Genomic DNA, 55,236 nt, shown 5'->3' with positions numbered 1-55,236 from the left:
CCGGTTCGGCCGCGAGCACAACGCCCGCGTGGCCGAGACCTTGTACGCCTTCGCCGTGGATGCGGGGCTCGCCCGGCCCGAGCTCACGCCGGCGATGGCGCTGCTCGCGGTCGAGGTCGGGGACCGGGTCTTCCAGCTCGCCTTCGAGCACGACGCCGACGGCGACCCCGTCCTGATCGAGGAGGGCATCGCCATGGTCACCGCCTACCTCGAGCGGTACGCCACGCCCGCGGGGCTGGCGGGGACCCGCCCGTGACGGACGCCGCCGCGCTGCGGGACGCGGTGGCCACGGCCGCCCGTCGCCTCGCGGCCGCCGGCCTGTTCATCGGCACGTCGGGCAACCTCAGCGCCCGCGACGGCGACCGGGTCGCGGTGACCGCCACCGGGGTGACGCTGGCCGACTGCCGGCCCGAGCAGGTCACCGTCGTCACGCTCGGCGGTGAGGTCGTCACCGGCGACCTGGTCCCGACCTCCGAGCTCGACCTGCACCTGGGCGTGTACGCCGACACCGGCGCGGCCGCGGTGGTGCACACCCACGCGCCGTACTCCACCGCCGCGGCGTGCGTCCTCGACGAGCTGCCGGTGCTCCATTACCAGCAGCTGCTGCTGGGCGGGGCCGTGCGCGTCGCGCCGTACGCCACGTTCGGCACCCCCGAGCTCGCCGCCCGGGTCCGCGACGCGCTCGCGGGCCGGCAGGCCGCGCTGATGGCCAACCACGGGTCGGTCGCGGTGGGCGGCAGCCTCGACCGTGCTGTCGAGCACGCGCTGCTCCTGGAGTGGCTGGCCCAGCTGCACCACCGCGCGAGCGCGCTCGGCACCCCGCGTCAGCTCACCGACGAACAGCAGGCGGCCGTGGTCGAGGAGGCCGTGCGCCGCAGGTACGGAACCCCCCAGGAGAACCCGGCATGACCATGAAGATCGCCACCGTCGGCGTGCACGTGCTCGACGTCCACGTCATCGGCGTCGAGTCGGTCCCCCGCGGGTCGGATGGCCAGCTCGTCGACACGATCCGCTTCTCCGCGGCTGGCACCGCCGGCGGCACGGCCCTGGTCCTGAGCCGGCTCGGTGCGGAGGTACTCGGCTTCGGCGCCGTTGGTGCGGACCCGATCGGCGCCACGCTGCTGGCCCTGCTCGGGCGGGAGGGTGTGGACACCACGGGCCTGGTCCGGCGCGGGGACCAGCAGACCTCCGCCTCGGTGATCCCGGTGCGGCCCAACGGTGACCGGCCGGCCTGGCACTGCCTGGGTGCCAACGCCACCTTCACCCTCGACGACCTCGACCTCGCCGCCCCTCGACGGCATCACCCACCTGCACCTCGGTGGCCCGGAGTTCCTCGGCGGCGAGGCAGCAGCCAAGCTGCTGGCGCACGCCCGCTCGCTGGGCGCTACCACGTCACTCGACCTGCTCGCCCCCGGCGACCCCGGCCTGCTCGAGTGGGTCGCCGACGCGCTGCCGCAGACCGACTACCTGCTCCCCAACGACGAGCAGGTGCTGGGCTTCACTGGCGCCGCGTCCCTGGCCGAGGGCGCCCGGGCGCTGGTGGCGGCGGGTGCGGGCTGCGTCGCGGTGACCCAGGGGGCGAGGGGCGCGCTCGTGGTCACGGCCGACGACGAGGTCGAGGTGCCGGCGTACGACGTGGAGGTCGTCGACACCACCGGCTGCGGCGACGCCTTCTCCGCCGGATTCCTGCGCGGGCTCTCCCTGGGCCGCGACCTGCGCGGCGCCGCCGAGCTGGGGTGTGCCACCGCCGCCCAGGTGGCGGGTGGCCTCGGCACCGACGCCGGTTCCTACTCGCTGGCCTCGGTCGAGGAGTTCCTGGCGGCCACCCCGCCCCGCCGCTAGCTCGGGCGGACCGGCGTCGCCCCCCCGCGCCGACCCGGCTCAGCGGGTGGCCCGATCACGGGGCGGTGGGTGGTTGCCGATTGGTCACCAACCACAAGATTCTCGGCCCCGGGGATGCAGTTCGTGACCAACGGGTGCGGCGCCCACCCGGCCGCCTCCAGCCGTCAGCGGGAGAGCGCCCGGGAGCCGCCGGAGCCGTAGCGGCGGGACGGGTTGGACCCGATGGCCTCGGCCGACGCGGACTTCTTGGCAGGACGCTTCCTGGCCGGGGTGGCCCCCTTGGCGGAGGCGGCCTTCGGCGCCGCCTTCTTGGGCGCCGCCTTCTTCGCCGGGGCCGCCTTCTTCGTGGCCGCGGACTTCTTCGACGCCGTCTTCTCGGCGCCGGACCTCCTCGCGGCCTTCTTCGCGGTGGGCGTCGGGACGCCCTCCGCGTCGCTGGACCACTGCGCCACCCACTCGTCGAGCACCTGCCAGGTGGAGGTCCGCGCCCGCCGTCCGGTCAGCATCCCCAGGTGGCCGCCGGGCACGATCTCGAAGCGAACGTCGCGGGCGCCGGTCAGCAGCGGGACCACCGCCTTCACCGACGGCGCTGGGGCGATCCCGTCGGTGGCGCCCCCGAAGACCAGCACCGGGGCCTTGATGTCGGCCAGCGAGATGGTGCGGTCGCCGAGCTCCATCGACCCGGTGACCAGGGCGTTGCCCTTCACGAAGCGGTGGTAGAGCTGCCCGAAGGTCCGGCCGGGGTAGGCGATCATGTTGTCGGTGAACCGGTCTACGGCCTCGAGCTGGGCCAGGAAGTCGGTGTCGTCGAGGTGGGTGGCCACGGCCACCGGCTTGGTCACGAGCTTCTGGAACGACGACATCTGGAACGCCCAGCGCACCAGCGGCTTCGGCGCCCCGCCCAGCACCTGGTAGGTGCGCGTGATGCCCCCGCGGCCGTCGGTGAAGTTCAGGAGCGGGCGGAGCGGCGCCACGAGCGGGACCTGCTTGACGTCGACGGGCGACCCCACGACGGTGAGGGACGCGATCGGCAGGTCGGGGGTGTCGGCGGCCGCGAGCATCGCGAAGATGCCGCCCAGGCTCCAGCCGACCACGTGCACGGGACGGTTGCCGGCGTGCGCCGACACCTCGCGGATCGCGGTCGGGACCACCTCGTCGACCCAGTGCTCCATGCCGAGGCCGCGGTCGCGGAAGGAGACCTGGCCGTACTCCACGAGGTACGTCGGGCGGCCCGCGGCGACGAGGTGCTCGACCAGCGAGCAGCCCCGGCGCAGGTCGTAGCAGAGCGCGGGTGCGGCCAGCGGGGTCACCAGGAGCACCGGGTCGCCCTGCTCCTTGACCTTGGCGGCCGGACGGTAGTGGTAGACCTCGCGCAGCGTCCCCTCGTCGATGAGGGTGCGCGGCATGGGGCGGAGATCGGCAAGACCGCCGTACAGGACCTTGTGGGCCACGTTGCTGGCAGCAGAGACGACCTGATCGGGCTTCGGGATCAGATCCATGGCCGAAAAATACCCGACGCCGGGACCGGGGTTCGCGGGATGGACACGTCAGGCTCGCCACACCCCCGTCCGGCGGGGTCTTCCCGGGGCCCCGCGCGCTCCACTACGTTCGCTGACGGCCGGTCGGTCGACCGGCCGGGGAGGGATCGGACCTCGTCGAAGGAGACCCCACCGTGTCGCTGCTCTCGGGAGCAGGCCGGTCACGCCTGCGCGTGCCTGCCGTCCTCCTGGCCCTCATCCTGTCCATCGCCCTCGGCACCGCCGCCGGCCCCGCGCCCGAGGCCCGCGCCGACGGGCCGGGCGTCGGCACCCCGTGGGTCGTCACCGTCGGTGACTCCTACGTCTCCGGGGAGGCCGGCCGCTGGGCCGGCAGCTCCAACGACTCCTCGTCGTACGCCGACGCGCTCGGCCCCACGGCGTACTACGACAACGCCGGCGGCACGGGTGAGACGATCCCTCGCTGCCACCGCAGCAAGTCCGACGAGGCCTACATCGGTGGCGGCGTCAACGGTCTGGACCTCGCCTGCTCCGGCGCCAGGACGAGCACGTTCACCAACAGCGACGGCTACTTCAAGCCCGGCCTGGACTTCTACAACAGCGGCGGCCAGCAGGGGCAGGCACTGATGCTGCAGAACGCCGCGGCCTCCCACAACGTGAAGATGGTCGTGGTCTCCATCGGCGGCAACGACTTCAACTTCGCCGACATCGTGCAGTCCTGCGTGACCGACTTCCTGACCTCGCCGGCCTGGTGGCCCGACTACTGCAAGGACGACAGCTCGGTCACGTCCAACTTCACCTCCGCCAACGTGAGTGCGGTGAAGACCCGGATCGCCACCGCGCTCCAGAACGTCCGCACGGCGATGCGCAACGCCGGCTACGCCGACACCGCGTGGACGATGCTCGTGCAGACCTACCCGTCGCCGATCCCGAACGGCTCGGGCTTCCGCTACTCCGAGAGCGGCTACACCCGGCAGAGCACCGGCGGCTGCGGCTTCTGGAACGCCGACGCCGACTGGGCCAACGCCAGCGCGCTGCCGACCATCAACAGCACGGTCACCGGTGCGATCAGCCAGGCCGGCATCACCAACAGCAGGACGCTCGACCTGGCCTCGGCGTTCAACGGCCGGCGCCTGTGCGAGAACACCGTCGGCCTCTACGAGGAGCAGGGGCTGACCTCGTGGACCCAGCCCGGGGCGGTCGACAGGACCGAGTGGGTCAACCAGATCCGCACGGTGTCGACGTGCTGCTCGGGCAGCCCCTACTACATCCAGGAGTCGCTGCACCCGAACTACTGGGCGCAGCTGGCCACCCGCTCCTGCGTGCGGCAGGCCTGGAACGGGGGCACGCCGCGCGGCGGCATCTGTCGCATCGCCGGCACCGGGCTGGTCAACGGCGAGCCGAGGATGTCCCTGGGCTAGGACCCGGGGGAACGTCATACGTGCCGGTCGTCGGGGCGACCGGCGCATATGACGTCCAGCCGGGGAGCGTCAGGAGCGCTTGGCCGGCCGCACGGTCTTGCCGTGCGAGGGGCGCACAGCGGCCAGCTCGCCGAGGAAGCTGTCGGCCCAGGCGTTCACGTCGTGCTGGATGATCGTCTTGCGCATCGCCTTCATCCGGCGCGAGCGCTCCTTCTCCTCGGCCTCGTAGGCCTCGAGCAGCGCCGCCTTCATGCCGTTGATGTCGTAGGGGTTGATCAGCCAGGCCTGGCGCAGCTCCTCGGCCGCGCCGGCGAACTCCGAGAGCACCAGGGCGCCGTCGTTGTCGTAGCGGCAGGCGACGTACTCCTTGGCCACGAGGTTCATGCCGTCACGGAACGGCGTGACGACCATGATGTCGGCGGCCCGGTAGAGCGCCGCCATCTCCTCGCGCGGGTACGACGCGTGCAGGTAGGAGATGGCCGGCCGGCCGATCCGGCCGAGGTCGCCGTTGATGTGGCCGACCAACCGGTCGATGTCGTCGCGCAGGATGCGGTACTGCTCCACCTGCTCGCGCGACGGCGTGGCCACCTGCACGAAGACGGCGTCCTCGACGTCGAAGTGGCCGTCGATGATCAGCTCGCTGAAGGCGCGCAGCCGCGCGTAGATGCCCTTGGTGTAGTCGAGCCGGTCGACGCCCAGGAAGATCCGCCGGGGATTGCCCAGCGCCTCGCGGATCTCCGCCGAGCGCTTCTCGACCTGCTCGGAGCGCGCGAGCTCCTCGTAGCCGGCGGTGTCGATGGAGATCGGGAACGCCGCGGCGCGCACGGTGCGGCCGTCGGGCAGGTAGACCAGGTCGCGGTGGGTCTTGTGGCCCACACGCTGCCGCACGAGGCGCACGAAGTTCTGCGCGCCGCCGGGCAGCTGGAAGCCCACCAGGTCGGCGCCGAGCAGGCCCTCGAGGATCTGGCGGCGCCACGGCAGCTGCTGGAACAGCTCGGCCGGCGGGAACGGGATGTGCAGGTAGAAGCCGATGCGCAGGTCCGGGCGCAGCTCGCGCAGCATCTGCGGGACCAGCTGCATCTGGTAGTCGTGCACCCACACCGTGGCGCCCTCGGAGGCGACCTCGGCCGCCCGCTCGGCGAACCTGCGGTTGACCGAGACGTAGGCGTCCCACCACTCCCGGTGGAAGCTCGGCTTGGCCACCAGGTCGTGGTAGAGCGGCCACAGGGTCGCGTTGGCGAAGCCCTCGTAGAAGTACTCGACCTCCTGCGGGGTCATCGACATCGGCACCAGCGACAGCCCGTCGGCGTCGAAGGGCTCGTGGCCCTGGTCGGTCCCGCCCGGCCAGCCGATCCAGGTGCCGTCGTTGGCGCGCATGATCGGCTCGAGGGCGCTGACCAGCCCGCCGGGGGAGGGGCGCCACTCCTGGCTGCCGTCGGGCAGCGTGACCCGGTCGACGGGCAGCCGGTTGGCGACGATCACGAGGTCGGCGGAGCCAGAGGAAGCCACGGCCCAACCCTAGGGGGTGTCGCTCAAGTGCTGGCCGGGCTCAGCTGTCGTCGACGGCGTAGCGCACGCCGATCTGGGCCCGCAGGTCGTCCATCTGCCGCATCAGCGCGACGGTCTGCGCGTGCGGCACCAGCGGGCTCTCGCGCAGCCCGGCGCGCAGGCAGCGCACCACCTCGGCGATCTCGTTGCCGTAGCCCCGCCCGATCACCGGCTCGTCGCCCACGACGTGGACGGGCTCGCGCCGCGCGTCGACGTCGTTGGAGCCGCCCTCGGCGTACGGCGTGAACGTGGCGCGGGTGGGGTGGTGGAAGTCGTCGAGGTCGATCCGGCCGCGGTCGGTGGCCAGCGCGGCCGCCCGGGAGGACCACGACGTCATCGAGGCGGTCATCGTCGCCAGCGCTCCGCCCGGGTAGCGCCCGGTCAGTGCGACGTCGAGGTCGATGCCTCCCTCGGAGAGCGAGGCCACCGCGTGGAGCTCCTCGGCCTCGCCCAGGAACAGGTGTGCCACGGTGAGCGGGTAGATCCCCATGTCCAGCAGGGCGCTCGCGCCGAGCTCGGGGTTGAGCATCCGGTCCTCGGCCGGGGCGTCGACCCGGAAGCCGAGCTCGGCGTGGAAGTGGCGCGGGGTCCCGAAGCGGCCGGCCCGCAGGTCGGCGGCGACGCGCCGCACGACCGGGTGGCAGGCGGTCCACATCGCCTCCATCAGGAAGCGGTCGTGCTGACGGGCCAGCGCGACCATCTCCTCGGCCTCGGCGAGGTTGAGGGTCAGCGGCTTCTCGCACAGCACGTGCTTGCCCGCCTCGAAGGCGAGCCGGGCGTGGTCGAGGTGCAGCGCGTGCGGGGTCGCGACGTACACGACGTCGACCGCGGGGTCGGCGACCAGCTCCTCGTAGGAGCCGTACGCCGCGGGCGCGGGGTGCTGGCCGGCGCCGTGCCGGGCGGCGAACGCCTCGGCGCTCGCCAGTCGCCGGGAGCCGACGGCCGCCAGCCGCGCGCCGGGCACCAGGGCCAGGTCCGCAGCGATGCTGTGCGCGATCTTGCCGGTCGCGAGGATGCCCCATCCGATCTCGTCCACCCCGTGACCCTAGGGTGTCGCGACTCGCCCGGACGGAATGACATCGTTGTGGTTCGTCCCCTATAGACTGACGCTCGACCGTCAGGTAGACGAGCTCGCACCACGATGTACCAGGGGAGACAGCGCATGGATGCCGCGAACGCCCTGCACGGCGGCGACGCCGGGGCGACGCCGAGCCTGAGCGACCGGGACCGCGAGATCCTCGAGTTCGAGCGCCAGTGGTGGAAGTACGCCGGGGCCAAGGAGACGGCCGTCCGGGAGAAGTTCGACATGTCCTCCACCCGCTACTACCAGGTCCTCAACGCCCTGATCGACCGTCCCGAGGCCCTCGAGGCCGACCCGTTGCTGGTCCGTCGGCTGCGCCGCCTGCGCGCCGCCCGCCAGCGCCAGCGCTCGGCCCGTCGACTCGGCTTCGAGGTCTGAGGTGCGTCCCCGCGACCAGCGCGGCGTGGTGTTCCCCTCGCCGGTGGTGATGCTCAGCATCATCGCGGTCGCCATGGCCGGCATCGCCTACGTCGCGACCCGAGGCCAGGAGGCCCCCGAGCGCGACGTGACCACGGTCGCCCGGACCGAGCCGACCCACACGCCCTCCACGCAGCCGTCGGCCAAGCCGACGCTCGCGCCGCACAAGCCCGCGAAGATCAAGCACAAGCCGCCGGCCGTCGAGCGCGGCAAGGTCTACGTCGAGGTCTACAACAACTCGGGGATCACCGGGCTGGCCGGCAGCGTCGGCGCCCAGGCCTCCGACGCGGGGTGGCAGGTCGTCGGCTCGGACAACTGGTACGGCACCATCCCCGCGAGCACCGTCTACTACCCGGCGCGGCTCGAGCCCGCGGCGAAGCTGCTGGCCCTCGACCTCGGGATCCACCGGCTCGAGCCGGCGGTCGACCCGATGCGGCTGGACCGCCTCACGGTCATCCTGACCGGTCCGCTGGGCTGACCCGGATCCAGGCAGGGTCCCGGTCGGGCCCTGGCCGGGCCCCGCCCCACGGCTCCCGCCGTTCGTGGTTGGGTGTTCCCCATGGAGTTCACCTCGATCGGGGGCGAGCAGAGGTACGCCGCGCTGGTGCGGGCGGCGCCGACCTGCGTGGTCGGACTCGACTTCGACGGGACCCTGTCGCCGATCGTCGACGACCCCGCCGCGGCGTACATCCATCCCGAGGCCCGCGATGTCCTCGTCGACCTGGCCACCCAGGTGCTGGCGATCGCCGTGGTCACCGGGCGCCCGGCCCGGCAGGCGCTGGCCCTCGGCGGCCTCGAGGAGGTCGGCAACGCCATCGGGGACGCCGGCAAGGAGCTCTACCTCTTCGGCCAGTACGGCAACGAGCGGTGGTCCTCCACCAACCGTCGGGTGATCTCGCCCCGCCCCCCGCACGGCCTGGCCACCTTCCTGCGTGAGCTGCCCCGCACCCTGCGTGCGGCGGACGCCGGCGACGCCCACCTCGAGGACAAGGGCCTGGCGGTCGCGATCCACACCCGTCGCCTGCCGGATCCCCAGGCGGCCTTCGAGCGGCTGCTCCCGCTGGTGCGCGACGAGGCCCGCCGGCACGAGCTGACGGTGGAGCCGGGGCGCAACGTGATCGAGATCCGCTCCGCCGGCATGCACAAGGGGGTCGTGGTGGACACCCTGGTGAGCGAGCTCGACGCCGGCGCCTTCCTCTTCGCGGGCGACGACCTCGGCGACGTCGAGGCCTTCGAGGCCGTGGACAAGCTGCGGGACGGCGGCATGCCGACACTGCTGGTCTGCGCCGCGTCGCACGAGGAGAGCACGCTCGAGGCCCGTGCCGACGTGGTCGTCAAGGGCCCCGAGGGGGTCCTCGACCTGCTCCGCCAGCTCACGGCCGACGCCCGCGAGCTGCGCGCCTGAGGGCCGGTCCGGACGGGCGTGTTCGCCCACGACGAACACGCCCGATCGGCGGAACACCACCCGCGCGCCGAGAGTTGAGTGGACGTCGCTCAAGTCTTGAAAGTGAGGCGCCATGTCCGCCGTCAACCTGCCCGTCCTGTTCGTCTCCGACCTCGTGGTGCTGCCGGGCATGGTCGTGCCCGTCGAGCTCGACGAGGCGTCCCGCGCCGCCATCGACGCGGCCCGCTCGAGCAGCGAGGGCAGGCTGCTCGTCGCCCCGCGTCTCGAGGACCGCTACGCGTCGTACGGCGTGATCGCCTCGGTGGAGCGCGTCGGCCGGCTCAGCGGTGGCGGCCCCGCGGCCGTGCTCAAGGCCGAGGGGCGTGGCCGGATCGGCAGCGGCGTCACCGGGCCCGGCGCGGCGCTCTGGGTCGAGGTCGAGCCCGTCGAGGAGGTCGTCACCGACCGCGCCCGTGAGCTGGCCGAGGAGTACAAGCGGCTCGTCGTCGCCGTGCTCCAGCGCCGCGAGGCGTGGCAGGTCATCGACACGGTGCACCGGATGACCGACCCCGGCGCGATCGCGGACGCCGCGGGCTACGCGCCGTACCTCTCCCACGACCGCAAGCGCGAGCTGCTGGAGACCCCGGACGTGGAGGCGCGCCTCGAGACCCTCATCACCTGGACCCGCGAGCACCTCGCCGAGGTCGAGGTCGCCGACAAGATCGGCGAGGACGTGCGCGAGGGGATGGAGAAGACCCAGCGCGAGTACCTGCTGCGCCAGCAGCTCGCCGCGATCCGCAAGGAGCTGGGGGAGGACCAGCCCGACGGCGCCGACGACTACCGCGGTCGCATCGAGGCCGCGGACGTCCCGGACGCCGTCCGCGAGGCGCTGCTGCGCGAGCTCGACAAGCTCGAGCGCTCCAGCGACCAGAGCCCCGAGACCGCCTGGATCCGCACCTGGCTGGACACCGTGCTCGAGCTGCCCTGGCGCGTCACCACCCAGGACAGCACGGACGTCGAGGAGGCACGCAGGGTCCTCGACGCCGACCACCACGGCCTCGACGAGGTCAAGGAGCGGATCGTGGAGTACCTCGCGGTGCGCGCCCGCCGGGCCGAGCGCGGCCTGCAGGTCGTCGGGGGCCGGGGCTCCGGGGCGGTGGTCCTGCTCGCCGGCCCGCCCGGCGTCGGCAAGACCTCGCTGGGCGAGTCGGTCGCGCGCACCCTGGGCAGGAAGTTCGTGCGGGTGGCGCTGGGAGGCGTGCGCGACGAGGCCGAGATCCGCGGCCACCGGCGCACGTACGTCGGTGCCCTGCCGGGCCGCATCGTGCGCGCGATCAAGGAGGCCGGGTCGATGAACCCGGTGGTGCTGCTGGACGAGGTCGACAAGGTGGGTGCCGACTACCGGGGCGACCCGGCGGCGGCCCTGCTCGAGGTGCTCGACCCGGCGCAGAACCACACCTTCCGCGACCACTACCTCGAGCTCGACCTGGACCTCTCGACGTGCTGTTCATCGCCACGGCCAACGTCGTCGAGCAGATCCCCTCCGCCCTGCTGGACCGGATGGAGCTGGTGACCCTCGACGGCTACACCGAGGACGACAAGGTCGCGATCGCCCGCGACTTCCTGCTGCCGCGGCAGCTGGAGGGGCGGCGCTGACGGCGGACGAGGTGACGGTGACCGACGCCGCGCTGCGTGAGCTGGCCGCCAACTACAACGGGGAGGCGGGGGTCCGGCAGATGGAGCGGCTGATCGCCCGCGCGCTGCGCAAGGCCGCCACCCGGCTCGCACTGGGTGAGCGGCACCGCTGACGGTCGACGAGCCCGACCTGCGCGACCTGCTGGGCCGGGCGCGGTTCACCCCGGAGTCGCACGAGCGGACCTCGGTCCCGGGCGTGGCGACCGGGCTGGCCGTGACCGGCCTGGGCGGCGACGTGCTCTTCATCGAGGCGTCCGCCCACGACGGGCCGGCCGGGCTGACCCTGACCGGCCAGCTCGGTGAGGTGATGAAGGAGTCCGCGCAGATCGCGCTGTCGTTCGTGCGGGCGAACGCCGAGCGCCTCGGGTGGACCCGGCCGTGCTCGACCGGGCCATCCACGTCCACGTCCCGGCAGGCGCCGTACCCAAGGACGGGCCGTCGGCGGGCGTGACCATGGTGACCGCGCTGACCTCGCTGGCGACGGGCGCCCGGTGCGCTCCGAGGTGGGCATGACCGGTGAGGTCACCCTCAACGGCCGGGTGCTGCCCATCGGCGGGGTGAAGCAGAAGCTGCTCGCCGCCCAGCGGGCCGGCTTGACCGAGGTGTTCCTGCCCCAGCGCAACGAGGCGGACCTCGACGACGTTCCGGACGACGTCCGCGCCGGCGTCACCGTGCACCTCGTCGGCGACGTGCTCGACGTGGTGACCGGGGCTCTGACCGCGGCCGCCGAGGGCGCCGGCGCGAGCGCCGCCTGAGTCGTCCGACCACCGTGGGCGGGCCGCCCAGCATGCGGACTTGGTGTGCGCATGCTGAGACGGCTCGCCTACAGTGGGTCCTGCTCATCGAGAGGGACTGAGGGAACGGCCCTGTGAAGTCCCGGCAACCGCCGCGAGCTCCTGCCCCGTCCCAGTGCGGACGCAGTCGCGGAAACGGTGCCAATTCCGGCCCGGATGCGAGAGACGCCCCGGGGAAGATGAGAAGGAGGACTTCATGAGCGCCGTCGTCGCCGAGCAGGCATCCACCACCCCCACGTCCGACACGGGGATCCGCGAGGGCGCCTTCGGCAATGCCCGGGCGCTGTCGTGCCGCGAGTGCGGCCACCGGGTCGACCTGGGCCCCCACTACGCGTGTCCGGAGTGCTTCGGACCCCTCGAGATCGCCTACGACTTCCCGGCCGTGACCCGCGAGGAGATCGAGGCCGGCCCCCGCAACATCTGGCGCTACAAGGCGCTGCTGCCGGTGCCGGCGGACATCGAGCAGAGCCCCAACATGGAGCCCGGCTTCACCCGGCTGCTGAAGGCGCACAACCTCGGGCGCGAGCTCGGCATCGACAACCTGTGGGTCAAGGACGACAGCACCAACCCGACCAACTCCTTCAAGGACCGCGTCGTCGCCTGCGCGCTGAGCGCCGCTCGCGAGTTCCACAGCAAGGTCTTCGCCTGCCCGTCGACCGGCAACCTCGCCAACGCCGTGGCCGCCGCCGGCGCCCGCGCCGGGATCAAGACGGTGGTCTTCATCCCGAGCAACCTCGAGCAGCCCAAGCAGGTGAACTCGGCGGTCTACACCGACTCGCTGGTCGCCGTGAACGGCAACTACGACGACGTCAACAAGCTGGCCTCGGAGATCGCGGGCGAGGAGGACGGGTGGGCGTTCGTCAACGTCAACGTCCGCCCCTACTACGCCGAGGGCTCCAAGACACTGGGCTACGAGATCGCCGAGCAGCTCGGCTGGCGGCTGCCCGACCAGATCGTCATCCCGGTCGCCTCGGGCTCCCAGCTCACGAAGGTGCACAAGGCCTTCCAGGAGCTGATCAAGCTCGGCCTGGTCGAGGAGAAGCCCTACAAGGTGTACGGCGCTCAGGCCACCGGCTGCTCCCCGGTCTCGGTCGCCTACAAGGGCGGCGTCGACGCGATCCGGCCGGTCAAGCCGGACACCATCGCCAAGAGCCTGGCCATCGGCAACCCCGCCGACGGCATCTACGTCCTCGACATCTGCCGGGAGACCGGCGGCGCGGTCGAGGACATCAGCGACGACGAGGTCCGCGAGGCGATCGTGCTGCTGGCCCGCACCGAGGGCATCTTCACCGAGACCGCCGGCGGCACCACCGTGGGCGTGCTGAAGAAGCTCGTGGAGAGCGGCCAGCTCGACCCCTCCCTCGAGACCGTCGTCATCAACACGGGCCACGGCCTGAAGACCCTCGACGCGGTCGCCGGCTCGGTCGGGCCCAGGGCGACCATCGACCCGTCGTACGCCGCCTTCACCGCGACCGGTATCGCCTGATCGCCTGCGTCGTCGTAGTTTCAGTCCCAGAGCCGCCTTGTCGGCGCAGTCATCTCGAGGAGAGTCATGAGCGTTTCGGTCCGGATCCCGACCATCCTGCGCACCTACACCGGTGGTGAGTCGGAGGTGAGCGCCGAGGGTGGCACCCTCTCCGAGGTGCTGGACAACCTCGACGCCCACTACGCCGGCATCAAGGGCCGGATCCTCGACGAGGGCGGCGACCTGCGCCGGTTCGTGAACGTGTACGTCGGCAACGACGACGTCCGCTTCCTCGACAACCTGGGCACCGCCACCCCCGACGGCACCCAGATCTCGGTGATCCCCGCGGTGGCGGGCGGCTGAGTCCCCGTCGCATGTAACGCTCCGTTAGGGACTCTGGAACCCGCGCAGAAGGGGTCCACAGACTCCCTGACGGAGCGTTACAGCTGTTGGCGCCGCTCGATCAGGTGCGCCCGCTCGGCCAGGTTGGTGCACCGGCCGATGGCCTCGTCGTACGCCGTGCGGGCTTCGGCGGGGCGGCCGGCGCGGGCGAGGAGCTCGGCCCGGGCGGCGGGGAGCCGGTGGCCGGGCAGCGCCAGTCCGTCGAGGAGAGCCAGACCGGCCAGCGGGCCGTCGGCCTCGGCGACCGCGACGGCCCGGTTGAGCCGCACGACCGGCGAGCCGGTGAGGTCCTCCAGCTCCCGGTAGCGCGCGGCGATCCGCGGCCAGTCGGTCGCCTCCGGAGTCGGCGCGATCGCGTGCTCGGCGGCGATCAGCGCCTGGAGGAGGTACGGCGCGGGCGGCGCGTCGACGAGCGGGCTGAGCAGGTCGAAGGCCTCCGCGGCCTCCTCGGGATGCCACCTCCCGCGGTCCTGGTCCGGCAGCAGCACCGGCCGACCCTCCCGGACCCGCGCGTCCCGGCGGGAGTGCTGGATCAGCATCAGGGCCAGCAGCGCGTCCAGCTCGCCGCGCCCCGCGAACGACGCCGGCAGCAGCGAGCGCAGCACCCGGACCAGCCGGATCGCCTCGGCCGCGACGTCGGCCCGCAGCACGTCGTCGCCCGAGCCGGGCGCGTAGCCGGTCGTGAACGCCAGGTAGGCCACGTCGGCCACCACGCCGACCCGCGACTCCAGCTCCGCCCCGGACGGTACGACGAACCGCTCGCCGGCGATCTTCTTGCGGGCCCGGGTCAGGCGTGCCGCCATCGTCGGCGGACTCACCAGGAACAGCCGGGCGACGTCCTCGGTCGGCACCCCGAGCACCAGCCGCAGCGTGAGGGCCGCGGCGGAGGCGGGCGGGAGCGTCGGGTGCGCGCACAGCAGCACCAGCCGCAGCCGCTCGTCACGCACCTGCTCGCCCGCATCGGCCATCACCCGCTGCGCCTCCTCCTGCAGGCCGGCCTCGACCACGAGCAGGGGCACGGTGCGCGCGGCGACGGCGTCGTGGCGCAGCCGGTCGGTGATGCGCCGTCGTGCGGTGGTGAGCAGCCAGGCCGGCGGGTTGTCGGGCACGCCCGTGGCCGGCCAGGTGCGGGCTGCCGCCTCGAAGGCGTCGGCCAGCCCGTCCTCGGCCAGGTCCAGGCGCCGGTACTGCGCGACGAGCAGGGCCAGCAGCCGGCCCCACTCGTCGCGCAGGACCTCGGAGAGCGCGTCGGTCACGCGTTCCCGGAGTGGTCCACGGTGCCGCGGACCTCGACGGCGCCCCCGGCACCGGCGAGCAGCCCGGCCACCTGCAGCAGGTCGTCGAGGTCGTCGGTGTCGACGACGTAGAAGCCGGTGAGCTGCTCGACGGTCTCGGCGTACGGCCCGTCGGTCACGGTCACCGCGTCGAGGTCGCCGCGGACGACCTTGGCCTCACGCGAGTGCGTGAGCTCGTTGCCTCCGGTGACCTTGTGGCCCCGCTCGGCCAGCAGGCGGGCGAACTCGCCGTGCTTGGCGTACATCTGCGCCTTCTGCTCCTCGGTGGCGGCCGCCCAGGTGCTCTCGTTGCCCGGCAGCAGCACGACGTACTCGGTCATGGTGGGTCCTCTCGATCTCCTGCGTGTGAGTCTGACACCGGGATGACGGGCGAGGGCGACCGAAATCGACACCGCCCGCACACGGGATCGTCGGCGCCCGTTCAGGTCGACGTGCTTCAACGTCCCCATGACCCCATCCCGCGACCGCCGTGCCCTGCTCGTCATCACCGCCGCCGGGGCCCTGGTGGCGGGCGGCGGCCTGAGGTACGGCGCCCGAGAGCTCCTGCACCGCCAGGCCGAGGCCGCGCGCCGCGTGGTCGGCAAGCCCCTCGGCGAGGTGGCCCCGCGGGCGGACGGCCGCTACAAGAAGAAGTACGGCGACCCGCTCGAGCTGCTCGTCCTGGGCGACTCGATCGCCGCCGGTCTCGGGGCCGACCTGCCCAAGGAGACGCTGGGCGCGCGGCTGGCCACCCGGCTGGCGAAGGCGACCCACCGCACCGTGCACCTGACCACTGCCGCCCGGGTCGGCTCGGAGTCCTCGATGCTGGCTGGGCAGCTAGCCGGGCTGGCGGCGTCGTACCGCCCGGACGTCGCCGTCATCGTCGTCGGCGGCAACGACGTCACGCACCGCGTCCCGGTGGGTGAGTCGGTCCGCCACCTCGAGGACGCCATCACCGATCTGCGCGAGCGGGGCGCCGCGGTCGTGGTCGGCACCTGTCCCGACCTGGGGGCGCTGCGTCCGGTGCCGCAGCCGTTGCGGGCCCTCGGCTCTCGTGCCTCCCGGCAGTTGGCGCGGGCCCAGGAGGCGGCCGCGGTCCGCTGCGGGGCGCACGCCGTGTCGCTCGCCCACGTGGTGGGGCCCTTCTTCATCACCAACCCCGACGAGATGTTCAGCCTGGACCGGTTCCACCCCAGCGCCATCGGCTACAAGCGGACCGCGAAGGCGATCCTGCCGTCGGTGCTGGCCGCGCTCGGCCTGGAGGACGCGGTGTCGTTCGGGCACCGCCCGCCCGAGGTCGGACGGCCCTGAAGGTGCCGTAACCCGGGTGCGGCCCGCGCCGGGAGCGCCTAGCCTCGCGAGCGTGACGCGCGTGCTCCTGGCCACCTTCTGCCTGCTGCCCGACGGGGAGCCCGGTGGCGACCACCTGGTGGCGGCCCTCGCCGCGCGCGGCCTCGAGGCCCGATGGGTCAGCTGGGACGACCCGAACGTCGACTGGGCCGCTGCCGACCTGGTCGCGGTCCGGGCCACGTGGGACTACCACCGCCGCTGCGCGGACTTCCTGGCCTGGGCGCGGAAGGTCGACGCTGCGACCACGCTGCTGAACGGCGCGGACGTCTTCGCCTGGAACGCCGACAAGGCCTACCTCGTCGCCCTCGCCGACCGGCTGCCCGTCGTACCGTCGCTGCTCGTCGACGACTCCGACCTGGCCGGCGGGCTGCGCGCCGGGCTCGAGCGCTTCGGCCCCGTCGTCGTCAAGGCCCGCACCGGCGCGAGCGGGATCGGGGTCGTGCAGGCCGAGCGCACCGACGACCACCGGCTGAGCGGGCTCACCGCCGGCCCGTGGATCGTGCAGCCGCTGGTGGAGTCGGTCCGCACGCGGGGGGAGACCTCGGTCTTCGTCCTCGACGGCGTGGCCGTCTCCCAGGTCGAGAAGCTGCCGGGCGGCGACGAGATCCGCGTGCACGAGCAGTTCGGCGGTGTGACCCGCCCGGTGCCGCTCGGGGAAGAGACCGCGGCGGTGGCGGTGGCGGCGATGGACGAGGTGGCGACCCTGTTCGGCGGCCCGCTCGACTACGGCCGGGTCGACCTCATGGAGCACGAGGGCCGGCTGGTCGTCAGCGAGCTGGAGCTCATCGAGCCCGGCCTCTACCTCGACGTGCTGCCCGAGAACGCCGAGCCGTTCGCCGACCTCGTGGCCGCGCGCCTCGAGTAAGGCCTCACGGGCTACCCGGCCGAGGGCGGGTCCAGCGCGCGGGCGAACCCGGCAACCACCTCGGCCGCGGTCGTCTCGCCGGTGAGCGCGGCGACGCCCTGGCCGGCGTACACGTGGGCGACGGAGAAGTCCCCGTCGGCGACTGCCGCGCGGAAGCGGGCGCGGGCCGCGTCGTCGATCTCGTCCTCGCGCCCCACCCACTCGTCGAAGAACGCGTTGGCCACCGCCCGCCCGCCGAACTCCGGCGGCCAGTCGGCCGCCTGGGCCCGGTCGAAGACGCGGCCGTAGCCGGTCTGCTCGGCCGCGAAGAGGGTGGCCTTCGCGGCGGCCGAGCCGGCGGCCTCCACGCACCCGAGGAACGCCGTGCCGACCCAGGCCCCGGCGGCACCCGCGGCCAGCACCGCGGCCAGCCCCCGGTGGTCGAGGATGCCGCCGGCGGCGTAGACGGGCCTGGTGGTGCGGTCGAGCACCAGCTGGAGCAGCGGCAGGGTGCCCATGGCGTCCCGCCCGTGCCCGCCGCCCTCGGCACCGCGGACGACGACCACGTCCACATCCGCCGCCGCCTCGGCCTCCTCCAGGTCGGCCGGCGAACAGACCTGCGTCGCCGTCAGGATGCCGGCCGCGCGCAACCGCCGCACCGGCTCGGCGTACGGCCCGAAGCTCACGGACGCGAGCGTCGGGCGCAGCTCGAGCACGGCCTCGAGCTGCTCCGGCGCCGTGGCCAGCGCCCAGGCCAGCAGCCCGACGCCGTACGGCGTCCCGCCCTCCCCGGCGATCGCGGCCTCCCGCCTGATCCAGCCGGCGTCGGACGTCGGGGAGACACCCACCATCCCGAGTGCCCCGGCCCGGCTGATCGCGTGGGGCCGCCCGCCGGCCGGGCCGGCCATCGGTGCACCGATCAGGGGGACGGGCGTGCGGAGCGGTGCCGGTGGTTGCATGCGTGCCACGCTAGGGATCCGGCCCGCGGACGCCAACCTTTCCGGAGAGGTCTGCGTTGATGGGGGCATGAGCACGATCGGGGGACCGGCGCCGGTGGACGACCACGAGGCGTTCACGCGGTGGGCGACCGAGCGCCAGCGGGCGCTGCTGCGCACGGCCCTGCTCGTGACGGGCGACCACCACCGCGCCGAGGACCTGGTCCAGGAGGCGCTGACCCAGGTCGCCCTGCGCTGGCGGCGGCTGCACAGCGGACACCCCGACGCCTACGCCCGCCAGGTCATCGTTCGCGGCAACATCTCCTGGTGGCGGCGCCACCGCCGTGAGGTGGTCGCGGACCCACCGGAGGCCGGGACGGACACCGGGGCGGCGGCGGGCGCGGAGGTCACCGCGGACCGCCGGCTGGCCCTGGACCGGGCGCTGGCCGCGTTGACCCCGAAGCAGCGAGCGGTGATCGTGCTCCGCTTCTACGAGGACCTCACCGAGCGGACACCGCCGACGCTCTCGGCATCGGCACCGGCACGGTCAAGAGCCAGACCCACGTGGCGCTGCGCCGCCTCCGAGAGAGCTCACCCCACCTCGCCGTGATGCTGGAGGACCTGCGATGACCGACCACGAGCTCCGGGAGCTGCTGCACGAGCGGGTCGCCGACGTCGGCATGCCCGACCTGTCCGAGGTCGCCTGGCAGCGCGCCACGCGGATCCGCCGCCGGCGTGCCGTCATGGCCGTCACCGCGGCCGTGGCGGTCGTGGCCGTCGGGTCGGTCGCGGTCGCGGGCGGCCCGGGCGGTGACCGGTCGACCGGGCCCGTCACCCAGCTGCCGTCGCCCACGACGACCTCCGTGCCGACCCCGCCGACGCCCACGAAGACGGGCACGCGGCCCGACGGCCACTACCGGGGGTGGCCGGTCTACTGGGGTCCGCTCGCCTCGCAGGAGTCCGACCTGCCGCAGGTCGCCTCCCCACTGCCGTCCGTGATCGACCTGTCGGCGCCGACCACGGACGTCGCCGACGACCCGATCGATGCCGCGCTCGCGGCGTACGCACTCATCGACGACAACGGCGGGCAGCGGCTGCTGCTCCTCGCCCCCGACGGTTCGCTGCGCACGGTCGACACCTCCCGAGTCGCGCCGTACGACGACGGCTCCGGCGACGACATCTCGATCGCCCACGACTCACTGCTCTCGCCCACGGGGGAGTACCTCTCGCCTTCCCGCAGCCGGGCCACGTCCTCGTGCTGACCCTGGCCACCGGCGCGTGGCGGTCGGTCGACACCGGCGACCGTCCCACCACGACCCTGCACTGGATGGGCAACACCGACCTGTGGCTCCCGCCGACCACCCAGGGCGGGGACGGGCCGATGTACTCCGTGCTGGACGGGCGGCGCTCGGGGCCACGAACGTCGCGGCGCCGGCGGGCCCGTCCAGCGCCGGGGGGCCGTACGGTCGCTGGCGGATGGGCCCCCTCGGGACCGCGCAGAGCTGGGGCCGGTTCGCCGGGCTGCCGGTGTCCTCGGACCAGGTCACGCCCTCGCAGGCGCTGGTCGTCGAGGGCGACGCACCGGCTCACGACGCGCTGCTGGTGCTCGGTTCGGCCTCGACGCCCGACGCCGACCAGCGGCCGGACTTCTGCTGCGGCGTGGAGTTCTGGCTCGACTCCGACACGATCGTGTACGAGTCGCAGACGCAGCCCCGGCGACTGGTGTCCTGGCGGGTCGGGACCCACGACCTCGGCCGGGTGTCGTCGATCGTGGGCTTCGACCCCGACCGGGAGTTCCTGGTCTCGAGCTACGCCCGGATCTGGGATCGGTAGGACTGTTTGCACTCGCCCACCCCGAGTGCTAAACATGTGACTGGCACTCTCCTCAAGAGAGTGCCACCACCGGACCGGGGAGTTGAGGTCTGAAGCGTCGGCGGGAAGGGTCCGCCGGGTCAGCCAGGCCGTCCGTCGCGGGCAACGAGCCGGACCGTCCAACGAACTCTTCAATGCGAAGGATCGCAGGAGTTATGCCGAAGCTGATTGCATTCGACGAGGAGGCCCGGCGCGGTCTCGAGCGTGGCATGAACACGCTCGCCGACGCCGTCAAGGTCACCCTCGGCCCCAAGGGCCGCAACGTCGTGCTCGAGAAGAAGTGGGGCGCGCCCACCATCACCAACGATGGTGTGAGCATCGCCAAGGAGATCGAGCTCGAGGACCCGTACGAGAAGATCGGGGCCGAGCTCGTCAAGGAAGTCGCCAAGAAGACCGACGACGTCGCCGGTGACGGCACGACGACCGCGACCGTCCTGGCCCAGGCCATGGTCCGCGAGGGTCTGCGCAACGTGGCCGCGGGTGCGAACCCGATGAGCCTCAAGCGCGGCATCGAGGCGGCCGTCGCCGCCGTGTCCGAGCAGCTGCTCGGCATGGCCAAGGACGTCGAGACCAAGGAGCAGATCGCCTCCACGGCCTCGATCTCGGCCGCGGACACCACCGTCGGCGAGATCATCGCCGAGGCGATGGACAAGGTCGGCAAGGAAGGCGTCATCACCGTCGAGGAGTCGAACACCTTCGGGCTCGACCTCGAGCTCACCGAGGGCATGCGCTTCGACAAGGGCTACATCTCGGCGTACTTCGTCACCGACCCCGAGCGCATGGAGACGGTCCTCGAGGACCCCTACATCCTCATCGCCAACTCCAAGGTCAGCTCGGTCAAGGACCTGCTGCCGCTGCTGGAGAAGGTCATGCAGTCGGGCAAGCCGCTGGTCATCATCGCCGAGGACGTCGACGGCGAGGCCCTGTCCACGCTGGTCGTCAACAAGATCCGTGGCACCTTCAAGTCCGTCGCCGTCAAGGCTCCGGGCTTCGGTGACCGCCGCAAGGCCATGCTGCAGGACATCGCGATCCTGACCGGTGGCCAGGTCATCTCCGAGGAGGTCGGCCTCAAGCTGGAGAACGCCGGCGTCGAGCTGCTCGGCCAGGCCCGCAAGGTCGTCATCACCAAGGACGAGACCACCATCGTCGAGGGCTCGGGCGACGCCGACCAGATCGCCGGTCGCGTCAACCAGATCCGCGCCGAGATCGAGAAGTCCGACTCCGACTACGACCGCGAGAAGCTGCAGGAGCGCCTGGCCAAGCTGGCCGGTGGTGTTGCGGTCATCAAGGTCGGCGCGGCCACCGAGGTCGAGCTCAAGGAGCGCAAGCACCGCATCGAGGACGCCGTGCGCAACGCGAAGGCGGCCGTCGAGGAGGGCATCGTCGCCGGCGGTGGCGTGGCGCTCGTCCAGGCTTCGGCCGAGGCGTTCGCCAAGCTCGAGCTCGAGGGTGACGAGGCCACCGGTGCGCAGATCGTGCGCTTCGCGACCGAGGCCCCGCTCAAGCAGATCGCGATCAACGCCGGCCTCGAGGGCGGCGTCGTGGCGGAGAAGGTGCGCAACCTGACCCCGGGCCACGGCCTGAACGCGGCCACCGGCGAGTACGTCGACATGATCGCCGAGGGCATCATCGACCCCGCCAAGGTGACCCGGTCGGCGCTGCAGAACGCCGCCTCGATCGCGGCGCTCTTCCTCACCACCGAGGCCGTCGTGGCCGACAAGCCCGAGAAGGCCGCCCCATGGGTGGCGACCCGTCGGGCGGCATGGGCGGCATGGACTTCTGATCCGCCGCTCCACCCAGCACCACCAGCAGGGCCCCGGTCTTCGGACCGGGGCCCTGCTGTCGTGTGGGCCGCTGCTTGTAACGCTCCGTACTTGTAACGCTCCTTGGGTTCGAAGGGTCGTTGCACCACTCGTCGTGAGGAGTGGTGTGGTGACCGTCGATCGTGCGACCCGTCAGGTGTTCTGGGAGGCGATCCGGTCGGGGTCGTGGGTGAGTGATGCGGCCGGTGCCGCGGGCGTGTCTCGCGGCACCGGGCAACGGATGTTCCGCCACTTTGGCGGGGTGATGGAGCCCTGCAGCCGCCCCAGCGGGCGTTTCTTGTCGCCAGCCGAGCGTGAGGAGATCGCGATCCTGCACGCCCAGCAGCACGGCGTGCGCGAGATCGCGCGCCGGATCGGACGCCCACACTCCACGGTGAGCCGGGAGCTGGCCCGCAACCGCAACGTCGACGGCACATACCGGGCCGGGACCGCACAAGCCCGGGCCGAGCGCCGCGCCCGGCGACCCAAGCCGGGCAAGCTCGCCACGCACCCGCGACTGCGGGCCTACGTCGGGGAGAAACTGACCACCCTGCAGTGGTCGCCAGAACAGATCAGTCACGCTCTACGGGTGGAGTTCCCCGACGACCCGGACATGCGCTGCTGCCCCGAAACGATCTACCGCTCCCTGTTCGTCCAGGGCCGCGGCGAGCTGCGCCGGGAACTGGCCGCGCACCTGCGCACCGGCCGCGACCAGCGCAAGCCCCAACGACGCCCCGAACATCGCAAGGGCCGGCTGGTCGACCCGATCCCCATCAGCCAGCGCCCCGCCGAGGCCAACGACCGGGCCGTGCCCGGGCACTGGGAGGGCGACCTGATCCTGGGCCGGTCAGGCGGCTCGGCGATCGGCACCCTGGTCGAACGCTCCACCCGGTTCGTGCTGCTGGTCCACCTGCCCGGCCGGCGTACCGCCGTGGACTTCAAGGACGCCCTGGTCCCGGTCATCGCGACCCTGCCCGAGCAGCTGCGCCGATCCCTGACCTGGGACCAGGGCAAGGAGATGGCCCTGCACAAGCAGATCGCCCTCGAGGCCGACATCCCGATCTACTTCTGCGACCCACGCAGCCCCTGGCAACGCGGCAGCAACGAGAACACCAACGGCCTGCTGCGCCAGTACTTCCCCAAGGACGTCAGCCTGCGCCAGTTCACCCCCACCGACCTCGACGAAGTCGCCCGCAAGCTCAACAGCCGACCCCGCAAGACCCTCGACTGGGCCACCCCCGCCCAACGCCTCGAGGAACTACTCTGCGGGCATCAGATCAGCCGTGGTGCAACGACCGGCTGAAACCGCCGAGCGTTACAAGCAGGGGCAGCGCTCCGGCGGCCGGCGGAACGGGTCCCGGCCGGGACGGACCGACGGCATCGGGCGGGGTGACCATCGGCACTGTGGATGCCGGTAGGCGCGGTCGGATCGTGGGCACCAGAGGCCCTGGCTCCCGGGGCCACGGAGGTGGCCAGCATGAGCATTCACGACACGGCTCTCACCGCCGGGCACTACTTCGACTGGGGCGTCATCAGCGTCAGCGTCACCAACCTCTCGATCATCATCGCGATGATCGTGGTCTTCGTCCTCGCGATCCTGCTGCCGTTCCCGCACGCCCGCCAGGACGACGACCTCGAGCGGCAGGACCGGCCATGAGCACCCAGCAGCGGGTGGTGCCCGCGGGCTCCACCACGGGCGGCAGCTGGACGGCGTGGCTGCGGACGCGGATCGTCGGCCTGGTGCCGGAGGGGCAGGCCCTGCCGGACCGGCAGCCGGCGTACGTCGCCTCCTGGATCTACGTCTTCGGGGTCCTCACCCTGGCCGCCCTGGTGGTGGTCGTGGGCTCGGGCCTGGCGCTCGCCGTCGGAGGCTCGGCGTGGTGGCACACCTCGTCGTTCGGGCACTTCATCAACTCCATGCACCTGTGGAGCGTCGAGCTGTTCTTCGCGGTCATGGTGATCCACCTGTGGGGCAAGTTCTGGATGGCCGCCTGGCGCGGCAAGCGGGCGCTGACCTGGATGACCGGCGTCGTGGCCTTCGTGGCCTCGATCGGTACGGCGTTCACCGGCTACCTCTCCCAGTCCAACTTCGACTCCCAGTGGATCAGCGGCGAGGCCAAGGACGGCATCAACTCGATCGGCGCCGGTGCGTACTTCAACGTCCTCAACCCCGGCCAGATGCTGATGTGGCACGTGGTCCTGCTGCCCCTGGCCGTCGGCGTGATCGCGGTCCTGCACGTGATCCTGGTCCGCCGGCACGGCGTGGTGCCGCCGCTGGACGCCGACCTCCCGGAGCACGCTTCGGAACGGGCGGGTGACTGAGATGGCCACCGTCACCGCCCCCCGGCGTACCGCGCACCCGACCCCGGACTCCCACGACTTCCCGACCCGCCACTACGACCTGGTCAAGGAGTTCGTCATCGCGCTCGCGGTGATGGCCCTGCTGACCACCGTGCTGGCAGCGATCTTCTCCTCGCCGGACGAGAAGGCCATCACGATGAAGGACTGGGCCGAGGCCGACCCCGCCGACGTGGTGGCCACGGCGACCGGGGAGCTCGCCGGCACGACCACGAGCGCGACGTACGGCGCGCCGTACAACCACGCCAGCGACGGACAGAAGGTGCTCGGCATCCCGCTGCAGAAGTGGGGCGGGGTCAGGATCCCGGTCAACTCGCAGGACCTGGTCCTGCAACCCCTCTCCGACGCCGTCGTCGCGCCGGTCGTCAGCCAGGCCCTCGCCCAGTGGCGCTCGGCCTCGCCGAGCCAGCAGACGGCGTGGGCCACGGCGTACGCCGACGCGCTGGCCAAGGCCCCGAACGGTGACCCGACGCAGGTGGCCAAGGGCGACTACGGCCCGGTGCCGGTCCTGTCGCTGAGCCTGCTGGCGCTGGCGAAGTCGGGCAGCCTGGAGGGGAGCCTGACCGCCTCCGGCAACTTCTACGGCGGCGACCAGACCCGGTCGGTGCTGCTGCTCTCCGACGGCGCCTACCTGGAGGACCAGGCGGTCGCGCAGCACCTGGGCGGTGACCAGTGGGGGATGATGAACGAGACCGGCAACTACCCCGGGCAGCCGTGGATGTGGCTGTACACGTTCTGGTACCAGGTCAAGCCGTTCTCCACCTCGCCCAACGCCGACGCCCAGGTGTGGGCGCTGATGATGGTGCTGACCCTCGGGCTCCTGCTGCTGCCGTTCATCCCCGGGCTGCGGTCGATCCCGCGCTGGGTCCCGGTGCACCGGCTGATCTGGCGGGACTACTACAGGACCCACCCCCGGGAGTGAGGACGCGACAGGTCGGCGTGTCCCACGTGCCGACGAGCGACGGGCCGGCGTGTGTGAAGGTAAAGGCGTGGACGCGCAGACCCGCCGGGACCGCTTCGAGGAGATCGCGCCTGACCTGATCGAGCCGCTGCGGCGGTTCCTGGCGCGTCGTACCGACCCCGCGACCGCGGACGACGTCCTGTCCGAGACCCTCCTGGTCTGCTGGCGCCGCCTCGACGAGCTGCCGGCCGAGCCGCTGCCGTGGGCCTACGGCGTCGCCCGCAACTGCCTGACCAACGCCCAGCGCGGGCACCGCCGGCAGGAGCGGGTGGCCGCCAGGATCGCCGTCGTCGACCCGCCGCCGGAGACCACGTCCGGGCCGGGCGCGACCGGCGGGGACGGGGCCCTCGAGGAGGCGCTGGCCGCCCTGCGACCCGAGGAGGCCGAGCTGCTCCGCCTGTGGGCCTGGGAGCAGCTGACGCCGGCGGAGATCGCGGCCGTCCTCGAGATCACGCCGAATGCCGCCAGCATCCGCCTGCACCGGGCGCGGGAGAAGCTGCGCGACCAGCTGCGAAAGATCGAGCAGCCGGCCGGACATGAGGAGTCGAGAGAGAGGAGGCGGTCGTGAGCGACCACTGGGACGACGACCCTGAGCTGCGTGACCGCCTGCGGTCCGCCGACCCGGCCTCCTCCCTGCCACCGGCCGACCCGGCACGGGCCGCCCGACTCCTGGAGGACACCATGAGCAGTTCCACCGACACCCCCACCGACGAGCTGGTCCTCACCGAGTCCCGGGAGACCGGCACGCGCAGCCGCGGGCCGCTCACCTGGCTGGTGGCCGCCGCCGCGATCGTCCTCATCGTCGGCGTGGGCGTCTTCGGGCTGCTCAACCACGACTCGCAGCACGACAAGGTCCCGGCGGCCGGCGGACCGACGACGGTCACCCGGCTGCAGGCGCCGGCGCCCGCGGCGTACCAGGCCCGCTGCATGGTGCCCACCGCCCCGATGATCGCCCAGCAGTCGGTCGCGTTCGCGGGCACCGTCGAGGGCATCAGCGGTGACGTCGTCACGCTGCGCCCGACGCACTTCTACGCCGGGACCCCGACCGACCTGGTCAAGGTGCAGGCGCCTCCGGCGGCCGACCTCCAGGCGCTGATCCAGGCGGTGCACTTCAAGCAGGGCGAGCGCTACCTGGTCTCCGCGACCCGGGGTGAGGTGACCATCTGCGGCTTCAGCGCCCCCTGGTCGCCGGAGCTCGCCGGCCTCTACGCCCAGGCCTTCCCGGCACGACGCTGATGATCCAGGGGGTCCTGCTGGCGGCGGGGGCCGGGCGGCGGATGGGGATGCCCAAGGCGCTCGTGCACGACGAGGCGGGCGAGGCCTGGCTGCTCCGCTGCGTGGAGGCGCTGCGCGGGGGCGGCTGCGAGGACGTGACTGTCGTGCTCGGCGCGGCCGTCGACGAGGCGCTGCCCCTGCTCGACGGCGCCCGTGTCGACGTGGTGGTGGCCGCGGACTGGGCCGAGGGGATGGGGGCCTCGCTGCGCGCCGGCCTCGGCTCGCTGGGCCCCGGAGCGGAGGCCGCCCTGGTCACGCTGGTGGACCTCCCCGACGTCGGGCCCGACGTCGTACGCCGGGTGGCCGCGGCCGCGGACGGTCCCGGTGTGCTCGCCCGCGCGGCGTACGACGGGGTGCCCGGCCACCCCGTCCTGCTGGGCCGCGACCACTGGAACGGTGTGAGGGAGTCCGCCACCGGCGACAAGGGCGCCCGTGACTACCTCGCGGGCCGCCAGGTGACCCTCGTCGAGTGCGGGGACCTCGCCACCGGGCGCGACCGGGACACGCCCGGCTGACCCTCGGCCCCCGGTCGGCAGGGCGCCCAACCTCCCGCCAACGCGCCCCGAAGTAGCCTCGGGGCATGGAGCTCGAGTCCACCCGCGACGTGGCCACCCGCCTCGGCGAAACCGGGTACCTCTGCGACGAGTCGCTGGCCACCGTCACCTTCCTGGCCCTGCGCATGCAGCGGCCGCTGCTGCTCGAGGGCGAGCCGGGCACCGGCAAGACCGCCCTCGCGGAGGCACTGGCCGAGAGCCTCGACCTGCCGCTGGTCCGGCTCCAGTGCTACGAGGGCATCGACGCCAGCCAGGCGCTCTACGACTGGGACTTCCCGCGCCAGATCCTGCACCTGCGGGCCCTCGAGGCGACGGCGGCCGCCAAGGAGCACCCGAGCGTCGAGGAGGCAGAGAAGAGCCTGTACGACGCCCGCTTCCTGCTCGCCCGGCCGGTGCTGGCCGCCCTCCAGCAGAGCCCCGCGGTGCTGCTCGTCGACGAGGTGGACCGCGCCGACGACGAGTTCGAGGCGTTCCTGCTCGAGGTGCTCTCGACCTACCAGGTGACCATCCCCGAGCTCGGCACCGTCAAGGCCGCGACGCCCCCGATCGTCATCCTCACCTCCAACCGCACCCGCGAGCTCCACGACGCCCTCAAGCGGCGCTGCCTCTACCACTGGATCGAGCACCCCGGCCTCGAGCGGGAGGTGGAGATCGTGCGCTCCCGCGCGCCCGAGGTCTCCCAGGCGCTCGGCCGTCAGGTGGTGACGCTGGTCCAGCAGCTGCGCGACCGCGACGACCTGCAGAAGCCGCCGGGGGTGGCGGAGACGCTCGACTGGGCCCGGGCCCTGCACCACCTCGGCACCACCGAGCTGGACCTCGCGACCGCCGCGGCGACCCTGGGCGCGCTGGTGAAGTACCGCGAGGACGCCGACCGGGTCCGCCAGGCCCTGGACCGGATGCTGCGCGCATGAGCAGCACGACCGTGGTCCCGCCGGGCGAGGTGCCGACGCGGCACGGCGCCGACGAGGTCCTGCTCGCCTTCACGCGGGCGCTGCGTGCCGCCGGGGTCCCGGTCACCCAGGACCGCACCCACGGCTTCCTCGCGGCGGTCTCGGTGCTCGGCCTCGGCGACCAGCGGGCCACCTACCTTGCCGGGCGGGCCACCCTGTGCGCCGGGCCCGACGACCTCGAGCGCTACGACCAGGTCTTCGAGGCCTGGTTCAACGCGCGGGACGGGCTGCCCCGGACCCGACCCGCCCAGCCGGCCGCCCCCACCTTCTCCGAGCTGCCCGCCGCCGACACCGACGGCGGCGCGGGCGAGGCCGACGAGGAGGTGGTGCGCGCGATGGCCAGCGACACCGAGGTGCTCCGGCACCGCGACGTCGCGTCGATGTCACCGGCGGAGAGGGCTCGGCTGGCCGGCATGTTCGCCACGATCCGGCTGCGGCCGCCGCTGCGGCGTACCGCCCGGCACCAGGCCTGGCACCGCGGCGACATCGACGCCTCCCGCACCCTGCGCGCCAGCCTGCGGCGGCTCGGCGAGCCCGCCGAGATCGCGTGGCGCCGCCGGGGGGTGCGGCCGCGGCGCGTGGTGCTGCTGGTCGACGTGTCCGGCTCGATGAGCGGCTACGCCGACCCGCTGCTCCGGCTGGCCCACCGCTTCACCCAGGTCGCGCGCGAGCGGGGCGGTGTGGTCGAGACCTTCACCGTCGGGACCCGGCTGACCCACCTGACGAGGGCGCTGCGGCTGCGCGACCCCGAGCGGGCCCTCGTGGCCGCGGGGGAGACGGTGCCGGACTGGTCGGGCGGCACCCGGCTGGGGGAGACGCTGCGCTTCTTCCTCGACCGCTGGGGCCAGCGCGGCATGGCCCGGGGTGCGGTCGTGGTGGTCGTCAGCGACGGCTGGGAGCGCGGCGACCCGTCGCTGCTCGCCGAGCAGATGCGGCGCCTGCACCGGATCGCCCACCGCGTGATCTGGGTGAACCCGCACCGCGGCAAGGAGGGCTACGAGCCGGTGCAGCAGGGCGTGCTCGCGGCCCTGCCGCACTGCGACGACTTCATCGCCGGCCACTCGCTGGCGACGTACGCCGAGCTGGCGGAGGTGGTGTCCCGTGCGTGACGTGCTGCCGGAGCTGATGGAGTGGTGGCGGGCCGGCGAGACGGTCGGGGTCGGCACCGTGGTGGCGACCTTCCAGTCCGCCCCGCGGCCGGCCGGCGCCTCGATGCTGGTCGGCCCCGACGAGACCGCCGTCGGCTCGGTCTCCGGCGGCTGCGTCGAGGGCGCGGTCTACGAGCTGGCCCAGTCCGTGGTCGGGTCGGGTACCCCCGTCCTGGAGCGGTACGGCGTCTCCGACGACGACGCGTTCGCCGTCGGGCTGACCTGCGGCGGGATCCTCGACGTCTACGTGGAGAAGGTGAACCGCGAGACCTTCCCCGAGCTGGGCGAGATCGCCGCCGACATCGAGGCCGGCCGGCCCGTCGCGCTCGCCACGGTCATCGAGCACCCCGACCCGGCCTGGCTGGGCCGGCGCCTCGTCGTACGCCCCGAGGGCGCGACCTCGGCCGGCTCGATCGGCAGCCCGCGGGCCGACGACGCCGTCCACGACGACGCGCTGGGCCTCCTCGCGGCCGGGCACAACGCCACCCTGACCTACGGGCCGGACGGCGAGCGGCGGGGCGAGGGGATGCGGGTCTTCGTGTGGGCGTTCGCGCCCAAGCCGCGGATGCTGGTCTTCGGGGCGATCGACTTCGCGGCCGCGGTGGCCCGGGTCGGCAGCTTCCTGGGCTACCACGTCACCGTCTGCGACGCCCGGCCCGTGTTCGCGACCACCAGCCGCTTCCCGGAGGCCGACGAGGTCGTCGTCGACTGGCCGCACCGCTACCTCGCCGCCGAGCGCGACGCGGGGCGGGTCGACGGCCGGACGGTGCTCGCGGTGCTGACCCACGACCCCAAGTTCGACGTCCCCCTGCTCGAGGTCGCGCTGCGGCTGCCGGAGGCGGCGTACGTCGGGGCGATGGGCTCCCGGCGCACCCACGACGACCGGATGGCGCGGCTGCGCGAAGCCGGGCTGACCGAGGAGGAGCTGGCCCGGCTCTCCTCGCCGATCGGCCTCGACCTGGGGGCGCGCACCCCCGAGGAGACCGCCATCAGCATCGCCGCCGAGATCATCGCCGGCCGGTGGGGCGGCAGCGGCGAACCCCTCGGCACCACCGAGGGACGCATCCACCGCGAGCACGTCTGACTCGAGCTCGGACCCGTCCCCTGCTGGCCGTTCCCACGGTCGCTGGGCGGGGCTACGTTGACGGGACGAGACGAGGAGGCACGCATGCAGGGCATGTCATTGAGCGCGCTCATCGAGGAGAAGCTGGCCGAGGCCAGGGAGCACCACAGCGGACGCAGCGCGGTGACCGTTCACGGCGGACGGGAGAACGCCCTGCGGCAGACCATCGTGGCCCTGGCGGAGGGCCACGTCCTCGGCGAGCACGAGAGCCCGGCGGAGTCGACCCTGCAGGTGCTCCAGGGCCGGGTGCGACTGTCGACCGCCGACGACAGCTGGGAGGGAGCGGCGTCCGACTTCCTGGTGATCCCGCCCGAGCGGCACGACCTGTCGGCCCTGACGGACTGCGCGGTCCCGCTCACCGTCTCGCTGCACCGCGCAGTCTGAGGTCCGAACGTCTGTGACGGGAGTCACCGGAACGGTGTTACGTTGACGAAACAGGTCCGACACCGGGGGTCCCGATGGCGCGAAGTGAGTTGCACTCACGCAGGGTCGAGGCCGTGCGCGCCTGGACCACCTTCGTGGAGCGCGGTGACGGGGCCGAGCAGCTCGTGCGGCCCGAGATCCTCAGCAGCTGGGCCCGGTCCGAGGCGGCGATCACGCCGGACGTGACCCACGCGCCTCTGGCCGACGAGGGCGAGACCGCGGAGCTGTGGCGGGGCTCCCCGCTCCAGACCGCGGTGATGCGGGTCGAGGCCGAGCTGCGGCGGACGGCCGAGGACGGCGACCTGGTGGTGGCGGTCACCGACGCGGAGACGCGGATCCTGTGGACCTACGGCGGCCGCGTGATGCGGCGCAAGGCCGAGACCGTCAACTTCGTCCCGGGTGGGCGGTGGGACGACGAGAGCGTCGGCACCAACGCCCTCGACCTCGCCAACCGGCTCGCCACCCCGGCGATGGTCTTCAGCGCCGAGCACTACGCCCCGATCGTGCACAACTGGGTCTGCTGGGCGGCGCCGGTGCACGACCCGGTCACCGGCCGCCAGCTGGGCGTCATCGACCTCTCCACGACGTGGGACCGGACGCACCCGATCGGCCTGGCCACCGCCCGGGTGATGGCGCGGCTGATCGAGACCGCGATGCCGCGCTCGGCCCACCACCCGACGCTCGGCGGCACCGACGACCAGGACGAGCCGGGCCTGGTGATGAACCTCCTCGGCACCGTGGAGACCCGCCTCGACGGCCAGCGGCTGCTGCTCAACCGGCGCCAGACCGAGGTGCTCGCGCTGCTGGCGATGCACCCCGAGGGGCTCTCGCTGGAGCACCTCCACGCGCTGGTCTACGGCGACCAGGCCGTCACGCTCTCGACGCTCAAGGCCGAGGTGAGCCACCTCCGCTCGGCGCTCGGGGGCCAGCTGTCCTCGCGCCCCTACCGACTGATGATGCCGGTCGCCACCGACGTCGAGCACGTGCTCGCGCTGCTCCGCGGCGGCCACGTCGGCGCCGCCGTCGAGGCGTACGGCGGTGACCTGCTGCCGGGCACCAACTCACCGGCGCTGGGCGAGCTCGCCGAGTACGTCGCCGTGGCGGTCCGCGAGGCGCTGCTGACCGATCCGCAGCCCGACGCCGTGGTGCGCTACAGCGAGCTCGCGCCCTACGACTCCGAGGTGATCGAGGTGTGCCTCGCCCGGCTCGGCAGGCGGCCGCACCCCGCCGTACCCCTGCTCAAGGGCCGGCTGGCGGTCGCCCGCGGCTGAACCCACCGGGTCGTGGGGCCCAGGGTGCGCCGGAGCGCACCCTCCACCGCACGACCGGTCAGACGCCGGCGGCGGTGACGATCGCGTCGGTGAGGAAGCCGGCGACCAGGCCGACGAGGATGCCGTAGGCGAGCAGGTCGCTGCGGCGGGCGCGGGCGGCCACGCTGATCAGCTGGGTGATGACGTAGATCAGCGAGCCCGCGGCGAGGGTCAGGAACGCGACGCTGAGCGGCTCGCTGGTGAAGCTGAAGCCGATGGCGGTGCCGATGAAGGTCGGGCCGCCGCCGATGGCGCCGAGGGTGAGCAGGAAGGGCCAGCTCGGGCGGCGGCGGGCGCCCTCGTCGTCGAGATCCGCGGCCAGCGGGGCCACGATCCCGAAGCCCTCGGTGGCGTTGTGCAGGCCGAAGCCGATCACCAGCATCAGGGCGAGGGCGATCTCGTCGCTGGCCGCCGACTGGCCGATGGCGAGCCCCTCGGCGAAGTTGTGGAGGCCGATGCCCACCGCGATCATCAGCGACAGGCGGCGCGCGGCCGACCACGTCGCGATCCCCCGGGGCGGCTTGACCTCGCCGAGCGTCATCGCGCCCGGACCCTGCGGGCGAGCGGGGGCGCCGGCGGGACGTGCCGCGACCTGCCGGCCCATCCAGCGCTCGTACCAGACCAGCGAGACCAGCCGATGGCAAGGCCGCCGACGAAGATCAGCCCGTAGCCGATCGCCGTCCCGAGGCCGCCGTTCCCCTCGTGCACCGAGCCGAGCGCCACGTCGATCGGCTCCCACGCCGCGGAGAGCACGTCCCAGACCAGGAACAGCAGGACACCGACCGCGGTCGCGTTCAGGAACAGCCGCAACGACGGCGCCGGGCGCTCCATCCGGCCCACGGGCAGGCCGAGCAGGATGGTGACGCCGGCGATGAAGCCGAGCAGCAGCGTGGCGGGGAAGCTCACGGGAGGCTCCGATCGGGGGACGAGGAAGGCCGTCAACTCAGATTAGGCTCACCTAACTCGCGGGGCAAATGCCCGGCGCCCCGGACCGCGATCCGGGACGGGCCGCCTGCCCGGGCCGGCGCCCGTGCGACGACGGCGAGGAAGGGGACTTTCGCCCCAACCTTTCGCCAACCGGATGGACCTAGCGTGAGCGGCGTCACAGCTCCATCCCGACCCCAAGGGAGTCGTCCATGACCCGGATCAGCCTCACCGTCGACGGAGCGTCGGTCTCCGACGACGTCGAACCCCGCATGCTGCTGGTGCAGTACCTCCGCGAACGCCTCGGCAAGACCGGGACCGTCATCGGCTGCGACACCAGCAACTGCGGCGCCTGCACGGTGCACCTCGACGGCACCAGCGTGAAGTCCTGCAACGTGCTCGCCGTCCAGGCCGACGGCGCCGAGGTGACCACGATCGAGGGCCTGGCCACGGACGGCCGGCTGCACCCCGTGCAGGAGGCGTTCCGGGAGTGCCACGGACTCCAGTGCGGGTTCTGCACGCCGGGGATGATCATGCAGAGCGTCGACCTGCTCAACAACAACCCGAAGCCCACCGAGGAGGAGATCCGGCTCGGGCTCGAGGGCAACCTGTGCCGGTGCACCGGCTACCACAACATCGTCAAGGCCGTGCAGCACGCCTCCGGACAGAGCGAGGTGACGGCATGACCGCCACCCAGGAGCGCTCCACCGAGACCAAGGAGATCGGTCGCGACCGCCGGCGCAAGGAGGACCAGCGCCTGATCACCGGCCGCACCCGCTGGACCGACAACATCCAGCTGACGGGGATGCTGCACCTCGCGATGGTCCGCAGCCCCTTCGCGCACGCGAAGATCGTCAGCATCGACACCAGCGCAGCCCAGCAGTCGACCAACGTGGTGGCGGTGCTCACCGGCGCCGACCTCGCCGAGACGCAGGGCGCCTGCATCAACGCCTGGGCGATCACCACCGACCAGGTCACCCCTGCCCACCGCCGATGCCTGCGGACCGGGTCACGTTCGCCGGCGAGACCGTGGCCGTGGTGGTCGCTCGCACCGCCGCCGAGGCCCGGGACGCCGCCGAGCTCGTCGACGTGGAGTACGACGAGCTGCCGGCCGCGCTGGACCTCAAGGAGGCGGCGGAGGCCAGTGCCGACAATGGGGGGATCCTGGCCCACCCGGACCTGGGCACCAACAAGTCGGCGTTCTGGAAGTTCGACTCCGCCGAGGCCGGCACCGGCGGCAACGTCGACGAAGCCATCGAGAAGGCGCGCTCCGAGGGAGTCGTCATCGAGCGCGAGTACCGCCAGCAGCGGCTGATCCCGGCGTTCATGGAGCCCCGCTCGGTGGTCGTCGACCCCACGGGGGAGCAGATCACGATGTGGTCGGCCACCCAGATCCCGCACATCCTCCGGTTCGCCCTTGCGGCGACGACCGGGGTGCCGGAGTCGAAGATCCGGGTGATCGCCCCCGACGTCGGCGGCGGCTTCGGCGGCAAGCTGCAGCAGACGCCCGAGGAGATGATCGCCTTCGCGGTGGCGCGCCGGCTCGGCCGGCCGGTCAAGTACACGGAGACGCGCTCGGAGTCCCTGATGACCGCCCACCACGGCCGCGACCAGTGGCAGCGGCTCACCCTCGCGGCCACCAAGGACGGCACGGTCACCGGCCTCAAGGTCGACCTGCTGGCCGACCTGGGCGCCTACGTCGCGATCGTCGGCGGTGGCGTGCCGGTGCTCGGCGCGTTCATGTTCAACTCGATCTACAAGTTCCCCGCCTACCAGTTCAACTGCCAGACGGTGCTGACCAACAAGACCTGGACCGACGCCTACCGCGGCGCCGGGCGGCCCGAGGCGACGTACGCCATCGAGCGGCTGATGAACGAGCTGGCCGCCGAGGTGGGCATGGACCCGCTCGAGCTCCGCGAGAAGAACTGGATCAAGCACGAGGAGTTCCCCTTCACGACCGTGGCCGGCCTGGAGTACGACTCCGGCAACTACGAGGCCGCCACCGCCCGGGCCAAGGAGCTGTTCGGGTACGACGAGCTCCGAGCCGAGCAGAAGCGGCGCCGGGACTCAGGTGACACCGTGCAGCTCGGCATCGGCATCTCGACCTTCACCGAGATGTGCGGCCTGGCCCCCTCCCGGGTGCTCGGCTCGCTCAACTACGGCGCGGGTGGCTGGGAGCATGCCGAGGTCCGGATGCTGCCCACCGGCAAGGTCGAGGTCGTCACCGGCGCGTCGGCGCACGGCCAGGGGCACGAGACCGCGTTCAGCCAGATCGTGGCCGACCGGCTCGGCGTACCTTTCGAGGACGTCGAGATCCTTCACGGTGACACCCAGGTCTCCCACAAGGGCCTCGACACCTACGGCTCGCGGTCCCTGGTCGTCGGTGGCGAGGCGCTGGTGCTCGCGGTGGACAAGGTGATCGAGAAGGCCAAGCCGATCGCGGCGCACCTCCTCGAGGCCTCGGTCGACGACCTCGAGTTCTCCGGCGGCCGGTTCTCGGTCCGCGGCACCGACCAGGGGATGGCGGTCACGGAGATCGCGACCGCGGCGTTCGCAGCCCACAACCTGCCCGACGGGGTCGAGGCGAGCATCGACTCGGAGGCGACCTACGACCCGGTGAACTTCAACTTCCCGCACGGCACCCACCTCTGCGCGATGGAGGTGGACACCGAGACCGGGGCGCTGAAGATGCGCAAGTACGTCTGCGTCGACGACATCGGCAACATCATCAACCCGCTCATCGTGTCCGGGCAGGTGCACGGCGGCCTGGTCCAGGGCATCGCCCAGGCGCTCTGGGAGGAGGCGGTGTACGACGACTCCGGCACGCTGGTGTCCGGCTCCTTCGTCGACTACCTGCTGCCGACCGCGGCCGACACGATCAGCTTCGAGATCGACCACACGACCTCGCCGTCGACCACGAACTCGCTCGGCACCAAGGGCGTCGGCGAGGCCGGCACCATCGCCTCGACGCCGGCCGTGGTCAACGCGGTGGTGGACGCGGTGCGCCACCTCGGCGTCACCGACATCCGGATGCCGTGCACGCCCGAGCGGGTGTGGAAGGCGATCAACACCGGCGGGAAGGGCGGCTCCACCGAGGGTGCCGCGATGCCCCACTTCGACCAGTCCGAACCCGGGCAGGACAGCACGGAAGGAGCGGGCCAGTGATCCCCGCACAGTTCGACTACCTCGCGCCCACGTCGGTGGAGGAGGCGCTCACCGCCCTGGCCGAGTTCGGGGACGAGGCCAAGATCCTGGCCGGCGGGCAGAGCCTGCTCCCGGTGCTGCGGATGCGGCTCAACGCGCCCGAGGTGGTCATCGACCTCGGCCGGATCGAGTCGCTGCGCGGCGTCCGCGACGACGGCGATGCGATCGTGATCGGGGCGATGACCCAGCACGCGACCGTCGGGTCCGACCCCCTGGTCGCCGAGCACGCCGCGCTCATCACCAAGGCGGTCGAGCACCTCGCCGACGCCCAGGTCCGGCACCGTGGCACCTTCGGCGGGGCCCTGGCTCACGCCGACCCCGCCGGCGACCTCGGCGCCCCGACCCTGGCCCTGGGGGCGGAGTTCGTGATCGCCGGCCGCGGCGGCACCCGGACGGTGGCGGCCGACGACTTCTTCGTCGACCTCTTCGAGACCGCGATCGCTGAGGGCGAGATCCTCACGGAGGTGCGCATCCCCAAGCACACCGGGTGGGGTGCCCACTACGAGAAGTTCGTGAGGGTGGCCCACCAGTGGCCGATCGTCGCGGTCGCGGCCGCGGTGAAGGTCGACGGGGGCACGATCAGCGAGGCCCGCGTCGGCCTGACCAACATGGGCTCCACTCCGCTGCGGGCCCGCGCGGTCGAGGCTGCCCTGGCCGGGCAGCCGGCCACCGACGAGGCCGTGCGCGCCGCGGCGGCACAGGCGGCCGAGGGTGCCAACCCGCCCTCGGACCTCAACGGTGACGCCGACTACCGCCGCCACCTCGCGACCGTCCTGACCCGGCGCGCGGTCCTCGCGGCCGCGGGGAGCTGAGCCCGTGGACCTGCAGCACCGTTTCACCGTCCCCACCGGGGTCGAGGAGACCTGGGCGCACTTCCAGGACATCGCCTCGGTCGCCGAGTGCTTCCCGGGTGCCACGGTGAGCTCGGTCGAGTCCGACTCCTTCTCCGGGTCGGTCAAGGTCAAGCTCGGTCCGATCGCCCTGGTCTACAACGGCTCCGGCTCCTTCCTGGAGAAGGACGAGGCCGCCCACCGGTTCGTCGTGGAGGCCAAGGGCAAGGACAAGCGCGGCAACGGCACCGCCGGCGCCACCGTCACGCTGACGATGGCCGAGGCCGACGGAGGAAGCGCCACCGACGTGGACGTCCTCACCGACCTCGCGATCACCGGCAAGCCCGCCCAGTTCGGGCGCGGGGTGATGCAGGACGTCTCCGACAAGCTGCTGGGACAGTTCGTCGCGTGCCTGGAGTCGAGGTTGGGTGGCGGACCGCTGGCCGAGCCGCCTGAGGCGGCCGCGGAGCCGGCCCCGGCCGCGGCGCCGGAGCCGGCTGCCACGGCGGAGACGCCCGCGCCCGCGCCTGCACCAGACCCGGCTGCGGCCGCTGCGGCACCCGCAGCACGACCCGCACCGGCCGCGCCCCGGCACGCGGCGCAGGAGGACGCGCTGGACCTCGGGGCCGCGGTGCTCCCGGTGCTGGCGCGCACCTACTGGAAGCAGGGCCTCGGGCTGCTCGCCCTGCTCGGCCTGATCTGGTGGGTGGTCTCCCACCGGGACTGACCGCATCCCCCGTCTCGTGCGGCTGAGGGTGCGCCAGGGCGCACGCTCGGCCGCACGAGCCGTCAGGCCGGCACGGTCTCCTGGGTGGCCGTGTCGGCACGCACGCCGTTGACCTCCGGCGGGAGCTGGGGTTCGAGGCGTACGACGGCCAGCACGCCCACCAGCAGCGACCCGACCACCAGGGAGCCGATGTAGACGCCGCCGAGGTGGTGGCCCACCAGCGCGCCCGAGATAGGCGGCGCGATGATGGCGGCCAGCTGGAACGCCGCCGAGCTGAGCGCGTTGTAGCGGCCGCGCAGGTGGTCGGGCGCCAGGTCGTTGACCAGCGCCGGGATCGTCGGCTGCAGCAGCGTCTCGCCGAGGGCGAAGACCGACGCGCAGGAGGCGACCAGCATGGTGGCGCCGAGCGTGCCGGGGACCAGGCCCGAGCCGCCGAGGAGCACCCAGGACAGCGCCCAGAGGACACCCATCACGGCAATGACGCGGGTCCGTCGCCGGCCCTCGATGCGCTGCAGCACCACCAGCTGGAGCAGCACGATGACCACGGTGTTGGCCGCGAAGGCGAAGCCGAGGCCCTGGGTCGAGACCTCGCCCACGGCGCGGGCGAAGGCGGGCATGCCGGCGTTCAGCTGGGAGTAGCCGACGAAGGACGAGGCGAAGCCGAGCAGCATCAGCGACGCGACCGCCGGTCGGCGCAGCACCTCGAGGTAGCTGATCCGCGCGTCGTCGTGCGTGTCGTCGTGGACGGGCCGCCCGGCGACGTGGCGCAGCACGACCGCGAGCAGGAAGAAGCCCGGCAGGTAGCTCGCGGCGTCGAGCAGGTAGATCGCCTGGAAGGTGCCGGGGCGGCCGACGTCGAGGAAGGCGCCGCCGAGGATGCCGCCGAGCCCGATGCCGAGGTTGAGCAGCGTGAAGTTCACCCCGAAGTAGCGCTGGCGCAGGCCGGCCGGCACCGCCGCGGCGATGAGGCTCTGCGAGGCGGGCCACGAGACGCCGAACGCGACCCCCGACAGGGTGAGCGCGAGCGCCGCTGCCCACGGAGTCGTCGCGAACGCGAGGACCACGTCGCCCGCGATCAGGAGGAGGAAGGTCCAGACCAGGATGACCCGCGCACCGAGGCGGTCGATCAGGGTGCCGGCCGGCCCGACGACGAGGAAGCCCACCAGGGGCGGCAGCCCGAGGAGCAGCCCGACGTCGCTGAGGGCGAACCCGCGGACCTCGTGGAGGTAGACCACGTGGAAGGGCAGCACCAGGCCGGTGCCGAGGAACTCGAAGACCACCACCGAGAGCAACAGCTTCGCCTCACGGGGCAGGTCGTGCCAGAACGAGGCGAGGCTGGGACGGGGCGCGGTCGTGGTGCTCATCGCGGAGAAGTGTCGCAGCGAGCACCGACGGTCGGCACGCGGTTATCGGACGGTACGGCGAGCGGCCCCGCCGCTCCTGCCGGAAAGCGTGCTCGCCCGCAACAGCGTGCCCGGCCTGGGAGAGGATGGGACCGTGCTCGACATCGATGCCATCGCCGGACCCGTCGTGCTCGACGGCGGGCTCTCGACGGCGCTGGAGCAGCAGGGCGTGGACCTCGGCGGTGCCCTGTGGACGGCGCGGCTGCTGGGCGAGGAGCCCGAGCTGCTCGCACAGGCGCACCGCGCGTACTTCCGGGCCGGCGCCCGGGTCGTGACCACCGCGAGCTACCAGGCCAGCGTCGAGGGCCTGGTGGCCGCGGGCTACGAGGCGGCCACGGCGCGGCGGCTGATCACGTCGAGCGTGACGCTCGCACGGGAGGTCCGCGACGAGCTGGTCGACTCGCAGCCGGGCCTGCTGGTGGCTGCCTCCGTCGGGCCCTACGGCGCGTTCCTGGCGGACGGGTCGGAGTACCGCGGGCGGTACGGCGTACCCGCGGCGCGGCTGCGGGAGTTCCACGCCCCGCGCCTGGAGCTGCTCGCCGAGGCCGGCCCGGACCTGTTCGCCGTGGAGACCATCCCCGACTCCGACGAGGCCGAGGTGCTGGTCCCGCTGCTGGAGGACCTCGGCCTACCCGCCTGGTTCAGCTACTCGGTGCGCGGCACCACCACCAACGCCGGCCAGCCGCTCCCGGAGGCGTACGCCGTCCTCGCGGGCAGCCGGTCGGTCGTCGCCGCAGGCGTCAACTGCTCCGAGCAGGCCGACGTGCTGGGGGCGGTGCGCGCGGCGGTGGCCGCGACCGGCCTCCCGGCCGTGGCGTACCCCAACCGCGGCGGCAGCTGGGACAGTGACACCAAGCAGTGGGCCTACGGCGACCCGCTGGACCTCGGCCTCGTCGAGACCTGGGTGTCCGCGGGGGCGCGCCTGGTCGGCGGGTGCTGCGGCACCGGGCCGGCCGACATCGCCGCCCTGGCCGCCTGTGTGGCCCGGCTTCCGGGCGCCTGAGGTCAGAAGACGTTCAGCGGGCGGAACTGCACCGAGATCCGCGGCCCTGCGTGGGCGACCTTGGGCACCGCGTGCTCCCAGGTCCGCTGGCAGGACCCGCCCATCACGACCAGGTCCCCGTGGCCCATCTCGATCGAGATCGACTCGCCGCCACCGCGCGGTCGCAGGACCAGCCGCCGCGGGTCGCCGACCGAGACGATCGCGACCATCGTGTCCTGGCTGCGCCCCCGCCCGATGGTGTCGCCGTGCCAGGCGACGCTGTCACGCCCGTCGCGGTAGTAGCAGCAGCCGGCGGTCACGAACGGCTCTCCGAGCTCGGGGCGGTAGTGGGTCGAGAGGGCCTCCCGGGCCTCCGTCAGGATCGGGTGCGGCAGCGCGTCGCCGACGCCGTACGTGTGCACGAGGCGAGGGACGTCGACCACCCGGTCGTACATCTGCCGGCGCTCGGCGCGCCACGGCACGTCGGCCACGAGCGCGGCGAAGACGTCGTCGGCGTCCGGCACCCACGTCCGCTGCACGTCCACCCAGGCGCCGCGGCTGAGCGTGCGGCGCTGCAGCCCGTCGAAGGTCCGCACCCCCGACGTGGGCGCCTCGAAGAGGGTTCCCTGGAAGTCCATGCTGCCGATTGTGATGTCTCAGGACATCGGTGACAGTTCTGCATCAGGACATCGGTGACAGTTGATGTGTCAGGACTTCGGTGACGCTTCGGCGGTGGTGGGGCGTCGGCCGCGGGGTTTGTTGTTGCCGACGTAGGTCACTCCGGGTGCGGGCCGGGTGTGCTCGATGAGGATCTCGCCGTGTAGGTCGGCGACGGTGATCTTCTCGCCGTCGGTGATGATGAGGACCTGCTCGAAGCCGCGGTGGCCGTCGACCTTGTACTGGACCTTGTCCAGCAGGAACATGCCGGCGCTGGTCAGTCTCTTCACGATGGTGTCGTCGGGCAGGTCGGTGGGCACTGGTGGGGGCGCCGGTCGGACGACGGCGGGCCGGATGAAGAGCTCACGGGTGGGGCGAGGAGCCTCGGCCACCGCGGTGGCCTCCCAGGCCATGCGGGGTGTGATCCGGCCGGGCAGCCCCTGGTGGGGGCGTTCGGTGTTGTAGATGTGGTCGAACGCGTCGACCTGGGCCTGCAGTTCGGCCAGGCTGTCGGCGAGTGGCTGCTTGTCGAGGTAGCGGAAGAGCGTTTGGTGGAAGCGTTCGTTCTTGCCCTGGGTGGTCGGCTTGTAGGGCTTGCCGGTGATCGGTTCCACGCCCAGTCCCATCACGTGCACGACGAGCTGGCCCAGGAGCCCGCGTCGTGAGGGGTTGAGCGCGATCCCGTTGTCGGACAACAGCCGTTGCGGTACGCCATGGGCGGCCACGGCCTTGTCGAAGACCGCGATCGCCGCTTCGGATGTCTCGCCCCACGCGACGTGAGAGGCGACCGCGTAGCGGGAGTGGTCGTCGATGAGCTGGAGGATCACGCACTTACGTCCGCCGGTCAGCACGTACTCGGTGGCGTCCAGCTGCCAGCATGCGTTCGGCGCCGGATAGACGAACCGTCGCCATGCCGAGCGGGGCCTCTTCTTCGGCTCAAGCCGGGCGACGCCTGCCTCCCGGAAGATCCGGGCCAACGACGCGACCGACGGCACCGGGTCCAGCCCCATCGCCCGCATCTTGTCGTGCACGCTGATCGGCCCGTGGTCCAGCCCGGAGGACTCCAGGGCGGCACGAACGGTGAGGGCTTGTTCCTTGACCTCATCGGTGATCTTGGTCGGGCTGCTCCGCGGACGTCGGCTGCGGGGCTCAAGGGCCGCCGCAGCACCGTCGGTGCGGGTCCTGGCGCGGATCGCGTAGAAGGTCTTGCGGGAGATCTCGTGCCCAGCACAGAAGGTGGTCACCGCGCCGCGTGGCGCGTCATCGGGCCACTGGACGATCGCGAGACGGACACGAGGATCAACGGGCTCATTAGCGGTCGGCACCGCCCAACACAGCCAGAAGTGTCACCACCAAGCACACCCGTTGTGTCACCGATGTCCTGACACAGAACCGTCACCGATGTCCTGCGACATGACAGTCCATGCTGCCGATGCTACCTCCAGACGTCGAACAGGTGTTCGATGTGCCGGGGGATTTCGTGACGTGCAACGGCCGCCGAGCAGGTCGAACGGTCGTCAGTCCGTGGCGGACGCTCGAGCGTGCCGGCCGCCCGGCTGCGGTCCGCTGCGCAGGCGATGGACCGCCTCGGCGACGGCGAGACCGATGAAGATCGGCCCGGCGACGAAACCCGCCTCGGGCGGCACGCTCCTGATGGGGAGAAGAACCCACCCTGGTGGACAGTGCCCCACACCGCGACGGCGAGGCAGGCCGCGCCCAGCAGGAAGCAGCAGGCGACGGCCGCCACCAGTGATCCGTCCCGATGCCTGGTCGTCCGGTCTCCCACGGCCGCAGGCTACCGGGGATCTACCGGGGGCGTCCCGGAGACACAAGGGCCACAAACCCGTGGTGGACGCCCCGCGATGGGGACAAGGTGGGTCCCATGACGCAGACCGCCCCGGCCGACGGCGAGCTCACCTCGCTCCCGGCCGCCCGCGTGCGCAACCTGACCAAGACGTACGGCGAGGGGGCCGCCCTGGTCACCGCCCTCGACGACGTCACCCTGGACCTGACTGCGGGGGAGTTCACCGCCGTGATGGGGCCGAGCGGTTCGGGCAAGTCGACGCTGATGCACTGCTGCGCCGCCCTCGACCGGGCCGACTCCGGTGAGGTCTGGATCGGCGACCAGGAGCTGACCCGCCTCAAGGACAAGGCGCTGACCCGGCTGCGCCGCGACCAGGTCGGCTTCGTGTTCCAGTCGTTCAACCTGGTGCCGACGCTGAGCGCGGAGGAGAACATCCTGCTGCCCCTGGCGATCGCCGGCCGCAAGCCCGAGCCCGGCTGGTTCGAGAGCGTGGTCGCCACGGTGCGGCTCGGCGACCGGCTGAAGCACAAGCCCAGCGAGCTCTCCGGCGGCCAGCAGCAGCGCGTCGCCGTCGCCCGGGCGCTCGTCAGCAAGCCCCGGATCGTGTTCGCCGACGAGCCCACCGGCAACCTCGACTCCCGCTCCGGGGCGGAGGTGCTGCAGCTGCTGCGGAAGAGCGTCGACGACGTCGGCCAGACGATCGTGATGGTCACCCACGACCCGGTCGCGGCCGCCTGGACCGACCGCGTCGTCTTCCTGGCCGACGGTCGGGTCGTCGACGAGGTGCGCGAGCCCGACCGGGACCAGGTGCTCGAGATCATGGCGCGCATGTCGGCCGCCGGGCCGGGCGCCTGAGATGATCCGCGCCGCCCTCAAGAGCCTGCTCGGGCGCAAGGTGCGCCTGATCATGAGCACCTTCGCGATCGTGCTGGGCGTCGCCTTCGTGGTCGGCTCGCTGGTCTTCTCCGACACCCTCAACCGCAGCTTCACCGCGCTCTTCGCCTCCACGGTCGGGGACGTCGTCGTACGCCCCGTCGGCGGCACGACCGTCAACGGCACGCCGTCGACGAAGACCGTCCCGGCGTCGGTCGTCGACCAGCTCCGCAGCGTGCCCGGCGCGGCCCGGGTCGACGGCAACGTGAGCGCCGTCGGCGCCTTCGTGGTCGGCAAGGACGGCAAGGTGATCGGCGGATTCGGGCCCCCGGCACTGGGAGGCAACTGGACCGGGGCGCCGGCCGGGCACGGGCTCGAAGGGCTGGCGATCCTGAGCGGGCACGCGCCGCACGGCCGGGACCAGGTGGTGCTCGACGAGAAGACCGCCGACCGCGGCGGCTACGCGCTCGGCGACCGGATCCGCCTGATCACCACCAGCCGCCTGATGCTGACCCCCGAGCTGGTGGGCATCGCCGGCTTCCCCGAGGGCGGCTCGCTCAACGGCGCCACGCTGGCGCTCTTCGACACCCCGACCGCCCAGCAGCTCTTCCTCAAGGGGCGCGACGTCTACAACGACGTGTGGGTGACCGCGGACGCCGGGGTCTCCCAGGCGCAGCTCCGGGACCGGGTGGCCGCGGCGCTGCCGGCGGGCTACCGCGCGGTCACCGGCGACAAGGCGGCGGACCAGTCGGCCTCCGACCTGCTGAAGGCGGTCTCGTTCATCACCACGTTCCTGCTCATCTTCGCGGGCATCGCGCTGGTCGTGGGCGCCTTCCTGATCGTCAACACCTTCTCGATCCTGGTCGCGCAGCGCAGCCGCGAGCTGGCACTGCTGCGCGCGCTCGGCGCCTCGAAGCGGCAGGTCTCGGCGTCGGTGCTGCTCGAGGCCTTCTTGCTCGGCGTGCTCGGGTCGACGGCCGGCCTGGCCCTCGGCTTCGTGCTGGCCATGGGCATCCGGGCACTGTTCGCGCGCTTCGGGCTCGACCTGTCCGGGCAGCCGCTGATCTTCCGCCCCCGGACCGTGCTCGCGGCGTACGTCGTGGGTGTCGTGGTGACGATGGCCGCGGCGTGGCTGCCTGCGCGCCGCACCGGGCGGATCGCACCCATCCAGGCGCTCCGCGACGACATCGCCCTGCCGGAGAGCTCCCTGCGCCGTCGGCTGATGCTCGGTGTCGCGCTCATCGCCGCGGGCGCGGTCGCGCTGGCCCTCGGGCTCTTCACTGGCGTGCCGCACGGCGGCTGGTTCGTCGGGGGCGGGGTGCTCGCGGTGCTGCTCGGCGTCTCCTCGGCGAGCCCGGTGATCAGCCGGCCGTTCCTGCTGGCTGCCCGGTCGACGTACGCCGGTGCCTTCGGCAGCGTCGGTCTGCTCGCCGGCCAGAACTCCCTGCGCAACCCGCGTCGTACGACGGCCACCGCCTCCGCGCTGATGATCGGCCTGACCCTGGCCTGCACGATGGCGATCGTCGGCGACTCCGCCAAGGCCTCCGTGGACAAGTCGGTGTCGGAGAACTTCGTCGGCGACTACATCGTGAGCAACGTGTTCGGCGGCGCGTTCCCCACCGGGATCGGGGACCGCATGGAGCGGGTGCCCGGGGTCAGCAACGTCGTCCGCGAGCGCTACGGGTTCGGCACCCTCGACGGCAAGGACCAGGGCGTCGCCGCCACCGACCCGGCGGACACCGCGGCCCTGGACCTCTCCATGACTGCGGGGACGCGCTCCGCGCTCGCCGACGGGACGGTCTTCCTGCAGAAGTCGTGGGCGAGCGACCGCGGGCTCTCGGTCGGCGACACCGTGACCGTCCGGATGCCGACCGGGGTCAAGACGTGGCGGGTGGCCGGCATCTTCGACGACAACCCGGTGGTGTTCTTCCCGGTGCTGACCACGCTCGACACCCTGGCGCGCGCCGGGATCCCGCGCGAGGACAACGCGCTGATCATCTTCACCGCCCCGGGCGCCACCGGGGTGCAGGCCCGGCTGGACAAGGTCGTCGCACAGCTGCCGATCGTGACCGTCAAGGACGAGGCCGGCTTCGCCGCCGAGCAGCGCGGCCCGATCGACCAGCTCGTGCAGATGATCTACGCCCTGCTCGGCCTGGCACTGGTCATCGCGGTGCTCGGCATCGTCAACACCCTCGCGCTGTCGGTCATCGAACGCACCCGCGAGGTCGGGCTGCTGCGCGCGATCGGGGTCAGCCGACGGCAGCTTCGCTGGATGATCACGCTGGAGTCGGTGGTGATCTCGGTGCTGGGGGCGGTGCTCGGGGTGGTGCTCGGCATCGGGTTCGGGGTGGCGCTGATGTACGCGCTCAAGGACCAGGGGCTGGAGGCGATCAGCATCCCCTACGGGCAGCTGACGCTCTTCCTGGTCCTGGCCCTCGTGATCGGGGTCCTGGCGGCCGTCTTCCCCGCGCGGCGCGCCGCGCGGCTTGACGTGCTGCGTGCGATAGCGACGGAATGAGGTACAAGCGAAGAGATCCGTCTGCGACGAACGCGGGACGGGGGCGCGTTCGCCGCCTTATGGTTCGTCCGTGGAGGAGATGGTGGTGACCGAGGGGCGCGCACTGAAGCACGTGCAGGTGCGCGAGTATGTCCGGTCCCTCGTCGCAGGGGCGGCACCCGGGTCTCCCGCGCCCTCGGAGCGCGAGCTGGTGCACCGCTTCGGGGTGGCCCGGATGACGGTGCGCCAGGCGATGGACGCCCTGGTGGTCGAGGGACTGCTCGAGCGCATCCCCGGCCGGGGAACCTTCGTCGCGCGGCCGCGCCGTGCGGCCACCCGGCTGGCGTCCTTCACCGAGGAGATGAACCGCCGCGGCCTGCTTCCCGAGTCGCAGACCCTGCTCGCCCGCCGCGAGCAGGCCGGCCCGGGCGTGGCGCGCGCACTGAGCCTCACCGAGGGTGACTCGGTCATCCACTGGCGCCGGCTGCGCCGCGCCGACGGCGTGCCGATGTGCCTCGAGGACGCCTACCTCAACGAGATCCTGATCCCCGGCTTCCTGCAGGCCGGGATGCCGACCAGCCTGTACGACGCCCTCGACTCCCGCGGGCTGCGGCCGACCTGGGCGGAGGACTCCATCACCGCGGACGTCGCTTCGGAGGAGGAGGCGGAGCTGCTCGAGTGCGCCCCCGGCGCCCCGGTGCTGCGCCACTCCCGCCGCGGGCTCGCCGAGGACAAGGTCGTGGAGGTGTCGCGCTCGGTCTACCGGGCCGACCGCTTCACGATGTGGGTCCAGCTCGGCCAGGAGAGCTGAGCCGCTAGAGACGGACCTCGCCGAGCTGACCCAGCTCGGCGACCGCCCGGCCCGACTCCTCGCACACCCAGACCGGGTCGGGGCCGCCGAGGTCGGGCTGGATGTAGAGCGCATGGACGGGCGCGTCGCCGCAGGACCGGCAGACCGGCCAGCGACCGACCGATTCGAAGAGAGCGTCCTGCACGTCCTGGGCGACCAGCCCGGCGACGTACACCTCGCCCTCGGGCCACTGCTCGGCCCACCACCGTCTCTGCGACACCGCCTCCTCGAGGGCCGACACGGCGGTCGCGGTCGCGTGGTCGCGGGCCTGCAGGTCGGCGAGGACCCGGGCCCGGGCGTCGAACAGCAGGGCGTTGTCCACGACCCCCATCATGCCCCCGGAGCAAGGGATGCGGGAGCGGCTGCGTGGGGACCGCGGGATCGGGTGCGCCCCGGCCTACAGTCGGACCATGAGCGAGCCGCTGCTCGAAGTGACCGTGCTGCACCCGCGCGACATCACCGGTGCGCAGGAGGGTGGTGCCGACCGGCTCCACCTGGTGGCGCCCGGCGCCGAGGCCGCGCTCTCACCGGAGCCGGGCGTGGTGTCGTCGGTGTGCCGCGAGACCGAGCTGCCGGTCTTCGTGCTGCTGCGCCTCAACGACTCCTGGACCACCACCGGCGGCGAGCTGACCCGCCTGGTCGGCCTCGCCGAGGACTACCTCGGCTGCGGCGCGGCGGGGGTGTCCTTCGGGTTCCTCGACGCCGACCTCGAGATCGACACGGAGGTCTGCACCCACCTCGCGTCCAGCCTGCCCGGGGTCCCGTGGACCTTCCACCGGGCCGTCGACGCCACGCTCGACCCGCGCCGCTCCTGGCGTCGGCTGGTCGGGCTGCCGGGGCTGGTCGCGGTGCGCTCCGCCGGCTCGCCGCAGGGGCTCGCGGTCGGGTACGACGACCTGCTGGCGACCGCGTCCTCGGACCCGGCGGTGGCCCGGCTGCTGATGCCCGGCGGCGGGCTGCTGGCCGAGCACGTCCCGTGGTTCGCCCGGGCCGGTGTCTCGAGGTTCCACCTCGGCCGGCAGGTGCGCCCGGGGGCGTCGTACAAGTCCTACGTCGACGCCGGCCACGTCCGCTCCTGGCGGCTGCTGCTCGACAGCGCCGTCGAGCGCGCCACTGTCTCCGCCTCTGCCTCCGATAGGGCAAGCTCCGCCTGATGGGGGTCCTCATCGACCCGCCCAACGCCGCCGGCCACGGCCGGCTGTGGTCCCACTGGCCAGCGACAGCTCCTACGACGAGCTGCACGCGTTCGCGCGGACCGTGGGCATCCCCGAGCGCGGCTTCGACCGGGACCACTACGACGTCCCGTCGGAGTGGTACGACCAGGTCGTGGCCGCCGGGGCCGAGCCGGTCACCTCGCGCGAGCTGGTGCGCCGGCTCCACGCCGCCGGCCTGCGTCGGCGCAAGCGGCCGGGCGGTGGCTGAGCCACCGTTTCATCGGCCGGGACGGTGACTGGCTCACCGCTGGGGTGGTGGGGTGCGGGACCCGTCGACGAGCTCGGCCAGCTCGCGCTCGACGTTGGCCCGGGCCGCAGCCTCCCACCGCCCGCGCGCGTACGCCGTGTGGAACAGGTGCGGCTTGGCCAGCAGGTCGCGCAGGATCGCGGCCCGACCGGCGCGGAAGTCGGCGTCCGGCACATGGGCGTACTCGCGCCGCACGTCCGCGGCGTACTCGTCGTAACGGTTGCGGGGGGCCGCGAGGATCCCCAGGTCGGCGTCGGAGAGCAGGCAGCCGTTGGGGTCGTCGTCGGCGGGCCGGTGGGTCTCCGTCAGTCGCACCAGCCGGCCCACCTCCGCCACGGCCCCGGGATCGGTGACCAGGGCCGGCAGCTCGTCCTCGGCCCACGCCGCCGAGCGCTCCTCGGCATCGGCCCCGCCGTCGTAGACCGCGTCGTGGAACCAGGCCGCCAGCAGCACCACCTCCCGGTCGCCGGTGCTGCCGCCCCTGAGCAGCTCCTCGACGCGGTCGCAGACCTCCTCGAGGTGGCGCAGGTCGTGGTAGCCGCGCGCCGGGTCGGCGTAGGCCTCCAGCAGCAGGTCGCGCACCTCGGTCCCGGCCGCCAGCGGCCAGCAGTCGGCGAGGTCTCCCATGCCCGTCAGTGTGCCCGAACCACACCCAGCTCGGACGGCAACGGCTCCGAGTGGAGCACGACGAGGGAGGTCACCGCGCGGGTGAGGCAGACGTAGAGCCGCCGCAGCCCCGTCACCCGGTCCGGCTCGCCGGCGACGATCCCAGCGGGCTCGAGGAGCACCACGTGGTCGAACTCGAGGCCCTTGGCCAGGCCGGCGGGGACCAGGTCGAGGTGGGCGTCGAACTCGGTCTCCTGCGCGTCGGCCGGCTCGTCCCCGAGCACCGCGAAGCCGATCCCGGCGTCGCGCAGCGCCCCCCCGACCTCGTCCAGCACGGCATCCGGGGCGATCAGGCCGACCGAGCCCTCGCGGGCGACCGCGGCGCGGACCGCGTCGACCAGCTCTCGGGTCGATCCGTCGCCGGCGGCGACCCACGGCACCACTGCCAGCTCGCCCCGCGACCGTCGCACCGACGTCGGCGGCTCGAGGTCCGGGGCGATGTGGGGGAGCAGCCGGGCGGCGTACTCGATCACCTCGCCCGGCACCCGGAAGCCGCGGGTGAGCTGCTCGACGTGCGCGTCCGGCTTCCCGAGGTGGCCCAGGGCCTCGGCCCAGGACCGGGTCGCCCAGGGGGTGGTCGCCTGCGCCAGGTCGCCGAGCACGGTCAGCGAGCCGGTCGAGGAGCGCCGGGCCAGGGCCCGGAGCATCATCGGGGAGAGGTCCTGGGCCTCGTCGGCGACGATGTGCGCCAGCGACGGCGTCCGCTCGACCAGGTCCGCGGCCTCGTCGACGAGCACGGCATCGGCCAGCGACCAGCGTGTGGACCCCGGGCTCCGTGGCGGCCGCGACCACAGCAGCAGCGCCTGCTCGTCGGCGTCGAGGACACCCTCGGCCGCCGCCGCGAGGAAGTCCGGGTCCGACAGCAGCCGCCACACCAGACGGGCCGGCTCCACGGCGGGCCAGAGCGTCTTCGCGTAGTCCTTGACCGGCTTGCTGCGGGCCACCGCGTTCTGCACCCGGTCGTCGGGGGAGTCGCCGGCGAGCTCCATCTTCACCAGGATCCGGTGGGCCAGCGACTGCGGCACCATGGCCCGCGCCGCGCCGTACCTCACCCCGCGCTGGCGCAGCGACGCCACCAGCTCCTCGGCCTCGTAGGCCGCGACCCGCCACCGTCGCGCGCCCCGCGGCACGACCAGGCCCTCGTCCGGTGCCTGCACGTGCGCCCACAGGGCCCGCCGCAGCACCTCGGCCATCCGGGCGTCCCCCTTGAGGGTCGCCACCGCGGCGGTGTCCTCGCCGCGGACCTCCCAGCGGGGGTCCTGCTCGCGCAGCGTCCGCGCGACCAGCTCCTCGATCGTCGACTGGGTCGCGTCGATCTCGCCGAGTGCGGGCAGCACGTCGCGGATGTAGCGCAGGAAGCTGGCGTTCGGCCCGACGACCAGGACGCCCTGGCGGGTCAGCTGCTCGCGGTGCGCGTAGAGGAGGTACGCCGCGCGGTGCAGGCCGACCGCCGTCTTGCCGGTGCCCGGGGCGCCCTGCACGCAGACCGTCCGGGACAGGTCGGAACGGACGATGACGTCCTGCTCGGGCTGGATGGTCGCCACGATGTCGCGCATCGGCCCGACGCGGGGGCGCTCGATCTCGGCCTCGAGGATCGCGGAGTGCTCCTCGCTGTCGTGGCCGCCGATCAGCTGTTCGTCCTCGAAGGCGGTCAGCCGGCCGTGCTGGAAGCCGTACCTGCGCCGTCTGGCCACCCCCATCGGCTCGACGCGGCTGGCCCGGTAGAACGGCAGGCTCACCGGCGCCCGCCAGTCGATGACCATCGGCTCGCCCGTGGGGTCGGAGATGTGCCGCCGGCCGATGTGGAAGGTCTCGGTGTCGTGGTCGAGCCGCCCGAAGAACAGCGGCACCGTGGGGTCGTCGGCGAGCTGCTTCATCCGCAGCGCGAAGGTGGACTCGAGGACCTCACGGCTCACCCAGTCGCCCGCCGCGGCCGCATCCATGGCGGCGGTGCGCTCGCGCATCCGGGCCAGCTGGCGCCGCGACTCGGCCAGGTGCTCCTGCTCGGCGGCGAGCTCGGGATCCGGGAGGTCACCAGAAGCGCTGCTCTCGGGAGCTGGGGGCACGGCGGCACCTCCGCGGTCGCGGTCGGTCGAGGGGGGAGCGTGACGCTAACACTCGTGGTGCCGGCCGGCCACCCGAGTTCGCGCGGTCAGCCGGCCCGCTCGGCCTGGCTGCTCGGCGGGCTCATCGCCCAGCGGATCGCCCCGGTCGCGGCAGCGCCGAGCGCCCGCACCACGGTCCGCTCCGAGACCGGCAGCCACGGAAGTCGCAGGGGTCGCCTCGTCCAGCGCGGCATCAGACCGATTGCGGCCGCGACGAGCACGCCGTACGGCGCCCGGGCGGCCAGGGGCAGCGGCGGCCGGAACAGCAGGTAGGAGACCGCCTCGCGGGCGTCCTCGGTGCCGCGCAGCTCGGGGCGGTACGCCGCGAGCGCGGCCCGCAGCTCGGCCTCGGTGGTCGGCGGGTCGACGACCCCCAGCCGGCGCGCGACCTCGGCGGTCTGGGCGACATAGGTGTCGCGCCCGGCCTGGTCCAGCGGCTCCTTGCCGTAGACCGTGTGGGCGAGCAGGAAGCTGTCGACCTCGGCGACGTGCACCCAGAGCAGGAGGTGGGGGTCGGAGGCGGCGTACGGCGTGCCGTCGTCCAGCGTCCCCGTGACCCGGTCGTGGATGGCGCGGACCACGTCGACGGCCTGCTGGGCGTCCTCGGCGTGCCCGAAGGTCGTGACCGCGAGGAAGCGGCTGGTCCGGGCCAGCCGGCCCCACATGTCGCCGCGGAAGCCGGAGTGCTCCGAGACCGCGCGCATGGCCGCGGGGTGCAGGGTCTGCAGGAGCAGCGCTCGGATGCCGCCCACGAACATCGAGGCGTCACCGTGCACCCGGGTGATCGGGCTGCCGGGCTCGAACCAGCGCGGCCCGGGCCGGCCGTGGATGCGGTCGCGGTGCCTGGCACCGTCGGGGCCGGCGACGCGCAGGAAGAGCGCCTGGCCGATCCTTCGGCGCGCGGCCAGCACGGCGGACGATCCGGGAGGAGTCACCCCGCCATGGTGCACCGCCCGCCCAAGCCCGCCGAGTCGGCGTTCCTTGACGCGCCGGGTACGCCGAGTCGGCGTTCCTTGACGCGCGCGTTACGCCGAGCAGCCTACGTCTGCGCCGGTCGGGCCTCGGCGTACCCAGTTCTGGCTACACGCGGTGACTCGGCCACCGTCGCAGCGCCACCGATGGAAGCCTGACCGGGCTCACGAAGATCGGGGGATCTGACATGCGAACCAGGACCGTGCTGGCGGCGGTAGCCGGCCTCGTCTCCACCGCGATGGTCGCCGGCGTGCCGGCGACGACATCGGCCCAGGCGACCGAGCGGGCACCCGCCGCCGCCCAGTTCACGCCTCGCGCCATCTCCTGGCACAAGTGCACGGACCGCGACCTCCGCCATGCACACGCGCAGTGCGGCATGCTCGTCGTCCCGCTGGACCACGCCGACCCCGCGAGCCCGACGATCCGCCTCGCGGTGTCCCGCGTGCGCCACACCCGCGGGCCTTACCGCGGCATCGTCGTCACGAACCCCGGTGGTCCGGGCGCGTCGGGCACCTCGCTGGCCACGCTGGGCCAGTCCGTGCCGGGCCACGTGGCGCAGACCTACGACTGGTACGGCCTCGACCCGCGCGGCGTTGGCGCCAGCCGGCCGGCCCTGAGCTGCGACGGCGGCTACTTCGGCTGGGACCGGCCCAGCTACGTGCCGCACAACCGGTCGATCTCGAGCTACTGGCGCCGGACGACGGAAAATTACGCCGCTGACTGCGGCAGCGCGGCGGCCAGCGAGCTGCTGCCCCACCTCCGCACCACCGACAACGCCCGGGACTTCGACATCCTGCGCCGGACGGTCGGCGCGAACAAGTGGACCTTCTACGGTTTCTCCTACGGCACCTACCTCGCCCAAGTCTACGCGAACCTCTACCCCAACCGCGTCAAGGCCATGGTGCTCGACGGCGTGCTCGACCCGACCCGGGTCTTCTACAGGTCCAACCTCGACCAGGACCGCGCGTTCCAGGTCACCAACGACAAGTTCTTCGCCTGGGTCGGGAAGTACCCCGGCATCTACCACCTCGGACACGGCCGGAAGGCGGTCCAGCGCGGGTACGACCGGCTGCGCCACCGGCTCGAGCGGCACGCCGCCGGCGGCAAGGTGGGGCCCGACGAGCTCGCCGACGCCCTTCTCCTGGCCTCCTACTACCGCCCGTACTACACGCTGGTGGCCCCGGCCTGGTCGGCCCTGGCCAACCACAACAGGCCGGGTGGGATCGCCCGGCTCTACCGGGCCCTGAACCCGGCCGGGCCGGGAGCCGACAACGGCTACGCCGTGTACGTCGCGACCGAGTGCACCGACGCGCCGTGGCCGCAGGACTGGGCGACCTGGCGGCAGGACAACTGGCGCGTCCACCACCAGGCGCCGTTCTACACGTGGGCCAACGCCTGGTACAACGCGCCGTGCCGCACCTGGCCGGCGGCGTCCGGGCCCAGGTTCGACGTCACCGGGAGAGGCGTGAAGGCGCCGATCCTGCTCACCAACGAGACCTACGACCCGGCCACGCCGTTCCCGGGGGCGCTCACCGTCCGCAGCATCTTCCCCACCTCGGCCCTCGTGGAGGGCGTGGGTGGCACCTCGCACGCCGTGTCCCTGTCGGGGATCGCCTGCACCGACAACGCGGTCGCGGCACTGCTCCGGGACGGCTCGCTCCCGAAGCGCAGGGCCGGCCACCACGCGGACAAGCGGTGTCCCGGGCTCCCGGCACCGGCCCCGCGGGCTGCCGGACGACCGGTGGCGCACCGGCCACTGCCGGTGCCGGTCCGCTGGTAGGGCAGCGTCTCACGCCTGCCAGGTGCGCAGCCAGATCGTGTGCGGGTTCTCCACGAGCGCCTTCAGCGACTCGGGCGAGACCGGGTCCACGGCGTCGGTGACGACGTAGCCCTGCTCTCCGCGGGTGGAGAGGTACTGCCCCACCACGTTGTCACCCTGCTCGGCCAGCACCTGGTTGACGCCGGCCAGCACCCCGGGGACGTTGATGTGCAGGTAGCCGACCCGGAAGGTGCCGGGCTCGAGCTCGGGAGCCTGCACGGCCGGGAGGTTGACCGAGAGCGCGGTCATGCCCTGGAGCGCGAAGCCGGCGAGCTTGCCGGCCACGAAGTAGCCGATCTCCTCCTGGGCCTCCTGGGTCGAGCCGCCCACGTGCGGGTGAGGATGACGTTGTCGAGGCCACGCAGGACCGACATGAACTCGTCGCCCTGCTTCTTCGGCTCCACCGGGAAGACGTCCAGCGCCGCGCCGGCGATGTGGCCGAGAGGATTGTGCTCGCGCAGGGCCTGGTCGTCGACCACCATGCCGCGCGAGGCGTTGATGAACAGCGAGCGCGGCTTCATCTTCGCGAACTCCGCGGCGCCGAACATGCCCGCGTTGCCCGGCCGCCCGTCGACGTGGTGCTCACCACGTCGGCCTCGGCGAGCAGCTCGTCCAGCGTGCTCACCCGGCGGGCGTTGCCGTGGGCGAGCCGGTCGGCGTGTCGAAGAAGATCACCCGCAGGCCCATGGCCTCGGCGAGGTTGGACAGCTGCGTGCCGATGTTGCCGTAGCCCACGATGCCCAGCGTGCGGCCGCGCACCTCGTGGCTGCCCTTGGCCGACTTGTCCCACACGCCGTCGTGCATGCGCTGGGTCTTCTCGGCCAGCCGGCGGCCAGCACGACGATCTCGGCGATCACCAGCTCCACGACGCTGCGGGTGTTGGAGTACGGCGCGTTGAAGACCGCGACACCGCGCGCGGCCGCCGCCTCGAGGTCGACCTGGTTGGTGCCGATGCAGAAGCAGCCGATCGCGAGCAGTCCTGGGCGTGCTCGAGCACGCGCGGGGTGATCGTCGTGTTGGAGCGGATCCCGAGCAGGTGGACCCCGTCCAGGGCGGCGACGAGCTCGTCCTCGCTCAGCGAGCCGGCCCGGAGCTCGACCTCGAACCCTCGGGTCTCGAGGATCTCGACGGCGACCGGGTGGATGTTCTCGAGCAGCAGCACCTTCACGGTCATCCAGCCTAGGAGGCATTGCCCGAGGCTCCGATTCGGCGCCGATGGGCGGACAGCCCACACCCCGTCGAGTCGGCGAAGGTTGACGCGCAGCACGGTCAACGAACGCCGACTCGGCGGACGCGGTGGTCAACGAACGCCGACTCGGCGGACGGGTGGGTCAGGCGGGGAGGTCCTCCGCGTCCACGATCCGGTAGGCGTAGCCCTGCTCGGCGAGGAAGCGCTGCCGGTTCTGGGCGAACTCCGCGTCCCACGGTGTCCGCGAGACGATCGTGTAGAAGTGCGCGGTCTTGCCCTCCTCCTTCGGCCGGAGCAGACGACCGAGCGCTGGGCCTCCTCCTGGCGGGAGCCGAAGGAGCCGGACACCTGGATCGCCACCTCGGCGGAGGGCAGGTCGATGGAGAAGTTCGCGACCTTGGAGACCACCAGCAGCCCGACCTCGCCGGACCGGAACGCGTCGAAGAGCCGCTGCCGCTCCTTGACCGTCGTCTCGCCCTTGATCACGGGGCGTCCAGCGCGGCCGCGATCTCGTCGAGCTGGTCGATGTACTGCCCGATCACCAGGGTC

At 72.8% G+C, this 55,236-nt stretch carries 56 protein-coding genes, 7 pseudogenes and 1 riboswitch (2 of these 64 running past the window's edge); of the genes and pseudogenes, 43 read left to right on the top strand and 20 right to left on the bottom strand.

Annotated elements, in window-relative coordinates; all coding sequences use genetic code 11:
• The 4 genes and pseudogenes from H0S67_RS19800 to H0S67_RS23915 all read left to right on the top strand — a co-directional run.
• On the top strand, positions 1-256 hold the 3' portion of the coding sequence (locus H0S67_RS19800) for a TetR/AcrR family transcriptional regulator (RefSeq protein ID WP_180934430.1). 398 nt of this gene lie to the left of the window's left edge; the window shows 256 of its 654 coding nt (coding positions 399-654); the start codon falls outside the window, past its left edge; it ends in the stop codon at positions 254-256.
• Positions 253-909: a class II aldolase/adducin family protein gene (locus H0S67_RS19795; protein ID WP_180934429.1), complete on the top strand. Its 657-nt coding sequence runs from the start codon at positions 253-255 to the stop codon at positions 907-909. The genes H0S67_RS19800 and H0S67_RS19795 overlap by 4 nt, the downstream gene beginning before the upstream one ends.
• A pseudogene (locus tag H0S67_RS28475) lies at positions 906-1,217 on the top strand (PfkB family carbohydrate kinase); the annotation flags it as partial. The gene H0S67_RS19795 and the pseudogene H0S67_RS28475, both read left to right, overlap by 4 nt.
• A gap of 28 nt (positions 1,218-1,245) precedes the next feature.
• A complete protein-coding gene (locus H0S67_RS23915) occupies positions 1,246-1,842 on the top strand; it encodes a carbohydrate kinase family protein (RefSeq protein ID WP_219635354.1) in 597 nt (198 codons plus the stop codon).
• 164 nt (positions 1,843-2,006) lie between these two features.
• On the opposite strand, the gene H0S67_RS19785 is transcribed toward H0S67_RS23915, so the two are convergent.
• Positions 2,007-3,341, bottom strand: coding sequence for an alpha/beta fold hydrolase (locus H0S67_RS19785; protein ID WP_219635353.1), 1,335 nt, complete (start codon positions 3,339-3,341; stop codon positions 2,007-2,009).
• A gap of 173 nt (positions 3,342-3,514) precedes the next feature.
• Between H0S67_RS19785 and H0S67_RS19780 the strand changes: the two genes are divergently transcribed.
• On the top strand, positions 3,515-4,759 hold the full coding sequence (locus H0S67_RS19780) for an SGNH/GDSL hydrolase family protein (RefSeq protein ID WP_246354901.1): 1,245 nt from the start codon (positions 3,515-3,517) through the stop codon (positions 4,757-4,759).
• 69 nt (positions 4,760-4,828) lie between these two features.
• Here H0S67_RS19780 and H0S67_RS19775 read toward each other — a convergent pair whose 3' ends face one another.
• Both H0S67_RS19775 and H0S67_RS19770 read right to left on the bottom strand, forming a co-directional pair.
• Positions 4,829-6,268 (bottom strand): alpha,alpha-trehalose-phosphate synthase (UDP-forming), encoded by a 1,440-nt coding sequence (locus tag H0S67_RS19775; protein WP_180934428.1) that lies wholly within the window; start codon positions 6,266-6,268, stop codon positions 4,829-4,831.
• A 40-nt stretch (positions 6,269-6,308) separates the two neighbouring features.
• Positions 6,309-7,343: a Gfo/Idh/MocA family protein gene (locus H0S67_RS19770; RefSeq protein ID WP_180934427.1), complete on the bottom strand. Its 1,035-nt coding sequence runs from the start codon at positions 7,341-7,343 to the stop codon at positions 6,309-6,311.
• 126 nt (positions 7,344-7,469) lie between these two features.
• On the opposite strand from H0S67_RS19770, the gene napA reads away from it, so the two are divergent.
• The 8 genes and pseudogenes from napA (at position 7,470) to H0S67_RS19740 (ending at position 13,506) form a co-directional block, all read left to right on the top strand.
• Positions 7,470-7,766 carry a nucleoid-associated protein NapA gene (gene napA, locus H0S67_RS19765; RefSeq protein ID WP_180934426.1) on the top strand — a complete coding sequence of 99 codons (297 nt, stop codon included), beginning with the start codon at positions 7,470-7,472 and terminating at the stop codon, positions 7,764-7,766.
• A 1-nt stretch (position 7,767) separates the two neighbouring features.
• A complete protein-coding gene (locus H0S67_RS19760) occupies positions 7,768-8,283 on the top strand; it encodes a LytR C-terminal domain-containing protein (RefSeq protein ID WP_180934425.1) in 516 nt (171 codons plus the stop codon).
• Between the two features lie 81 nt (positions 8,284-8,364).
• Positions 8,365-9,210, top strand: coding sequence for a trehalose-phosphatase (otsB, locus tag H0S67_RS19755; RefSeq protein ID WP_180934424.1), 846 nt, complete (start codon positions 8,365-8,367; stop codon positions 9,208-9,210).
• Positions 9,211-9,322: 112 nt separating this feature from the next.
• Positions 9,323-10,762 carry an LON peptidase substrate-binding domain-containing protein gene (locus H0S67_RS25960; RefSeq protein ID WP_246354900.1) on the top strand — a complete coding sequence of 480 codons (1,440 nt, stop codon included), beginning with the start codon at positions 9,323-9,325 and terminating at the stop codon, positions 10,760-10,762.
• A 100-nt stretch (positions 10,763-10,862) separates the two neighbouring features.
• Positions 10,863-10,997 (top strand): hypothetical protein, encoded by a 135-nt coding sequence (locus tag H0S67_RS26950; RefSeq protein WP_281368899.1) that lies wholly within the window; start codon positions 10,863-10,865, stop codon positions 10,995-10,997.
• Positions 10,994-11,639 (top strand): annotated as a pseudogene (locus tag H0S67_RS28470) (S16 family serine protease). Before H0S67_RS26950 ends, H0S67_RS28470 begins: the two are co-directional and overlap by 4 nt.
• Positions 11,640-11,720: 81 nt before the next feature.
• Positions 11,721-11,864, top strand: a riboswitch (SAM riboswitch).
• A 10-nt stretch (positions 11,865-11,874) separates the two neighbouring features.
• On the top strand, positions 11,875-13,164 hold the full coding sequence (thrC, locus tag H0S67_RS19745; RefSeq protein ID WP_180934423.1) for a threonine synthase: 1,290 nt from the start codon (positions 11,875-11,877) through the stop codon (positions 13,162-13,164).
• A 66-nt stretch (positions 13,165-13,230) separates the two neighbouring features.
• Positions 13,231-13,506, top strand: a complete 276-nt coding sequence (locus H0S67_RS19740; protein WP_180934422.1) for a MoaD/ThiS family protein — start codon at positions 13,231-13,233, stop codon at positions 13,504-13,506.
• A gap of 77 nt (positions 13,507-13,583) precedes the next feature.
• Here H0S67_RS19740 and H0S67_RS19735 read toward each other — a convergent pair whose 3' ends face one another.
• Both H0S67_RS19735 and H0S67_RS19730 read right to left on the bottom strand, forming a co-directional pair.
• A complete protein-coding gene (locus H0S67_RS19735) occupies positions 13,584-14,801 on the bottom strand; it encodes an RNA polymerase sigma factor (RefSeq protein ID WP_180934421.1) in 1,218 nt (405 codons plus the stop codon).
• Complete coding sequence (locus H0S67_RS19730) at positions 14,798-15,160, bottom strand: YciI family protein (protein ID WP_180934420.1); 363 nt, start codon at positions 15,158-15,160, stop codon at positions 14,798-14,800. The genes H0S67_RS19735 and H0S67_RS19730 overlap by 4 nt, the downstream gene beginning before the upstream one ends.
• A gap of 127 nt (positions 15,161-15,287) precedes the next feature.
• On the opposite strand from H0S67_RS19730, the gene H0S67_RS19725 reads away from it, so the two are divergent.
• Both H0S67_RS19725 and H0S67_RS19720 read left to right on the top strand, forming a co-directional pair.
• Entirely contained in the window at positions 15,288-16,130 is an 843-nt protein-coding gene (locus tag H0S67_RS19725; protein ID WP_180934419.1) for an SGNH/GDSL hydrolase family protein, read from the top strand.
• Between the two features lie 52 nt (positions 16,131-16,182).
• Positions 16,183-17,034, top strand: a complete 852-nt coding sequence (locus H0S67_RS19720) for an ATP-grasp domain-containing protein (RefSeq protein ID WP_180934418.1) — start codon at positions 16,183-16,185, stop codon at positions 17,032-17,034.
• Positions 17,035-17,045: 11 nt separating this feature from the next.
• On the opposite strand, the gene H0S67_RS19715 is transcribed toward H0S67_RS19720, so the two are convergent.
• Entirely contained in the window at positions 17,046-17,972 is a 927-nt protein-coding gene (locus H0S67_RS19715) for a nitronate monooxygenase (protein WP_180934417.1), read from the bottom strand.
• A 67-nt stretch (positions 17,973-18,039) separates the two neighbouring features.
• Here H0S67_RS19715 and H0S67_RS19710 point away from each other — a divergent pair, with 67 nt between their 5' ends.
• From H0S67_RS19710 to H0S67_RS19635, 16 genes and pseudogenes are all read left to right on the top strand, one after another.
• Positions 18,040-18,558: a sigma-70 family RNA polymerase sigma factor gene (locus H0S67_RS19710; RefSeq protein WP_246354899.1), complete on the top strand. Its 519-nt coding sequence runs from the start codon at positions 18,040-18,042 to the stop codon at positions 18,556-18,558.
• 16 nt (positions 18,559-18,574) lie between these two features.
• The gene (locus H0S67_RS19705; RefSeq protein ID WP_180934416.1) at positions 18,575-19,210 is read left to right on the top strand and encodes a hypothetical protein; all 636 of its coding nucleotides are present in this window, start codon (positions 18,575-18,577) and stop codon (positions 19,208-19,210) included.
• Between the two features lie 214 nt (positions 19,211-19,424).
• Positions 19,425-19,781: a hypothetical protein gene (locus H0S67_RS19700; RefSeq protein ID WP_180934415.1), complete on the top strand. Its 357-nt coding sequence runs from the start codon at positions 19,425-19,427 to the stop codon at positions 19,779-19,781.
• 194 nt (positions 19,782-19,975) lie between these two features.
• A pseudogene (groL, locus tag H0S67_RS19695) lies at positions 19,976-21,603 on the top strand (chaperonin GroEL).
• A 134-nt stretch (positions 21,604-21,737) separates the two neighbouring features.
• Positions 21,738-22,925 carry an IS30 family transposase gene (locus tag H0S67_RS19690; protein ID WP_425489836.1) on the top strand — a complete coding sequence of 396 codons (1,188 nt, stop codon included), beginning with the start codon at positions 21,738-21,740 and terminating at the stop codon, positions 22,923-22,925.
• Between the two features lie 174 nt (positions 22,926-23,099).
• Positions 23,100-23,279: a hypothetical protein gene (locus tag H0S67_RS19685; protein WP_180934414.1), complete on the top strand. Its 180-nt coding sequence runs from the start codon at positions 23,100-23,102 to the stop codon at positions 23,277-23,279.
• Positions 23,276-23,944 carry a cytochrome b N-terminal domain-containing protein gene (locus H0S67_RS19680; protein WP_180934413.1) on the top strand — a complete coding sequence of 223 codons (669 nt, stop codon included), beginning with the start codon at positions 23,276-23,278 and terminating at the stop codon, positions 23,942-23,944. Before H0S67_RS19685 ends, H0S67_RS19680 begins: the two co-directional genes overlap by 4 nt.
• The gene (locus H0S67_RS19675; protein WP_219635351.1) at positions 23,937-24,902 is read left to right on the top strand and encodes a hypothetical protein; all 966 of its coding nucleotides are present in this window, start codon (positions 23,937-23,939) and stop codon (positions 24,900-24,902) included. Before H0S67_RS19680 ends, H0S67_RS19675 begins: the two co-directional genes overlap by 8 nt.
• A gap of 67 nt (positions 24,903-24,969) precedes the next feature.
• Complete coding sequence (locus H0S67_RS19670) at positions 24,970-25,509, top strand: RNA polymerase sigma factor (protein WP_180934412.1); 540 nt, start codon at positions 24,970-24,972, stop codon at positions 25,507-25,509.
• The gene (locus H0S67_RS19665) at positions 25,506-26,177 is read left to right on the top strand and encodes a hypothetical protein (protein ID WP_180934411.1); all 672 of its coding nucleotides are present in this window, start codon (positions 25,506-25,508) and stop codon (positions 26,175-26,177) included. The genes H0S67_RS19670 and H0S67_RS19665 overlap by 4 nt, the downstream gene beginning before the upstream one ends.
• Positions 26,177-26,731, top strand: a complete 555-nt coding sequence (locus H0S67_RS19660; protein WP_180934410.1) for a nucleotidyltransferase family protein — start codon at positions 26,177-26,179, stop codon at positions 26,729-26,731. Before H0S67_RS19665 ends, H0S67_RS19660 begins: the two co-directional genes overlap by 1 nt.
• Before the next feature lie 65 nt (positions 26,732-26,796).
• Positions 26,797-27,681 carry an AAA family ATPase gene (locus H0S67_RS19655; RefSeq protein ID WP_180934409.1) on the top strand — a complete coding sequence of 295 codons (885 nt, stop codon included), beginning with the start codon at positions 26,797-26,799 and terminating at the stop codon, positions 27,679-27,681.
• Complete coding sequence (locus tag H0S67_RS19650; protein ID WP_180934408.1) at positions 27,678-28,829, top strand: vWA domain-containing protein; 1,152 nt, start codon at positions 27,678-27,680, stop codon at positions 28,827-28,829. Before H0S67_RS19655 ends, H0S67_RS19650 begins: the two co-directional genes overlap by 4 nt.
• A complete protein-coding gene (locus tag H0S67_RS19645; RefSeq protein ID WP_180934407.1) occupies positions 28,822-29,952 on the top strand; it encodes an XdhC family protein in 1,131 nt (376 codons plus the stop codon). Before H0S67_RS19650 ends, H0S67_RS19645 begins: the two co-directional genes overlap by 8 nt.
• An 84-nt stretch (positions 29,953-30,036) precedes the next feature.
• Positions 30,037-30,375 carry a cupin domain-containing protein gene (locus tag H0S67_RS19640; protein ID WP_180934406.1) on the top strand — a complete coding sequence of 113 codons (339 nt, stop codon included), beginning with the start codon at positions 30,037-30,039 and terminating at the stop codon, positions 30,373-30,375.
• Positions 30,376-30,488: 113 nt separating this feature from the next.
• Positions 30,489-31,685, top strand: coding sequence for a sigma-54-dependent transcriptional regulator family protein (locus tag H0S67_RS19635; protein WP_246354898.1), 1,197 nt, complete (start codon positions 30,489-30,491; stop codon positions 31,683-31,685).
• A 58-nt stretch (positions 31,686-31,743) separates the two neighbouring features.
• Here the strand turns inward: H0S67_RS19635 and H0S67_RS23910 are convergent, their stop codons facing one another.
• Both H0S67_RS23910 and H0S67_RS23905 read right to left on the bottom strand, forming a co-directional pair.
• Positions 31,744-32,265, bottom strand: a complete 522-nt coding sequence (locus H0S67_RS23910) for a ZIP family metal transporter (RefSeq protein WP_219635350.1) — start codon at positions 32,263-32,265, stop codon at positions 31,744-31,746.
• Entirely contained in the window at positions 32,262-32,630 is a 369-nt protein-coding gene (locus tag H0S67_RS23905; RefSeq protein ID WP_219635349.1) for a hypothetical protein, read from the bottom strand. Before H0S67_RS23905 ends, H0S67_RS23910 begins: the two co-directional genes overlap by 4 nt.
• A 230-nt stretch (positions 32,631-32,860) precedes the next feature.
• Between H0S67_RS23905 and H0S67_RS19625 the strand changes: the two genes are divergently transcribed.
• The 5 genes and pseudogenes from H0S67_RS19625 (at position 32,861) to H0S67_RS19610 (ending at position 37,409) form a co-directional block, all read left to right on the top strand.
• Positions 32,861-33,334, top strand: coding sequence for a (2Fe-2S)-binding protein (locus tag H0S67_RS19625; protein WP_180934404.1), 474 nt, complete (start codon positions 32,861-32,863; stop codon positions 33,332-33,334).
• A pseudogene (locus tag H0S67_RS27575) lies at positions 33,331-33,534 on the top strand (hypothetical protein); the annotation flags it as partial. The gene H0S67_RS19625 and the pseudogene H0S67_RS27575, both read left to right, overlap by 4 nt.
• Positions 33,535-33,641: 107 nt before the next feature.
• A complete protein-coding gene (locus H0S67_RS19620) occupies positions 33,642-35,813 on the top strand; it encodes a xanthine dehydrogenase family protein molybdopterin-binding subunit (protein ID WP_281368896.1) in 2,172 nt (723 codons plus the stop codon).
• Positions 35,810-36,664, top strand: coding sequence for an FAD binding domain-containing protein (locus tag H0S67_RS19615; protein WP_180934403.1), 855 nt, complete (start codon positions 35,810-35,812; stop codon positions 36,662-36,664). The genes H0S67_RS19620 and H0S67_RS19615 overlap by 4 nt, the downstream gene beginning before the upstream one ends.
• Before the next feature lie 4 nt (positions 36,665-36,668).
• On the top strand, positions 36,669-37,409 hold the full coding sequence (locus H0S67_RS19610; protein WP_180934402.1) for an SRPBCC family protein: 741 nt from the start codon (positions 36,669-36,671) through the stop codon (positions 37,407-37,409).
• Between the two features lie 62 nt (positions 37,410-37,471).
• Here H0S67_RS19610 and H0S67_RS19605 read toward each other — a convergent pair whose 3' ends face one another.
• The gene (locus H0S67_RS19605) at positions 37,472-38,773 is read right to left on the bottom strand and encodes an MFS transporter (protein WP_180934401.1); all 1,302 of its coding nucleotides are present in this window, start codon (positions 38,771-38,773) and stop codon (positions 37,472-37,474) included.
• Positions 38,774-38,906: 133 nt separating this feature from the next.
• Here H0S67_RS19605 and mmuM point away from each other — a divergent pair, with 133 nt between their 5' ends.
• Positions 38,907-39,815 (top strand): homocysteine S-methyltransferase, encoded by a 909-nt coding sequence (gene mmuM / locus H0S67_RS19600; RefSeq protein WP_246354897.1) that lies wholly within the window; start codon positions 38,907-38,909, stop codon positions 39,813-39,815.
• Positions 39,816-39,817: 2 nt separating this feature from the next.
• Here mmuM and H0S67_RS19595 read toward each other — a convergent pair whose 3' ends face one another.
• Together H0S67_RS19595 and H0S67_RS19590 are read right to left on the bottom strand one after the other, a co-directional pair.
• Positions 39,818-40,432 carry an alpha-ketoglutarate-dependent dioxygenase AlkB gene (locus H0S67_RS19595; RefSeq protein WP_180934400.1) on the bottom strand — a complete coding sequence of 205 codons (615 nt, stop codon included), beginning with the start codon at positions 40,430-40,432 and terminating at the stop codon, positions 39,818-39,820.
• Positions 40,433-40,834: 402 nt separating this feature from the next.
• Positions 40,835-41,776, bottom strand: a pseudogene (locus H0S67_RS19590) (integrase core domain-containing protein); the annotation flags it as partial.
• 557 nt (positions 41,777-42,333) lie between these two features.
• Here H0S67_RS19590 and H0S67_RS19585 point away from each other — a divergent pair.
• From H0S67_RS19585 to H0S67_RS19575, 3 genes are all read left to right on the top strand, one after another.
• Positions 42,334-43,110 carry an ABC transporter ATP-binding protein gene (locus H0S67_RS19585; RefSeq protein ID WP_180934398.1) on the top strand — a complete coding sequence of 259 codons (777 nt, stop codon included), beginning with the start codon at positions 42,334-42,336 and terminating at the stop codon, positions 43,108-43,110.
• 1 nt (position 43,111) lies between these two features.
• Entirely contained in the window at positions 43,112-45,646 is a 2,535-nt protein-coding gene (locus tag H0S67_RS19580; RefSeq protein WP_180934397.1) for an ABC transporter permease, read from the top strand.
• 79 nt (positions 45,647-45,725) lie between these two features.
• Positions 45,726-46,436, top strand: coding sequence for a GntR family transcriptional regulator (locus H0S67_RS19575; RefSeq protein ID WP_180937017.1), 711 nt, complete (start codon positions 45,726-45,728; stop codon positions 46,434-46,436).
• A gap of 4 nt (positions 46,437-46,440) precedes the next feature.
• On the opposite strand, the gene H0S67_RS19570 is transcribed toward H0S67_RS19575, so the two are convergent.
• The gene (locus tag H0S67_RS19570) at positions 46,441-46,806 is read right to left on the bottom strand and encodes a hypothetical protein (protein ID WP_246355412.1); all 366 of its coding nucleotides are present in this window, start codon (positions 46,804-46,806) and stop codon (positions 46,441-46,443) included.
• 79 nt (positions 46,807-46,885) lie between these two features.
• Here H0S67_RS19570 and H0S67_RS19565 point away from each other — a divergent pair, with 79 nt between their 5' ends.
• Both H0S67_RS19565 and H0S67_RS19560 read left to right on the top strand, forming a co-directional pair.
• Positions 46,886-47,629: a copper homeostasis protein CutC gene (locus H0S67_RS19565; RefSeq protein ID WP_180934395.1), complete on the top strand. Its 744-nt coding sequence runs from the start codon at positions 46,886-46,888 to the stop codon at positions 47,627-47,629.
• 46 nt (positions 47,630-47,675) lie between these two features.
• Positions 47,676-47,897: a DUF4031 domain-containing protein gene (locus H0S67_RS19560; protein ID WP_246354896.1), complete on the top strand. Its 222-nt coding sequence runs from the start codon at positions 47,676-47,678 to the stop codon at positions 47,895-47,897.
• Between the two features lie 33 nt (positions 47,898-47,930).
• Here the strand turns inward: H0S67_RS19560 and H0S67_RS19555 are convergent, their stop codons facing one another.
• The 3 genes from H0S67_RS19555 to H0S67_RS19545 form a co-directional block, all read right to left on the bottom strand.
• Complete coding sequence (locus tag H0S67_RS19555; protein WP_180934394.1) at positions 47,931-48,563, bottom strand: HD domain-containing protein; 633 nt, start codon at positions 48,561-48,563, stop codon at positions 47,931-47,933.
• A gap of 5 nt (positions 48,564-48,568) precedes the next feature.
• Positions 48,569-50,566: a HelD family protein gene (locus H0S67_RS19550; RefSeq protein WP_180937016.1), complete on the bottom strand. Its 1,998-nt coding sequence runs from the start codon at positions 50,564-50,566 to the stop codon at positions 48,569-48,571.
• Between the two features lie 188 nt (positions 50,567-50,754).
• On the bottom strand, positions 50,755-51,642 hold the full coding sequence (locus tag H0S67_RS19545) for an oxygenase MpaB family protein (protein WP_246354894.1): 888 nt from the start codon (positions 51,640-51,642) through the stop codon (positions 50,755-50,757).
• A gap of 224 nt (positions 51,643-51,866) precedes the next feature.
• Here H0S67_RS19545 and H0S67_RS19540 point away from each other — a divergent pair, with 224 nt between their 5' ends.
• Positions 51,867-53,459 carry an alpha/beta fold hydrolase gene (locus H0S67_RS19540; protein WP_180934393.1) on the top strand — a complete coding sequence of 531 codons (1,593 nt, stop codon included), beginning with the start codon at positions 51,867-51,869 and terminating at the stop codon, positions 53,457-53,459.
• Between the two features lie 9 nt (positions 53,460-53,468).
• On the opposite strand, the gene H0S67_RS28465 is transcribed toward H0S67_RS19540, so the two are convergent.
• From H0S67_RS28465 to H0S67_RS19530, 5 genes and pseudogenes are all read right to left on the bottom strand, one after another.
• The gene (locus H0S67_RS28465) at positions 53,469-53,828 is read right to left on the bottom strand and encodes a Rossmann-fold NAD(P)-binding domain-containing protein (RefSeq protein ID WP_246355449.1); all 360 of its coding nucleotides are present in this window, start codon (positions 53,826-53,828) and stop codon (positions 53,469-53,471) included.
• The gene (locus H0S67_RS28460; protein WP_425489835.1) at positions 53,744-54,046 is read right to left on the bottom strand and encodes an NAD(P)-dependent oxidoreductase; all 303 of its coding nucleotides are present in this window, start codon (positions 54,044-54,046) and stop codon (positions 53,744-53,746) included. Before H0S67_RS28460 ends, H0S67_RS28465 begins: the two co-directional genes overlap by 85 nt.
• Positions 54,047-54,119: 73 nt before the next feature.
• Positions 54,120-54,302 carry an NAD(P)-dependent oxidoreductase gene (locus tag H0S67_RS28455; RefSeq protein WP_425489834.1) on the bottom strand — a complete coding sequence of 61 codons (183 nt, stop codon included), beginning with the start codon at positions 54,300-54,302 and terminating at the stop codon, positions 54,120-54,122.
• Positions 54,290-54,672: pseudogene (locus H0S67_RS28450) on the bottom strand (phosphoglycerate dehydrogenase); the annotation flags it as partial. The gene H0S67_RS28455 and the pseudogene H0S67_RS28450, both read right to left, overlap by 13 nt.
• Before the next feature lie 157 nt (positions 54,673-54,829).
• Positions 54,830-55,236 (bottom strand): annotated as a pseudogene (locus H0S67_RS19530) (DNA repair helicase XPB) (it continues 1,232 nt past the right edge of the window).

This window comes from Nocardioides ungokensis (assembly GCF_013466985.1).
Taxonomy (GTDB): domain Bacteria; phylum Actinomycetota; class Actinomycetes; order Propionibacteriales; family Nocardioidaceae; genus Nocardioides; species Nocardioides ungokensis.
Note: the sequence above shows the minus strand (reverse complement) of the source record. Positions and strands in the feature narration are given on the sequence as shown.

Coding starts and splice junctions, on each gene's coding strand:
- H0S67_RS19785 (WP_219635353.1), bottom strand. CDS start 3,341: ATGGATCTGATCCCGAAGCCCGATCAGGTCGTCTCTGCTGCCAGCAAC.
- napA (WP_180934426.1), top strand. CDS start 7,470: ATGGATGCCGCGAACGCCCTGCACGGCGGCGACGCCGGGGCGACGCCG.
- otsB (WP_180934424.1), top strand. CDS start 8,365: ATGGAGTTCACCTCGATCGGGGGCGAGCAGAGGTACGCCGCGCTGGTG.
- H0S67_RS25960 (WP_246354900.1), top strand. CDS start 9,323: ATGTCCGCCGTCAACCTGCCCGTCCTGTTCGTCTCCGACCTCGTGGTG.
- thrC (WP_180934423.1), top strand. CDS start 11,875: ATGAGCGCCGTCGTCGCCGAGCAGGCATCCACCACCCCCACGTCCGAC.
- H0S67_RS19740 (WP_180934422.1), top strand. CDS start 13,231: ATGAGCGTTTCGGTCCGGATCCCGACCATCCTGCGCACCTACACCGGT.
- H0S67_RS19730 (WP_180934420.1), bottom strand. CDS start 15,160: ATGACCGAGTACGTCGTGCTGCTGCCGGGCAACGAGAGCACCTGGGCG.
- H0S67_RS19725 (WP_180934419.1), top strand. CDS start 15,288: ATGACCCCATCCCGCGACCGCCGTGCCCTGCTCGTCATCACCGCCGCC.
- H0S67_RS19715 (WP_180934417.1), bottom strand. CDS start 17,972: ATGCAACCACCGGCACCGCTCCGCACGCCCGTCCCCCTGATCGGTGCA.
- H0S67_RS19710 (WP_246354899.1), top strand. CDS start 18,040: ATGAGCACGATCGGGGGACCGGCGCCGGTGGACGACCACGAGGCGTTC.
- H0S67_RS19705 (WP_180934416.1), top strand. CDS start 18,575: ATGACCGACCACGAGCTCCGGGAGCTGCTGCACGAGCGGGTCGCCGAC.
- H0S67_RS19700 (WP_180934415.1), top strand. CDS start 19,425: ATGGGCCCCCTCGGGACCGCGCAGAGCTGGGGCCGGTTCGCCGGGCTG.
- H0S67_RS19685 (WP_180934414.1), top strand. CDS start 23,100: ATGAGCATTCACGACACGGCTCTCACCGCCGGGCACTACTTCGACTGG.
- H0S67_RS19680 (WP_180934413.1), top strand. CDS start 23,276: ATGAGCACCCAGCAGCGGGTGGTGCCCGCGGGCTCCACCACGGGCGGC.
- H0S67_RS19660 (WP_180934410.1), top strand. CDS start 26,177: ATGATCCAGGGGGTCCTGCTGGCGGCGGGGGCCGGGCGGCGGATGGGG.
- H0S67_RS19655 (WP_180934409.1), top strand. CDS start 26,797: ATGGAGCTCGAGTCCACCCGCGACGTGGCCACCCGCCTCGGCGAAACC.
- H0S67_RS19650 (WP_180934408.1), top strand. CDS start 27,678: ATGAGCAGCACGACCGTGGTCCCGCCGGGCGAGGTGCCGACGCGGCAC.
- H0S67_RS19640 (WP_180934406.1), top strand. CDS start 30,037: ATGCAGGGCATGTCATTGAGCGCGCTCATCGAGGAGAAGCTGGCCGAG.
- H0S67_RS23910 (WP_219635350.1), bottom strand. CDS start 32,265: ATGACGCTCGGCGAGGTCAAGCCGCCCCGGGGGATCGCGACGTGGTCG.
- H0S67_RS19625 (WP_180934404.1), top strand. CDS start 32,861: ATGACCCGGATCAGCCTCACCGTCGACGGAGCGTCGGTCTCCGACGAC.
- H0S67_RS19620 (WP_281368896.1), top strand. CDS start 33,642: ATGCCTGCGGACCGGGTCACGTTCGCCGGCGAGACCGTGGCCGTGGTG.
- H0S67_RS19605 (WP_180934401.1), bottom strand. CDS start 38,773: ATGAGCACCACGACCGCGCCCCGTCCCAGCCTCGCCTCGTTCTGGCAC.
- H0S67_RS19595 (WP_180934400.1), bottom strand. CDS start 40,432: ATGGACTTCCAGGGAACCCTCTTCGAGGCGCCCACGTCGGGGGTGCGG.
- H0S67_RS19585 (WP_180934398.1), top strand. CDS start 42,334: ATGACGCAGACCGCCCCGGCCGACGGCGAGCTCACCTCGCTCCCGGCC.
- H0S67_RS19580 (WP_180934397.1), top strand. CDS start 43,112: ATGATCCGCGCCGCCCTCAAGAGCCTGCTCGGGCGCAAGGTGCGCCTG.
- H0S67_RS19575 (WP_180937017.1), top strand. CDS start 45,726: ATGGTGGTGACCGAGGGGCGCGCACTGAAGCACGTGCAGGTGCGCGAG.
- H0S67_RS19570 (WP_246355412.1), bottom strand. CDS start 46,806: ATGGGGGTCGTGGACAACGCCCTGCTGTTCGACGCCCGGGCCCGGGTC.
- H0S67_RS19565 (WP_180934395.1), top strand. CDS start 46,886: ATGAGCGAGCCGCTGCTCGAAGTGACCGTGCTGCACCCGCGCGACATC.
- H0S67_RS19555 (WP_180934394.1), bottom strand. CDS start 48,563: ATGGGAGACCTCGCCGACTGCTGGCCGCTGGCGGCCGGGACCGAGGTG.
- H0S67_RS19550 (WP_180937016.1), bottom strand. CDS start 50,566: ATGCGCGAGCGCACCGCCGCCATGGATGCGGCCGCGGCGGGCGACTGG.
- H0S67_RS19540 (WP_180934393.1), top strand. CDS start 51,867: ATGCGAACCAGGACCGTGCTGGCGGCGGTAGCCGGCCTCGTCTCCACC.
- H0S67_RS28460 (WP_425489835.1), bottom strand. CDS start 54,046: ATGTTCGGCGCCGCGGAGTTCGCGAAGATGAAGCCGCGCTCGCTGTTC.
- H0S67_RS28455 (WP_425489834.1), bottom strand. CDS start 54,302: ATGCACGACGGCGTGTGGGACAAGTCGGCCAAGGGCAGCCACGAGGTG.